The sequence below is a fragment of the Sphaerotilus sp. genome (genome assembly GCF_031429695.1).
In the GTDB taxonomy this organism is placed as follows: domain Bacteria; phylum Pseudomonadota; class Gammaproteobacteria; order Burkholderiales; family Burkholderiaceae_C; genus Sphaerotilus.
The window spans coordinates 1-47,697 of record NZ_JANPAB010000098.1 but is presented as its reverse complement, the minus strand read 5'-3'; the positions used below and the strand labels follow the sequence as shown (position 1 = coordinate 47,697).

General features: G+C 69.0%; 41 protein-coding genes and 1 pseudogene. 18 read left to right on the top strand and 24 right to left on the bottom strand.

Going from position 1 to position 47,697, the window contains the following annotated elements; genetic code table 11:
• Positions 1 to 138: 138 nt before the first annotated feature.
• Positions 139 to 684 (bottom strand): annotated as a pseudogene (locus RMP06_RS18840) (AAA family ATPase); the annotation flags it as partial.
• 295 nt (positions 685 to 979) lie between these two features.
• Between RMP06_RS18840 and RMP06_RS18835 the strand changes: the two are divergent.
• The 3 genes from RMP06_RS18835 (at position 980) to RMP06_RS18825 (ending at position 4,233) form a co-directional block, all read left to right on the top strand.
• Positions 980 to 2,737 (top strand): diguanylate cyclase, encoded by a 1,758-nt coding sequence (locus RMP06_RS18835; RefSeq protein ID WP_310463334.1) that lies wholly within the window; start codon positions 980 to 982, stop codon positions 2,735 to 2,737.
• A 63-nt stretch (positions 2,738 to 2,800) separates the two neighbouring features.
• Positions 2,801 to 3,970 carry a beta propeller repeat protein gene (locus RMP06_RS18830; protein ID WP_310463333.1) on the top strand — a complete coding sequence of 390 codons (1,170 nt, stop codon included), beginning with the start codon at positions 2,801 to 2,803 and terminating at the stop codon, positions 3,968 to 3,970.
• A gap of 5 nt (positions 3,971 to 3,975) precedes the next feature.
• Positions 3,976 to 4,233, top strand: coding sequence for a ubiquitin family protein (locus tag RMP06_RS18825; protein WP_310463332.1), 258 nt, complete (start codon positions 3,976 to 3,978; stop codon positions 4,231 to 4,233).
• A 30-nt stretch (positions 4,234 to 4,263) separates the two neighbouring features.
• Here RMP06_RS18825 and RMP06_RS18820 read toward each other — a convergent pair whose 3' ends face one another.
• The 16 genes from RMP06_RS18820 to gspG all read right to left on the bottom strand — a co-directional run bounded on the left by RMP06_RS18820 (position 4,264) and on the right by gspG (position 19,253).
• Positions 4,264 to 5,202, bottom strand: a complete 939-nt coding sequence (locus RMP06_RS18820; RefSeq protein WP_310463331.1) for an ROK family protein — start codon at positions 5,200 to 5,202, stop codon at positions 4,264 to 4,266.
• Positions 5,199 to 5,900, bottom strand: a complete 702-nt coding sequence (locus RMP06_RS18815; RefSeq protein WP_310463330.1) for a ribulose-phosphate 3-epimerase — start codon at positions 5,898 to 5,900, stop codon at positions 5,199 to 5,201. Before RMP06_RS18815 ends, RMP06_RS18820 begins: the two co-directional genes overlap by 4 nt.
• Positions 5,897 to 6,664 (bottom strand): alpha/beta fold hydrolase, encoded by a 768-nt coding sequence (locus RMP06_RS18810; RefSeq protein ID WP_310463329.1) that lies wholly within the window; start codon positions 6,662 to 6,664, stop codon positions 5,897 to 5,899. The genes RMP06_RS18815 and RMP06_RS18810 overlap by 4 nt, the downstream gene beginning before the upstream one ends.
• Positions 6,661 to 7,506, bottom strand: coding sequence for a sugar phosphate isomerase/epimerase family protein (locus RMP06_RS18805; RefSeq protein WP_310463328.1), 846 nt, complete (start codon positions 7,504 to 7,506; stop codon positions 6,661 to 6,663). Before RMP06_RS18805 ends, RMP06_RS18810 begins: the two co-directional genes overlap by 4 nt.
• An 8-nt stretch (positions 7,507 to 7,514) precedes the next feature.
• The gene (locus RMP06_RS18800) at positions 7,515 to 8,591 is read right to left on the bottom strand and encodes a Gfo/Idh/MocA family protein (protein WP_310463327.1); all 1,077 of its coding nucleotides are present in this window, start codon (positions 8,589 to 8,591) and stop codon (positions 7,515 to 7,517) included.
• Between the two features lie 16 nt (positions 8,592 to 8,607).
• Positions 8,608 to 9,831, bottom strand: coding sequence for a type II secretion system inner membrane protein GspF (gene gspF, locus RMP06_RS18795; protein ID WP_310463326.1), 1,224 nt, complete (start codon positions 9,829 to 9,831; stop codon positions 8,608 to 8,610).
• Positions 9,832 to 9,849: 18 nt separating this feature from the next.
• Positions 9,850 to 11,265 carry a type II secretion system ATPase GspE gene (gene gspE / locus RMP06_RS18790; protein WP_310463325.1) on the bottom strand — a complete coding sequence of 472 codons (1,416 nt, stop codon included), beginning with the start codon at positions 11,263 to 11,265 and terminating at the stop codon, positions 9,850 to 9,852.
• Positions 11,266 to 11,267: 2 nt separating this feature from the next.
• A complete protein-coding gene (gspD, locus tag RMP06_RS18785; protein WP_310463324.1) occupies positions 11,268 to 13,442 on the bottom strand; it encodes a type II secretion system secretin GspD in 2,175 nt (724 codons plus the stop codon).
• Between the two features lie 2 nt (positions 13,443 to 13,444).
• Positions 13,445 to 14,353, bottom strand: coding sequence for a type II secretion system protein N (gene gspN / locus RMP06_RS18780; RefSeq protein WP_310463323.1), 909 nt, complete (start codon positions 14,351 to 14,353; stop codon positions 13,445 to 13,447).
• A 16-nt stretch (positions 14,354 to 14,369) separates the two neighbouring features.
• A complete protein-coding gene (gene gspM / locus RMP06_RS18775) occupies positions 14,370 to 14,894 on the bottom strand; it encodes a type II secretion system protein GspM (protein ID WP_310463322.1) in 525 nt (174 codons plus the stop codon).
• Positions 14,891 to 16,135, bottom strand: coding sequence for a type II secretion system protein GspL (gene gspL / locus RMP06_RS18770; protein WP_310463321.1), 1,245 nt, complete (start codon positions 16,133 to 16,135; stop codon positions 14,891 to 14,893). The genes gspM and gspL overlap by 4 nt, the downstream gene beginning before the upstream one ends.
• 82 nt (positions 16,136 to 16,217) lie before the next feature.
• Complete coding sequence (gene gspK, locus RMP06_RS18765) at positions 16,218 to 17,210, bottom strand: type II secretion system minor pseudopilin GspK (RefSeq protein WP_310463320.1); 993 nt, start codon at positions 17,208 to 17,210, stop codon at positions 16,218 to 16,220.
• Positions 17,207 to 17,941, bottom strand: coding sequence for a PulJ/GspJ family protein (locus RMP06_RS18760; protein WP_310463319.1), 735 nt, complete (start codon positions 17,939 to 17,941; stop codon positions 17,207 to 17,209). Before RMP06_RS18760 ends, gspK begins: the two co-directional genes overlap by 4 nt.
• A 20-nt stretch (positions 17,942 to 17,961) precedes the next feature.
• Entirely contained in the window at positions 17,962 to 18,339 is a 378-nt protein-coding gene (gene gspI / locus RMP06_RS18755; protein ID WP_310463318.1) for a type II secretion system minor pseudopilin GspI, read from the bottom strand.
• Positions 18,320 to 18,820, bottom strand: coding sequence for a pilus assembly FimT family protein (locus RMP06_RS18750; protein ID WP_310463317.1), 501 nt, complete (start codon positions 18,818 to 18,820; stop codon positions 18,320 to 18,322). The genes gspI and RMP06_RS18750 overlap by 20 nt, the downstream gene beginning before the upstream one ends.
• A 4-nt stretch (positions 18,821 to 18,824) precedes the next feature.
• Positions 18,825 to 19,253 (bottom strand): type II secretion system major pseudopilin GspG, encoded by a 429-nt coding sequence (gene gspG / locus RMP06_RS18745; RefSeq protein WP_310463316.1) that lies wholly within the window; start codon positions 19,251 to 19,253, stop codon positions 18,825 to 18,827.
• Positions 19,254 to 19,311: 58 nt separating this feature from the next.
• Between gspG and RMP06_RS18740 the strand changes: the two genes are divergently transcribed.
• Positions 19,312 to 19,923 carry a type II secretion system protein N gene (locus tag RMP06_RS18740; protein ID WP_310463315.1) on the top strand — a complete coding sequence of 204 codons (612 nt, stop codon included), beginning with the start codon at positions 19,312 to 19,314 and terminating at the stop codon, positions 19,921 to 19,923.
• Positions 19,924 to 19,933: 10 nt separating this feature from the next.
• Here the strand turns inward: RMP06_RS18740 and RMP06_RS18735 are convergent, their stop codons facing one another.
• Both RMP06_RS18735 and ilvA read right to left on the bottom strand, forming a co-directional pair.
• A complete protein-coding gene (locus RMP06_RS18735) occupies positions 19,934 to 21,025 on the bottom strand; it encodes a nicotinate-nucleotide--dimethylbenzimidazole phosphoribosyltransferase (protein WP_310463314.1) in 1,092 nt (363 codons plus the stop codon).
• A gap of 97 nt (positions 21,026 to 21,122) precedes the next feature.
• Entirely contained in the window at positions 21,123 to 22,655 is a 1,533-nt protein-coding gene (gene ilvA, locus RMP06_RS18730; RefSeq protein WP_409050202.1) for a threonine ammonia-lyase, biosynthetic, read from the bottom strand.
• A 261-nt stretch (positions 22,656 to 22,916) separates the two neighbouring features.
• Here ilvA and RMP06_RS18725 point away from each other — a divergent pair, with 261 nt between their 5' ends.
• Positions 22,917 to 23,345 carry an OsmC family protein gene (locus RMP06_RS18725; protein ID WP_310463313.1) on the top strand — a complete coding sequence of 143 codons (429 nt, stop codon included), beginning with the start codon at positions 22,917 to 22,919 and terminating at the stop codon, positions 23,343 to 23,345.
• Between the two features lie 15 nt (positions 23,346 to 23,360).
• Here the strand turns inward: RMP06_RS18725 and coq7 are convergent, their stop codons facing one another.
• A complete protein-coding gene (gene coq7 / locus RMP06_RS18720) occupies positions 23,361 to 24,008 on the bottom strand; it encodes a 2-polyprenyl-3-methyl-6-methoxy-1,4-benzoquinone monooxygenase (protein WP_310463312.1) in 648 nt (215 codons plus the stop codon).
• Positions 24,009 to 24,301: 293 nt separating this feature from the next.
• Here coq7 and RMP06_RS18715 point away from each other — a divergent pair, with 293 nt between their 5' ends.
• The 7 genes from RMP06_RS18715 (at position 24,302) to RMP06_RS18685 (ending at position 31,679) form a co-directional block, all read left to right on the top strand.
• The gene (locus RMP06_RS18715; RefSeq protein ID WP_310463311.1) at positions 24,302 to 25,282 is read left to right on the top strand and encodes a porin; all 981 of its coding nucleotides are present in this window, start codon (positions 24,302 to 24,304) and stop codon (positions 25,280 to 25,282) included.
• A gap of 153 nt (positions 25,283 to 25,435) precedes the next feature.
• Positions 25,436 to 26,122 (top strand): DUF3047 domain-containing protein, encoded by a 687-nt coding sequence (locus RMP06_RS18710; protein ID WP_310463310.1) that lies wholly within the window; start codon positions 25,436 to 25,438, stop codon positions 26,120 to 26,122.
• Between the two features lie 72 nt (positions 26,123 to 26,194).
• Complete coding sequence (locus RMP06_RS18705; RefSeq protein WP_310463309.1) at positions 26,195 to 27,178, top strand: ABC transporter permease; 984 nt, start codon at positions 26,195 to 26,197, stop codon at positions 27,176 to 27,178.
• Positions 27,179 to 27,203: 25 nt separating this feature from the next.
• Complete coding sequence (locus tag RMP06_RS18700) at positions 27,204 to 28,790, top strand: ABC transporter substrate-binding protein (protein ID WP_409050203.1); 1,587 nt, start codon at positions 27,204 to 27,206, stop codon at positions 28,788 to 28,790.
• Positions 28,787 to 29,707: an ABC transporter permease gene (locus tag RMP06_RS18695; RefSeq protein ID WP_310463307.1), complete on the top strand. Its 921-nt coding sequence runs from the start codon at positions 28,787 to 28,789 to the stop codon at positions 29,705 to 29,707. The genes RMP06_RS18700 and RMP06_RS18695 overlap by 4 nt, the downstream gene beginning before the upstream one ends.
• The gene (locus tag RMP06_RS18690) at positions 29,704 to 30,687 is read left to right on the top strand and encodes an ABC transporter ATP-binding protein (protein WP_310463306.1); all 984 of its coding nucleotides are present in this window, start codon (positions 29,704 to 29,706) and stop codon (positions 30,685 to 30,687) included. Before RMP06_RS18695 ends, RMP06_RS18690 begins: the two co-directional genes overlap by 4 nt.
• The gene (locus RMP06_RS18685) at positions 30,684 to 31,679 is read left to right on the top strand and encodes an ABC transporter ATP-binding protein (protein WP_310463305.1); all 996 of its coding nucleotides are present in this window, start codon (positions 30,684 to 30,686) and stop codon (positions 31,677 to 31,679) included. The genes RMP06_RS18690 and RMP06_RS18685 overlap by 4 nt, the downstream gene beginning before the upstream one ends.
• 21 nt (positions 31,680 to 31,700) lie before the next feature.
• Here the strand turns inward: RMP06_RS18685 and RMP06_RS18680 are convergent, their stop codons facing one another.
• A complete protein-coding gene (locus RMP06_RS18680) occupies positions 31,701 to 32,738 on the bottom strand; it encodes a quinone-dependent dihydroorotate dehydrogenase (RefSeq protein WP_310463304.1) in 1,038 nt (345 codons plus the stop codon).
• A 48-nt stretch (positions 32,739 to 32,786) separates the two neighbouring features.
• On the opposite strand from RMP06_RS18680, the gene rpiA reads away from it, so the two are divergent.
• Both rpiA and upp read left to right on the top strand, forming a co-directional pair.
• On the top strand, positions 32,787 to 33,449 hold the full coding sequence (rpiA, locus tag RMP06_RS18675; protein ID WP_310463303.1) for a ribose-5-phosphate isomerase RpiA: 663 nt from the start codon (positions 32,787 to 32,789) through the stop codon (positions 33,447 to 33,449).
• Between the two features lie 17 nt (positions 33,450 to 33,466).
• Positions 33,467 to 34,099 (top strand): uracil phosphoribosyltransferase, encoded by a 633-nt coding sequence (gene upp / locus RMP06_RS18670; protein ID WP_293995667.1) that lies wholly within the window; start codon positions 33,467 to 33,469, stop codon positions 34,097 to 34,099.
• A 31-nt stretch (positions 34,100 to 34,130) separates the two neighbouring features.
• Here the strand turns inward: upp and RMP06_RS18665 are convergent, their stop codons facing one another.
• Together RMP06_RS18665 and RMP06_RS18660 are read right to left on the bottom strand one after the other, a co-directional pair.
• Complete coding sequence (locus tag RMP06_RS18665) at positions 34,131 to 35,279, bottom strand: Fic family protein (protein ID WP_310463302.1); 1,149 nt, start codon at positions 35,277 to 35,279, stop codon at positions 34,131 to 34,133.
• A gap of 95 nt (positions 35,280 to 35,374) precedes the next feature.
• On the bottom strand, positions 35,375 to 37,252 hold the full coding sequence (locus RMP06_RS18660; protein WP_310463301.1) for a hypothetical protein: 1,878 nt from the start codon (positions 37,250 to 37,252) through the stop codon (positions 35,375 to 35,377).
• Between the two features lie 202 nt (positions 37,253 to 37,454).
• On the opposite strand from RMP06_RS18660, the gene RMP06_RS18655 reads away from it, so the two are divergent.
• Positions 37,455 to 38,765, top strand: coding sequence for a TIGR03862 family flavoprotein (locus RMP06_RS18655; RefSeq protein WP_310463300.1), 1,311 nt, complete (start codon positions 37,455 to 37,457; stop codon positions 38,763 to 38,765).
• Here RMP06_RS18655 and dnaE read toward each other — a convergent pair.
• Positions 38,744 to 42,310: a DNA polymerase III subunit alpha gene (dnaE, locus tag RMP06_RS18650; RefSeq protein ID WP_310463299.1), complete on the bottom strand. Its 3,567-nt coding sequence runs from the start codon at positions 42,308 to 42,310 to the stop codon at positions 38,744 to 38,746. The two genes, RMP06_RS18655 and dnaE, sit on opposite strands and share 22 nt — an antisense overlap.
• Positions 42,311 to 42,569: 259 nt before the next feature.
• Here dnaE and RMP06_RS18645 point away from each other — a divergent pair, with 259 nt between their 5' ends.
• The 3 genes from RMP06_RS18645 (at position 42,570) to RMP06_RS18635 (ending at position 47,609) form a co-directional block, all read left to right on the top strand.
• Entirely contained in the window at positions 42,570 to 45,533 is a 2,964-nt protein-coding gene (locus RMP06_RS18645; RefSeq protein ID WP_310463298.1) for a tubulin-like doman-containing protein, read from the top strand.
• Complete coding sequence (locus tag RMP06_RS18640) at positions 45,530 to 47,155, top strand: OmpA family protein (protein WP_310463297.1); 1,626 nt, start codon at positions 45,530 to 45,532, stop codon at positions 47,153 to 47,155. Before RMP06_RS18645 ends, RMP06_RS18640 begins: the two co-directional genes overlap by 4 nt.
• A gap of 181 nt (positions 47,156 to 47,336) precedes the next feature.
• A complete protein-coding gene (locus RMP06_RS18635; protein ID WP_310463296.1) occupies positions 47,337 to 47,609 on the top strand; it encodes a hypothetical protein in 273 nt (90 codons plus the stop codon).
• Positions 47,610 to 47,697 lie beyond the last annotated feature (88 nt).

The window sequence follows — 47,697 nt, the reverse complement described above, 5'->3', positions numbered from 1 at the left end:
ACATCGCCGACTACATCGTCAGCTTCTACAACAGCGTGCGTCTGCACTCCACACTGGGCAACTTGCCTCCCAATGCCTTCGAGCAGCAATCGGCAATCACACAACCTATCGGGCTGTGCGAAATAACTTGACCAGGACAGTGTCGTGCTCCAGCAGGCTGTAGAGCGCGCCGAGCGGGTCGTAGGCGTGTTCGCCGCCCGCCTTGTCGATCTCGTCCACGACGATGAGCGGATTCGCGTAGGCGCCATCCACCAGCGTCTCGAACACCTTGCCCGGTCGCGCCCCTTTCCACTGGCTTGACGCGCACGACAGCACCCAGCCGGCGGTCAGCGAACTCATCGAGACGAAGCCCATGCCCGTGCCAAGCAGGTGCGACAGCTCGCGGGCAAAGTGCGTCTTGCCCACGCCGGGCGGGCCGAGCAGCAGCATCGGCGTGATCTCCAGCGCGTCGCCGCTGTCCTCGCACAAGGCCAACTGGCGGCGCACGTCGTCGAGCACCGGGTGGAAGTTGGGCAGCTCGTCGTAGAGGTGGTCCATCACCGGCAGGCCGGAGGGCTTGACCTGGAACCGCTCCGGGCCTTTTTCGAGCATGCGCTCGTAGGTGGAGCGCAGTTGTTCGTGGTCCTTGGGGGCCAGCTTGGTCAGCCGGCGCTCGACATCGTCGAGCCGGTAGAGGTGACGCATCCGCGCAATGGGGATGGTGCAGACGAGATCGGTGCAGCGTTGGCTCAAGGAAACCTCCGGAAGACACGTCAGGGGTGATGACACCCGTCGTGACTAGCATGCCGCAAGCCAGGTTCGCGGCACAGCGGGGAAGCACCCCCAATCGTGGGCAGTTCCACGGACTGATCGGGGGCCGCGGTTCTGGCGGTGCCTGCAGGCTTCAGCTTTGCGTGCGCCTGCCGAAAGCCGTGGACGTTCCTTGTTCCTGGAAGGCTCTGAGGTCATGGTCTGGCGCCGACTTTTGCATGCGCTGTCGATGCGTGCACTGCCTTGCCTGCTGTGGAGTCTGCTGGCGGTGCTGTGGCTGGGCGCTGCCCCGGCGCGGGCAGCGGCCGTCGATCCGGCTGCCCGCGGGCTGATCGTGCTGACGGACCGGCGCCAGACGGTCGAGGTCTGGCCGGCCGTGTCGGTGCTGCTCGACCCGAAGGGATCGTGGACGCTGGACGAGGTCCGCCTGCGCTTGCCCCAGCGCTGGCGTCCCGACGTGCCGGAATCGAACTTCGGCGAGCGCCGGGAGGCGGTCTGGCTGATCTGGGAGGTGGAGCTGGCGCCGTCCGCCACCGGGGCGTGGCTGCTGGACGTGGCGTATCCGGCGCTGGACGAGGTGGATCTGCACGTGTTGCGCGATGGCAAGCCGCTGCACGAGGCCTACCAGCGTGCCGGGGACACCCGGCCGATGTCCTGGCGCACACTGCCTGCCCGCACGCACCTGCTGCCGCTGGACCTGGCACCTGGGCGCTACACGCTGCTGCTGCGCGTGGCCACCACCGGCAGCCTCATCACGCCGCTGCACCTGGTGACACCCGAGCAGTACCACCAGCACGACGCCCGCGTGCAATTGCTCCAGGGCATCTCGTCGGGGGTGATGCTGTGCCTGCTGCTGTACAGCCTGGCACAGTGGGTCAGTCTGCGCGACCGGATGTTCGCGTACTACAGCCTCAGCATCTCGGGCATCGGCTTGTTCCTTTTCTCCTTCAACGGGCTGGGGCTGCAGCACCTCTGGGGCGAGCACGTGCGCGTGTCGGAGGTGCTGTCGCCCGCCTGCGTGCTGCTCAGCTCGGCCGGGGCCTTCCTCTTCATCGACCGCGTGCTGGACATCCAGAGCCTGTCGCCGCGCATGTCCCGGGTGATGCACCTGGGCGCGGCGATCGCCTTGACCTCGATCGCACTGCTGCTGACCGACCTCTTCGGCTACCGCGAGGCGCAGCAGGTGTCCAAGGTCCTGGGCCAGTTGCCGATGTTCCTGGCCCTGCCGTTTGCCTGGACACGCTGGCGCCAGGGGGATCGGGCGGCTGCCTATGTCTTCCTCGGCTGGGCGCTGTATGCCGTCAGCGGGGTGACGATGGGTCTGCTGGTGACGGGTCAGGTGGCGGCCACGTTCGTGACACTGCATGCGCTGCAGGCCGGCTCGCTGGTCGAGATGGCCCTGTGGCTGGTGGTGCTGGGCATGCGGGTCGAGCAGTTGCGTGGCCAGGCCGAACTCGCTACCCGCGATGGCGAGCGCCTGCGCCGCCTGTCCGAAACGGACGCGCTGACCGGGCTGCTCAACCGGCGCGGGCTGCAGGCCGCCGTCGCTCCGCTGATGGCTCGGCAGCGCCCGGCTCGGCTGGTGGCGTTCTATCTGATCGACCTCGACGGGTTCAAGCAGATCAACGATCGCCAGGGGCACGACGTGGGCGACGAGGTGCTGATCGAAGTCGGCGTGCGGCTGCGCACCCAGGTCCGCGACGGCGATCTGGTGTCACGCACCGGAGGCGACGAATTCGTCGTGCTGGTGGGTGATCTGCCCGACGCCGCCGCAGCCCAGCGCATCGGTGCTGACCTGCTGCGGGCGCTGGTGGCGCCGATGCAGGTGCGCGAGGTGTCCTGCGAGGTTGGGGCAACGATCGGCTACGCCCTGGCCCCGATCGACGGCAGCGAGATGGCCACGCTGCTGCGGCGTGCCGACCAGGCGATGTACCTGGGCAAGCAGTCCGGCAAGGGCCAGGTCCGCCGCCTTGAGTACTGCGGTTGAACCCGGGTGGACGTGGCGTGCCAGCCGCGACATACTTTGCCCGCCCGGTTCGAAGGAGTTCTCATGAGCGATCTGCTGCACACGGTGTCTTCCCGGTCTCGACGCGTCGGACCTGTCGTCCTGCTGGTGGCCACGCGCAAGGGTGCGTGGATCCTCCACGGCGATGCCAGACGCCAGTCCTGGCGCATCGACGGTCCGCACTTCCTGGGCCATGTCGTCAGCCACCTCGTGCTGGACCCGCGCGACCGCCAGACCCTGCTTGCGGCGGTGCGCACCGGGCACCTCGGCCCGACGATCTTCCGCTCGACCGACCTGGGCCGCACCTGGACCGAGTCCACGCGCCCGCCCGCGTTTGCCAAGGCCGCCGCGGGTGAAACCGGCCGTGCTGTCGATCACACCTTCTGGCTCGCCCCGAGCGTGGCCAGCGAGCCGGGGGTCTGGTACGCCGGCACCTCGCCGCAGGGGCTGTTCCGCTCCGAGAACGGCGGCGTGACCTGGGCGCCGTTCTCCACGCTCAACGACGACCCGCAGTTCCGCAAGTGGATGGGCACGGTGCAGGACGGCACGCCCGACGGCCCCAAGCTGCACTCCATCCTCGTCGATCCGCGCGACCCGAAGCACCTGCACATCGCGATGTCGGGCGGAGGGGTCCACGAGTCGGTCGATGCGGGCCAGACCTGGACGCCCCGCGTGCGCGGCATGGCGGTGGTCGGGGGCTTCGATCCAGCGGACATCACGTTCCACGATCCACATTGCGTGCGGCGCTGTCCGACCCGGCCGGACCGGCTCTACCAGCAGAACCACTGCGGCATCTACCGCCAGGACCGGCCGGACGCCGACTGGGTCTCGATCGGCGGAGGCATGCCGGCCAAGGTGGGCGCGATCGGCTTCCCGATGGTCGTGCATCCGCGCGACGCCGACACCGCGTGGGTGTTCCCGATGGACGGCTCCGATGTCTGGCCGCGTGTCAGCCCGCAAGGCAAACCGGCCGCCTATGTCACCCGCAACGCCGGCCGCACCTGGCAGCGGCAGGACGCTGGATTTCCGCGCAGCCAGGCGTGGTGGACCATCAAGCGCCAGGCGATGTGCGCCGACGCGGGAGATCCGGTGGGGCTGTACCTGGGCACCACCAGCGGCGAACTCTGGCTCAGCCGCGACGAGGGGGCCGACTGGGCGCCGCTGATGCAGCACCTGCCGGAGATCTACGCGCTCGACGTGGTGGACCTGCGGTGAAGGGCATGAAGGTGCTGATCCCGTCGGCGCTGCAGTCCTACACCGGCAGCGCGCTGGTCGATGGGACGGGCGACACGCTGGACGCGGTGCTGTGTGACCTCGACGGGCGTTTTCCAGGGCTGCGGTTTCGCATCGTCGATGAACAGGACCGCATCCGCCTGCATCTGCGTGTCTTTGTCAACGGGCGGCCGATGTTCGACATCACCGCGCCGCTGCCACCGACCGAGCAGATCAACTTCGTCCTGGCCTTGAGCGGCGGCTGATTCCAGCTCCAGCGGCCTTCTCGGGCGCGTCTAGCCGGGCAGGACCAGACACGCTGCCCCGACAACTCCCGAGTTCTGGCCCAGCGCCGCTGCCACCACTGGCACGTCCCGAAAGGGGGGCAGTGCCCACGACCGGATGTGTCTCTTGATGTCGGGATGCAGCAGATCGAAGCCGCTCGACACGCCCCCGCCGAGCACGACCCGCTCGGGGCTGTACAGGTGCAGCAGATTGACGATGCCCACGCCCAGTTCGGCCGCTTCGTGTGCGACGAGATCCAGGGCGACTGTGTCCCCGGCTCGGGCTGCAGCGAATACCTGCGGTGCTTCCAGCGCAGCACCGTGCGCCGCCAGGGTGCTGCTCGGTGTCCGGGCTGCGCGCCGGCGTGCCAAGGTGCCCAGTGCGGTGCCGGATGCCTGCGCCTCCCAGCAACCCCGGTTGCCGCAACTGCAGGTCTCGCCCTGTGGTGCGGTGGTCATGTGGCCGATGTGGCCCGCCAGTTGACGCCGGCCGCGCAGCACTCGGCCGTCGGCGATCACCCCGCCGCCGATGCCGGTGCTGACCGTGACGTAGACGAAGTCGCTCAGCCCGTGGCCCGCGCCGAACCGCCATTCGCCGATGGCGGCGCCGACCCCGTCGTTCTCCAGCACCACCGGCAGCCGCAGCGCCTCGGTCAGCCAGGCCACGATCGGCACATCGACCCAGCCCGGCAGCGTGGGGATGCCCAGCACGACCCCGGCCGAGCCATCCAGCGGACCCGGCGAGCAGACGCCGACCCCGGCGAGCGCGTCCGGGTCAACGCCTGCGGTGACCTCGGCCACCAGTTGCCCGATCTGCTGCACCACGGCGCGCGGTCCGCCCGCTGCGTCCGTGCGTGTCGCGGCGCGTGCCAGCAGGGTGCCATCCGCGCCGACCAGCGCGGCGCGCACCTGCGTGCCACCGAGGTCGATGCCGATCGCCAGCGGATTCATTGCGCCGCCAGCCACGCCATGCGTGCCGCCAGATCCGGGTCACCAAAGGCGAGCGAGCCCAGCACGACCGCATCGGCCCCTGCGGCGCGCAGCCGGGGCACCGTTTCGTGCCGGATGCCGCCGTCGGCCACCACCACCACGCGGTGTCCCGGAGCGGCCTGACGCACCAGCGCCCGGACTTCCCGCAGGCGATCGAGTGCGTCGTCGTGCAGGCCCTTGCCCTTGACGCCGATCGAGGTGCCGAGCAGGGTGATGAACTGGACGTCCTGGAGGTAGGGCACCAAGGCGGTGACCGGCGTCTCGACCTGCAGCACCAGACCCGGCATGCAGCCGCGGCTGCGGATCAGGTCGAGCGCACCGGCGGCCACGCTCGGGCATTCGGCGTGGACGGTGATCACGTCCGCGCCAGCGTCGGCGAACTGGTGGATCTGCGACGCCAGGATGGCGTCCGACACCATCAGATGCACGTGGATCGGCGCCGCGCTGGCCGCCCGCACCCGCGCGAGCAGGTCGGGAAAGAACAGGAAGGCTGGCGCGAAATGCCCGTCGGCCACGTCGATGTGCAGCAGGTCGGCATGGGGCTGGATGCGGTCCAGGTCCGCGCCGATGCGCAGCAGGTCGGCGGACCAGACGGAGAACTCGGCGATCGGGCGGGCGGTGGGCAGCCGGTCGAACCAGCCTTCGGGGGGTCTGTTCATGGGGGCAGGTTCCGGGTGAACCGCCGGATGGCGGTGTGCAGGTCGTGGACGTAGGCGTCGCGGCTGACGGACTTGGGGGTGATCTCCACCAGCTCGGCCTGTGGCAGCAGGGCGGCCAGCCGGCGGGCGTGGTCCATGGGGTGGATGGCGTCGGCTTCGTGGCCGATCACGAGGGCGGGCACGGTGACTGCCCGCACTTCGTCCGGACTGACCCCGGGACCATCCGCCGCGATGCGCTGCAGGAGTGCGGCCGTGACCGCCTGGGGCTGCCTGTCGAAGAAGCCCATCAGCGAGGCCAGGTTGTCGGGGGACTCGGCGGCCAGGCGCTGCGCTGTGGCACCTTGCGCGAAGCGGGCGCGGGCCTGCTCCGGCGTGCAGCGGGCCAGCCACTCGCCCACCTCGGCATTGGGCTGCATGTTGGCCGGCGCGGACTCGGTGACCCAGGCCGGGCGGACCAGGATGAGCGCCCGCACCAGCGCCGGCCGGCGTACCGCGATGCGCAGGGCCATCGCCGCGCCCATCGAGATCCCGCCCAGGACGATCGGCGCCAGCCCCTCGCACTCGATCAGCGCGACCACGTCGTCGGCAAAGCTGGCGATCGAGAGGTCCGCGATCGGGCCGGCGGCCGTGCGGCCGTGGCCCCGGCATTCCAGTGTCCACAGGTGCAGGTCGGCGTCGTCTGGGAATGCCTCGGTGGCCTGTGCTGCGCTGCCGCACAGGCCGTGCTGGAACACCACCGGCACACGGGCACGGCCGGAGTTCATGCAGTGGCCTCGATGCCCGCCTCGCCCATCACCCGCCGCAGGAACACGGCCACGGCCGGCGCCTCGGCGGCGGTGAGGCCGTGCGTGATCAGCGGGCCGCTGAACCCGACCGTCTTCAGCGTGGCGAGGTAATGCGGGTAGTCGAGCACGCCCTGGCCGGCGGTGGCGAAGCGGCCGTCGGCGTGGCGGTCCTTGGCGTGGCCCATGCAGATCCGGTCGGCCAGCAGGTCGATCGCGGCCGACACGGTGTCGCGCTGCTCGGCGGGCGTCGCCACCTCGAACAGATTGGCGGGGTCGAGCACGATGCGCAGGCGCGGGCTGCCGAGCTGGTCGATCAGATCCCGCGCACGCCGGGCCGAGTTGACGACATTGGCGAGTTCCGGCTCGATGCCGAGCAGCACGTCGTGTCGGTCGGCGATCGCGATGGCCGTTTCCATCGACTGCAGCAGATCGCGCCACGCCTCGGGGGTGTGGTTGTCGGGGTGTTCGCGCCACTGGTCCTGGGCGTCGCGGGTGCCGGTGCACAGCGTGATCAGCCGCGTGCCCAGCCCTGCGCAGGCGCTGGCCAGCACGTCCAGCCTCGCATGGCCGGCCTGCCGCACGGCCGCGTCCGGGTGAACCATGTTGTAGGTGCCCGAGGCCGCGGCGATGGCCACGCCCCGGGCCTGCGCCGCTGCCGCGACAGCGAGCGCCACACCCGGCGCGATGGCCTCGGGCATCGCCGGCAGGCCGGAGCAGGCCAGGTTGTATTGCGCCGCAGAGAACCCCGCGCGCCGCACGGCGTCCAGCACCGTGGCCGGATCCTGGCCGTCGAACGTCTTCGAAAAGATGCCGAGCTGCACCACCGGCCTCACAGTCCGCCGTCCACATCGGCCAGTCGCACCGACTGCCCGCTCTCGGCGCTGCGGGCAATCGCCACCATCGCCCGCACCGACGCGATGCCGTCGTTCACGTCGGCCCCGGTCATCGGCGCGCCGTGCAGCACCACATCGGCGAAGCCTTCGAGCTGGCGGCGATAGAAGTGCCCATCCGCGCCGAGCACGCGGCGCGTGGTGCCGTCGCGCTCGTGGAAGACATCTACGTCGCTGCTCTTGTAGTACCAGGGGTTCCAGGTCTTGCCAAGCACGCTGCCGTGCTGGCCGTAGATCTGGAAGCCCTCGTGCCAGTCCATGCGCACGGCGACGGTCAGGTCGAGGTGGCCGAGGGTGCCGTTGGCGAACTCGGTCTCGACGAACCAGCAGCGGGCGCCAAACCGCTCGGACAGGCGCGCCCGCACCGACACGATGTCGCCGGCCAGATAACGCGCGGTGTCCACCAGGTGGCAGCCGTGCGCCAGCATCAGGTAGCGGCGCATGTCGGCCTTGGGGTCCACGGCCGGCTTCCTGCGCGCGGCGCTGGTGACCATCAGCGGCTGCACCGCGTCGGTCATCGGGTAGCGGTGGGTGGAGTCGCAGTACCAGACCTTGATCGCCAGCATCTCGCCCATCTCGGTGTCGATGAAGGACTTTGCGGCCTGCAGGCCGGCGTCGAAACGCTTCATGTGGCCGACCTGCAGCACCTTGCCGCTCTGGGCCACGGCGCGTTGCAGCGCCTCGGTTTCCTCGACCGTCACGCCCAGCGGCTTCTCGGACAGCACGTGCTTGCCGGCCTGCAGGGCCTTGATCGACGCCGGGACGTGGAAGGCGTCCGAGGTGGCGACGATCACCGCCTCCAGCTCCGGGTCGGCCAGCATGGCGTCGTAGTCGGCGTAGCTGCGCCGTGGCTGGTGGGTCCAGGCCATGCGCTCGCGCAGGTCGTCGGCCACGTCGCAGAGGGCGTACAGCTCGGCGTTGCGGGCCTTGGTGCAGCTCTCGAAATGCGCGGCCTGGGCGATCGGTCCGCAACCCAGCACGCCGACGCGCAACAGACGGGTTTCTTTCTGGGGCATGGAGGGGCTTTCCGGACTACTTGACGAAGGTATTGAGCTGGATGATCGGCAGCAGCACCGCCAGCACGATCACCATCACCATCGCGCCCATCACCACGATCAGCAGTGGCTCCAGGATGGTGGCCATCTGCATGGCGCGGCGCTGGACCTCGGCGCCGAGCTGGGTGGCGGCGCGCTGCAGCATCACCGGCAGCTCGCCGGTCTGCTCGCCCAGGCGGGCGAACATCGACAGCAGCCCGGGGAAACGTTTCTTCGACGACAGCGCCGAGGCCAGCGGCGCGCCTTCCCGCACCTGCACCAGCGCGGCCAGCGCGTCGGCCCGCATGGCGCGGTTGGACAGCGTTTCGGCCGCCGCCTGCAAGGCTTTCAGGATCGGCACGCCCGAGCCCGCCAGCATCGCCAGCGTGCCGGCGAAGCGCGCGGCGTTGTAGCTGCGCGCCAGCCGGCCGACGATCGGCAGTGTCAGCACCATCGCGTCGAGCCGCTCGCGGGTGGCTTCATTGCGCCTGGCGACCACCAGCAGCCCGCCTGCGCCGATCAGCGCCAGCAGCAGCGCCCAGCCCCAGTGGCGCAGAAACGCGCTCAGCGCCAGCATCGCGCTGGTGAGAAAGGGCAGTGCTTTCTTGCTGCCCGCGAACACCTGCGCGACCTGCGGCACGACGTAGGTGACGAGGAAGATGACGATGACGATCGCCACCACCGACACGATGGCCGGGTAGAGCGTCGCACCGACCAGCCGCGACTTGAGCGTCTGGCGTTCCTCCAGATCGTCGGCGAGCTTCTCCAGCACCCGGCCGAGCTGGCCACTCTGTTCGCCCGCGGCCACGACGGCGCGGTAGACATCGTCGAATTCACGCGGAGCACTGCCCAGTGACTGGGCGAAGGGCGCGCCGCCGTTGACCTCGGCGCGCAGGTGGGCGAGCAGGTCGCGCTGGCGGGGGTCTTCGGCTTCGTCGGCGAGTGCGGTCAAGGCCCGCTCCAGCGGCAGGCCGGCGCCGACCAGCCCGGCGAGCTGGCGGGTCCAGATCGCCAGCGTCGTCGCCGAAAACACCCGCCGCCGCATCATCGAGCCGCCCGCCGCCGCCGTGGCCGCCGCTTCCGAGGCGACCGGCTGCACGTCCAGCGGCACCAGCGCCCGCGCCCGCAGTTGCGAGCGCACCGCCTTGGCGTTGTCGCCGTCAAGCAACCCGGTCTGGGTCTTGCCAGCGGCGTCGAGGGCTTCGTATCGGTAGGCGGGCATGGGTGCGGTGTGTCGGGGTCAGTCGCGGGTCACGCGCATCAGCTCTTCCAGCGATGTGATGCCGGTCGCCACCAGCCGCTCGCCGTCCTCGCGCATCGAGCGCAGGCCGCCGGCACGGGCCGCGGCGATGAGTTCGGCCTCGCTGGCACGGCTGTGGATCAGGGCACGCACGGCGTCATCGACCACCATCAGCTCATAAACCCCCGTGCGGCCCTTGTAGCCGCTGTGGCCGCAGGCGTCGCAACCGACCGGGTGCCAGCGGCCGTCCTCGCCCGGGCGCTTGCAGGTCGTGCAGAGCTTGCGCACCAGCCGCTGCGCAAGCACGCCCAGCAGCGACGAACTCAGCAGGAACGGTTCGATCCCCATGTCCGTCAGCCGCGTGACCGCACTCGGCGCGTCGTTGGTGTGCAGCGTGGCGAGCACGAGGTGGCCGGTCAGCGAGGCCTGCACGGCGATCTGCGCCGTCTCGTGGTCGCGGATCTCGCCGATCATGATCACGTCCGGGTCTTGCCGCAGGATCGCCCGCAGCGCCTTCGCAAAGGTCAGATCAATCTTGGCGTTGACCTGCGTTTGCCCGATGCCCGCGAGTTCGTACTCCACCGGGTCTTCCACGGTCAGCACGTTGGTGGTGCTGGTGTCCACCTGGCCAAGCGCAGCGTAGAGCGTGGTGGTCTTGCCCGAGCCGGTCGGGCCAGTGACCAGCACGATGCCGTGCGGCTGCTGGATGCGGGCGGAGAAGCGCGTGTAGGTGTCGCCCTGCATCCCCAGACCCGGCAGCGAGAATTTCGCCTCGCCCTTGTCCAGCAGGCGCAGCACGGCCCGCTCGCCATGCACGCTCGGCAGCGTCGAGACCCGCACGTCGATGGCGCGGCCACCGATGCGCAAGGAGATGCGGCCGTCCTGCGGCAGGCGCTTCTCGGCGATGTCCAGCTCGGCCATGATCTTCAGCCGGCTGATCAGCGCCGCGTGCAGCGCCTTGTTCGGCTGCACCACCTCGCGCAGCGTGCCGTCCACGCGGAAGCGCACCGCCGATGAGCGTTCATACGGCTCGATGTGGATGTCGCTCGCGCCGTCCTTGGCTGCCTGCGTCAGCAGCGCGTTGAGCATGCGGATGATCGGCGCGTCGTTGGCGGCTTCGAGCAGGTCTTCCACGGCGGGCAGGTCCTGCATCATCCGGCTCAGGTCGACGGCGCTTTCCACCTCGCCGACCACCGCTGCGGCACTGGATTCACCGCCGGCATAGGCTTGGGCGATGCGCTGGGCGAGGCGTTCGGGGGCTTCGCGCTCGATGGCGTCCACCGCGTGCAGGCGCAGCACCTCGGCCAGCGCAGCACGCGGGGCCTCGGCGTCGGCCCACAGCACCAGGCGGTCGCCATCGTCTTCGAGCAGCAGGCGCTGGGCCTTGGCCCAGGCGTAGGGCAGGGGATGGCGCACGTTCAGCGGCCCGGAGTCGAGGCAGAGGGCGCGGTCGGCGTGGCCCGTTCGCCGCGGCGCAGTTCGGGCAACACCGGTGCCTCGTTGATGCCGAGCACCGCCGAGGGCTTGGGCTGGCCGTCCTGCTGGCGGGCGCGGATCAACTCGTAGCGGTCGAAGGTCAGCGCGTTGGCATCCTCCTGCGTGCGCATCACCACCGGGCGCAGGAAGACCAGCAGGTTGGTCTTGATGCGCTTGCGGTTCTGCGCCTTGAACAGGTTGCCCAGCAGCGGGATGCTGGCCAGCCCCGGCACACGGTCTTCGCCGTCGGCGTATTCATCCTTCAGCAGCCCGCCCAGCACCATGATCTGGCCGTCATCGACCACCACCGAAGTCTCGATCGAACTCTTCTCGGTCGAAGGACCAGCGCTGGACGAAGTCGTGCCGGCGATGACGCTGGAGTTCTCCTGGTAGATCTGCATCCGCACGGTGCCGTTCTCGCCGATCTGCGGCTTGATGCGCAGCGTCAGGCCCACGTCCTTGCGTTCGATGGTCTGGAAGGGGTTGGCCGAGCCATTGCCCGTGCCGGTGTTGGTGAAGCTGCCGGTGATGAAGGGCACGTTCTGGCCGATGACGATCTTGGCTTCCTCGTTGTCGAGGGCGACCAGATTCGGGGTCGAGAGGATGTTGGCGCCGGTGCTGCTTTCCAGGAAACGCGCCAGCGCGCCGAGCGTGTAGATGCCGTTGAGCGCCTGGATCAGGCCGACGTTCAGGCCAGCACCCAGATTGACGCCGGTGCTGGTGGTCGATTGCGACAGCGTGACGAGGTTGGAGCCGGCGCCGCTGGTCGAGCTGTAGTTGGTGCCGGCGATCACGCCGTACTTGTCGCCGCTCTTGCCCAGCAGCCCCTGCCACTGGAAGCCGAACTCGGCCGCCTGGCTGGCGTCCATCTTGACGATCATCGACTCGACATAGACCTGCGCACGGCGGGCGTCGAGCTGGTCGATGACGGCGCGGAGCTGGCGGTAGATCGGCTCGGGGGCGGTGATGATCAGTGCGTTGGTGGCCGGATCGGCCTGCACGAAACCACCCGTGGATGGGCTGGCCGAGGCGCTGACCGGCGTGGTCGATTGCGCCGAAGCGCCGGAGCCGCCCTGGCCGCCGATGGCTGCAGCCATGCCACCGCCGCTGTTGGCGGATGTCGCGCCCAGGCCCGTGCTGGCACCGCCAGTGCTGCCGCCCGACGTGCCGCTGCCACCCGCGCCATAGGCGGCGCGCAGCACGGCGGCGAGCCGGGTCGCGTCAGCGTTCTTCAGGTAGACGACGTAGATGTTGCCGGCGGGGCCGCCCGTCGGACCAGGCCGGTCGAGCTTGTCGATCACGCCGCGCACGACGGCCAGCCGCGCCGCGTTGGGCGCCCGCACCAGCAGCGAGTTGGTGCGCGGGTCCGCGATGATCGACACGCCGCCGGCCATCGCCGCCGGGGCGCCGGGTGTGCCGCCGGACGAAGAGTCGGCGAAACGCTGGACCATCGGTGCAAGGTCGGACGCCGAGCCGTTCTTGATCGGGATGACCTCGACGTCGGTGGCTGCCGGTGTGTCCAGCGCGGCGATGATGCGGGCCAGGCGCTGCAGGTTGTCGGCGTAGTCGGTGATGACCAGCGTGTTGTTGCCGGGGTTGGCGTTGATGGTGTTGTTGGGCGTGATCAGCGGGCGCAGCACGGTCACGAGGTTGTTGACGTTCTCGTGCTTGAGCGGGAAGACCTGCGTGAGGATCTGGTCGCCGGAGCGCATGACGTTGCCGACCGAGACGGTGCCCGTCTGCAGCTTGGCCTCGGCCTCGGGCACGACCTTGAGCAGTCCGGCCACGTCCACCACCGTGAAGCCCAGTCCGCGCAGCACGGAAAGGTAATTCAGGAACGCTTCGCGCTCGGTCAGCGGCTGTTCGCTGTAGAGCGTCATCTGGCCGCGCACCCGCGGGTCGACCAGGATCTGGCGCTTGACGATGGCCGCCATGGCCCGCGACACCGCTTCGATGTCGGCGTTGACGAAGTTCACCGTCACCTTGGCCGTGGCGGGTGCTGTGGCGCGGCGTGACTGCTGCGCCTGCAGCGGCGCGAGGTGGCCGAGGGCCAGGGTGCCGGCCAGCGCCGCGGCGAGCACGCGGCGCGGGGCGGAGGGACGTGGGCACAGCGTCATGGTCATCCGATCGTGAGCAGGGAGCGCGCGCCTTGGCGCCGTCCGATGATGTTGAGCAGGTTGTTCAGGGCGGGGCGGTCGGCGTCGGTGGCGGTGGCCTCGCCGCGCAGGCGCAGTCCGCCCTGGCTCCAGCTGCCGGTGCCACTGAGCCGCAGGGCACCGTCGAGCGTGTCCAGCGTCACCATGGCGGTGCCGGCCTGGGCAGGGTCGCCGCTGAGCGTGACCCGGTAGCTGCCCAGACGGGGCAGCGTGGTCAGGCGGGAAGAGAAGTCGCGTAGCTCCAGCCCCGCGCTGCCGGCCATCGCGAAGCGGCCTTGTGCCCAGCGCAGCGACAGGGCCTGCGTGGTCAGCCGCAGCGCGCCACCGGGGCGCAGGGTGTTCCACGGTGTGCCGAGGCCGACCAGCCACGCCGCTGGCCACTGCCCGACCCAGTCGCCCTGGTCGGCCCGACTGGGTTGTACCGCCACCTGCACCTGCCCGAGGCCAGGGCGCACCAGCAGCAACTGTTCGCCGTTGAGGCAGCAGTCGTGCTGCAGCGCCAGACGCACGGCGGTGCCAGTCGGGCGCAGTGTCCAGCGGATGCGGCCGGGCAGGGCACGGGCGTCGCGGCTGCCGGCACCGGCGCCGAGAATCAGCACTGCGTCGCCAGACCAGACCGTGCCTTGTGCGTTGGCCAGCAGCACACGCTGTTGCGTGGCGGTGGCGACAGCCTGGGCCAGCCAGTGCGCGGGGGCGAAGACGACGAGGGCGATCAGCGCGCCGACGATGGCGCCGACCACGGCCCAGCGCCGGCTGGCGCGCGCTTGCGCCACCCAGCCGTGGCTGGCGGCCTTGCGGCTGGTGCTGCCGAAGATCGACGGATGGGCCGAGGGCTGGTAGGTCGGGCGCCAGGGAATGCCGGGGAGGGCCATGGGGACTCGGCTCCTGTTAGCGCGGTGTCGGCGCAGGGGGCGGCAGCGTCAGCACGAGACTGCCGCTGTAGCCCTTGCCCGTGCGGCCGAGCTGGGCTTCGAGCACGCGGACCCGTGCGGCAGCGCGCACTTCGGCCAGCCACGCCATCATCGCGGCCGGCTCGACGCTGGTGAAGGTGACGTTCACGCGCTCGCCGCTGCGTTGCAGGCGGGCCGCGGCGCCCAGGCGTTCGGTGGCCGATTGCAGTGCGGCGTCCGCCTGGGCGGGATCGACGGGCGGCAAGGCGCGCAACTCGCCGGCCTCGGTGGCCAGGCGTTGCATCTGGACGAACTGGGCGTCGAGCGTGGCCTGCTGCGCAGGCGCGGTACGCAGGGTCTTGAGGGCAGGCTGCACGCCGAAGCTCCAGACCAGGAACACCAGCAGCAGCCCCAGCCCCAGCGTGGCGCCGAGCTGCTCGCGTGGCGCCAAGGTTTGCCAACGCTGTTGCAGGGGGGCGAGTTGCTGTTGCAGTGCGGCGGAGCGCGACAGGGCGGGCTTCATCGGGTGGCTCCAGCGGCGGTCGGGCGGCTCAGGGTGATCTGGTTGTCGGCGTTCTCGACCATCCAGCCAGCCGGCTCCAGCGTGGCGCGTATCTGCGCCAGCTCGGCCGCACCCACGCCCGGCGCGCCCAGCGAGAGGCGACCGTTTTCGTAGCGCAGCACCTGGGGCGGGCGGCCGTCGGGCCAGACGCTGGCAGCGGCCTGCAGCAGCGGCTCCAGGTCGGTGTCGCCGGGGCGGCCGGCGCTGGCGCGCAGCAATTCGTTCTCGCGGGCCATCTGCAGTGGCGCGTCCAGCACGGCGCGCACCTGCGGGTGCGTGGTGCGCAGGAGGTTGGCGACTGCGGTGCGGCGCGTCTGCAGTTCGCTGCGCTGCATCCAGGCCCAGGCGTTGAGGCCGACCAGATGCGCCAGTGCCAGCCCGATCAGCCCGAGGCGGACTGGCCGCCAGCCTGGCGTGAGGAACTGCTTGCCGGCGTCGCGCAGCAGCGCCAGCCCGCGGTGGCGCGCGGCCAGCTCGAACTGGCGCAGGTTCCAGCCACTCTGTGCCGAAGCCAGCAGGCGCGCGGCGGCGCTGAGCACTTGCACTGGCTGGCCCAGCCAGCGTTCGGCCGGTGCAGCGGCGGCCGGATCGGCGGTCCACAGCGTGTTGTCGGCCAGTGGTTCAGGCAGCAGGCCGCGTGACAGGCTGCCCTGCAGCGGCCAGGTGCTCACGCCCTGCGCATCGGCCCAGGTCAGCAGCGTCTTGGGTTTGTCGTCATCGAGGGGCACATGGAAATGCCCGTGTGCCTGCGCGTCGGGCCACAACCCAGGCACCACCCGGTCCACCACCACGCCGGCGCTCTCCAGCGCCGCCAGTTCGCCCGTCAGCCAGGCCCGGTCGATCGCGGCGACCCAGGTGTCCTCGCCGGGGCGGGCATCCGGTGCCAGGCTCAGGTGGAGCTGGTCCACCTCGTCGAGCACCTGCTCTTCCAGCATCCCGGCGAGCGCCGCGCGCAGGCGGGTGGCCGGGGCTTTCGGGCACGTCAGGCGGTGGAAGGCGACATCGGCCGGACCCAGTACCGCCACCACGGCGGTGGCCTTGGGCAGCAGCGGCGGGGCGCACTGCCCTTCGGACTGGATCGACTGCCCGTCCGGGCTGAGCACGAAGGCCAGCTCGGCCCGGACACCCGGTGCCTGCGCGGACACACGGGCCTGCGGATGCAGCCGGGTGCGGGTGGGCAATTGGAGGACGAGCAGGCTCATGGATGGGGGTGACGTGTCTGGCCGATTGTAGGTGCGGGTCGGTGGACGAACCGTGAGAGGTGGCCGATCCCGCGGACTGCGCTCATCGCTGCAGCACACTTTCCAGCTCGCTCAGGTCGCGCATGCGCTGGGTGGACAGGGTGCGCACCTCGCGCCCGTTGCGCTCCAGCAGCGAACGCTGGGCGACGGTCACCTGGTCCAGCCGCAACGCGCCATAGACGATGAAGTAATTGGTGTTGACGCTCACCCGCCGCGCGTCGGTCAACGCACGTTCGCCCAGCACGGCCTTGGCGTCCGCCGGGCTTTTCAGATGCTCGCGCAGCCGCGATTGCACCAGCCGTTCGGCGCTGGCCAGGTCGATGCCTGGCAGCACGGCGGCGATGACCTCCTTGGGCGCCGTGTTCAGGTTGACGGGCGTTTCGCGTGGCAGCAGCACGACGTAGGGTTTGAGGCGCAGGACCGTGGCGGCGTCCAGCCCCAGCCAGCCGAGGTCCTCGACCGAGGTGGGCATGAGCGGCAGGGTCGCGGTGCCGATGCTGGCGCCGGAGTCCGGGGCGGCTTCGGTGGCGCTGCCCGGCGTGGCGCGGCGCAGCGCCTCGGCCAGCCGCGGTGCCACGTCGCCGTTCAGGCCGAGGAAGCCGCACAGCCGCTCCAGCGTCTGCAGCTCGCTGCGGCTGACCTTGCCCTGCTGGATGAGGTTGCGCAGGTTGTAGCGCGACTGGGCGTCCTCGATGCGGCCGGACAGGAAAGCGTCCGGTGCGTCCCCGGCCATCGATGTGTCGGCGGCGAGGAAGGTGGACAGCCGGGCCTCGGCCAGCGGGGCGGCCCACGGCTCGCCGAGGTGGTCGGCGCCGCCTTCGCGGGCGTCCTCGCGCAGGATCATGCGGGTCCAGTCGAGCGCGCCCTGCAGCACCCATTGCGACTGGGTCTGCGCCCGCTCGGCCGCTTCTACCTGCAACGCGCGCCACTGTTGCCAGACCATGCCGGAGGCGAGCGTCGCCACGACGGTGACGATGAGCATCGCGGTGAGCAGGGCGGCGCCGCGCTGGCGCCGTGAGGTTGCAGGCCGCGTCATGGGTGGATCAGCCTCACCTCGCGGGTCAGCGTGCCGTCGGCCGCCCCGCCTGGCGCGAAGCCGATCACCATGCGCAGCCCATCGGGCAATGCATCGTGGTTGACCGCGACCGGCGGCGCGACGCTGACCACACCGTTGCCGTTGTCGTTGCCAGGGCCGGACGCACCCGGCTCCGGCGGCGGCGGATCGACCGGCGCGGGTGGCGCCTGGGCGACGTCGCCGCTGGACTGGGCATTGCTCCAGCCGTTGCTGCTGGTCAGGAAGACGAAGAGCTGCCACTGCGCGATGTTCTCCAGCATGGCCAGCGTGCCGGGTTCGTTGCCGAGCAGCTGGTAGCTGCGCATCCAGCCATCCTGCAGCGTGTCGAGTGCGTTCGAGGTGGGGGCGCTCCAGCGGTAGAGGGTGCCGCTGCGCAGGGTCCAGGCCACCACCTGCACGCCCTCGGGCTGGCGGCGCGTGAGGCGCAGCGTCGCGCCGTCAAAGTTCAGCCCCGGCACCACCTGGGTGTCGATCACCTCGTGCACGTCGGCTTCCCACTGGGCGAGCACCGTCTGCAGGCGCAGCAGCCGGTCCATGCGCAACTGGGTGGATTCGCGGCTGCGGGCGATGGCGTCCACGCCCTGCCACGCCATGGCCGACATCAGCGCCAGGATGAACAGCGCCACCATCACCTCGATCAGGGTGAAGCCTCCGAAGCGGGCGGGGCGGGAGGGAGTGACGGACTGGGGCATGCGCATCGAAGCTGGGCGACTCAGAGACGGGACATCACGGTGGTGTAGAGCAGCAGGTGCTGGCCTTCGAGGTCGAGCATGTGGACGTCGATGCGGCGGAAGAGCGGGTTCGGTGTCGGGCGGACCGCCACGCGGCCCAGGTAGGTCTGGCCGACCTGTTCGCAGCTGAATTCGCTGTCACCGACCGGTGGCAACTGCCGCTCCAGCCGCAGCCGGGTGAGGTAGTTGTCGGCACACCATTGACCAGCCAGCGTGTCGGCCAGCCGCTGGGTGTTGCCCGTCAGCGCACCGGCGGCCTTGATGCCGGCCGCCAGCGTGATGGCGACGATCGCCAGCGCGACCAGCACCTCGATCAGCGTCAGGCCCCGCTGGCCCGTGTCACTGCGGTGCGGGGGCATCGGCAATCACCGCGAAGGCGCTCAAACCATCGGTGGACAGGCGCAGGCGCTTGTCGTCGAGCTGCAGGGTCAGGGTCTGCGGCGGAATCACCGGCTCGGGGCCGAGCACCAGGCCGTTCTGTCCCGCCGGCAGCACCACGCCGATCTTGCCGGCCAGTTCGGTGTCGGACCAGCGTTCGGGCAGGCCGTGGCCCTCGGGCAGGCCGGTGAAGTGGAAGTCCGGGGCGGGCTGGTCGGGGCTGTCGCTGGCGGTCTGGCGGGGCCGGCCGGGGATCCAGCGGACGGGGGTGCCGAGCGAGCGCGCCTGGACCCGCGCGGTTTCGAGGATGGCGATCAAGCGGGTGGCCTCGCGTTCCAGCCGCGTGCTGGCCGTGTCCGGCAGGGCCAGCGTCACAGCCGCACTGGCCAGCGCGATGATGGCGACCACCACCATCAGCTCCAGCAGGGTGAATCCGCGGGCGCGCAGCACCGGTTGGTTCACCGGATCACTGCCAGGATCCGACGTCCGCGTCCTTGCCCTCGCCGCCGGCCTGTCCGTCTGCGCCGTAGCTGAACACGTCGATCGGGCCTTTCACGCCAGGATTGGCAAACTGGTACGCACGTCCCCAGGGGTCATTGGGCAGCTTGTCCAGCGTGGGTTTCCAGTTCGGCGGGATCGGGCCGGTGGCCGGCTTGGCGACCAGTGCCTGCAGACCTTGTTCGCTGGTCGGGTAACGCTGGTTGTCGAGCCGGTAGCGTTTCAGGGCTTCCATCAGGCTGTTGACATCGGTGCGGGCGGCAGTGACCTTGGCCTCGTCCACCCGGTCGAGCACGCTCGGCACGATCAGGGACGCCAGCACGCCGATGATCACCAGCACCACCATCAGCTCGATCAAGGTGAAGCCGCGCTGGGCGGCGTGTCGCAAGGATTTCATGAATGTGGGATCCGAAGGGCACTGAGAGCAGCGGGGCCGTCGATCATAATCCGCCCCCATGGCAGCACGTTGGACAGCATGGTTGGTGTGGGCGGCTCTCGCGGGCAGTCTGGTGTTCTGGGGCTTGCGCCTGTTCGCGCGCCCCGGCGCGGTGCCGACCCAGGTGCAGACCGTGGCGATCGACCAGGCGGTGCGGGGCGATGTGCTGCGCCTGCTGGGGGCCGTGGCGCCTGTGGGGGATGCCGTGGCACCGCCGCCTGCGGCCGCGGCGCGTTTCAAGCTCGTCGGCGCTGTGGCCTCCACGGGAGCGGGCCCTAGCTGGGCGGTACTTTCGGTCGATGACCAGCCTGCCCGTGTCGTGCGGCTGGGTGCGTCCGTGGATGGGCAATGGGTGCTGCAGGGCGTGACCGCCAAGGGCGTGAGCCTCGGTCCGGCAGGCGCTGCCGCACTGCTCACGCTGGAGCTGCCTCAATTGCCACCGCCCGCCACTGGCACGTTGCCGGGCGCTGCGGTCGGGGGCGGTGTGCGGCCACCGGGGACAGGACTGCCGGCGCCGTCCGGGCAGGTCCAGATGCCGCCGCCGATGCAACCCCCTCTCCAGCAGGACCCGGTCGCTGACCAGGCTGGCAGCGTCACCGGCGGCGTGGTCGATCCGAACCAGGCCCGCTGACACACCAACGTCACGGCATGTGGATGAACTCGCGGCCGATGTCGTCGGACGGCGTGGTCTGCTCGGGTTCGCTGTTTGGCGGCAGTGGCTCCACAGGATCGACCACATCCGTCAGCAACGCAGCGGCAGCCCGCACCAGGGGCCAGCTCAGCGCAATGCCCGTGCCGTCCAGGCTCTCCAGCCCGAGTGCGAGCAATGCGGTGCTCTCGAAACCGGCCAGCACGGTGTCGAGCCCATGGTGGTCCGTACTGCGGCAGAACAGGCAGTAGTCGATCACCGGCCCGGCGATGTGGGTCGCAATGAGCAAGGCCGCGCACGCGGGCAGGCCATCCACGAGGATCAGATGCCGCTGCTCGGCTGCCTTGAGCATGGCGCCGACCATCATCGCCATCTCGAAACCACCGAAGGTGGCCAGCGCCTGCACGGGATCCTCGATCAGGCCGTGCCGGTTCAGGGCCGTCTGCAGCACGGCCATGGTGTGCTCCAGCTCTTCGCGGTCCATCTGCGGGCCAGCGTAGACGAGGTCACGCAGCGGACGCCCGGTGACCCGCGCGATGACCAGTGCGGCTGACTCGCGCGCACCCACCCCAAGCCCGGCGCAGCCCAGTACATTGCCCGGCAGCGCCTGTGCGATCTCCATGCCGGCGCGGATGGCGGAGTTCACCTGGTCGAGCGACATCGCGGCGGTCAGGCGGCAGTTGCGTGTGCCATGGGCGATCTTGCGGGAGATTACCCCTGGGCCGACCGGCAAAGGCGTTGCCAGACCGGCATCGACCACGCTCACGCTCAGACCCTGCTGGTGGGCGAACAGCGGCAAGGGCACCCGGTTCTCCAGCACGTCGTGGACCTGCGAGGTGGTGCTGAGGTGCTGCGGCGGATTGAGATCGACCGCGATGCCGTGGTCCCCGACAAAGAGCAGCAGCTGGGGCTGGCGCAGGCGCGGGCGCAGTGCGTTCTGCAGCAGACCGATGCGCATCGCCAGTGGCAGCAGCTCGCCCAGGTGCCCCGCCGTGCTGACCCGGCGCCGCAGCTTGAACTGCAGTGCCTCCTGCAAGGCGGGGTGGGCCGTCGAAGGGATCAGGGGCGTGGAGTCAGGGCGCATGGCCGGAGATTGTGCGCGTACCCTCTCGCGCGACCGGGACGGCTTGGCGGGGATTCAGTGAAATCCGGCGCACAAGCCCGGCACACCGGCGGCCGTTTCAGCGCAGGAAGAGCCGGTAGACCGGGTTGTCCGTTTCTTCGACGCAGGGATAGGCCAGCGTGTCCAGGAACTGCTGGAACGCCGCTTCGTCCGAATCGGGCACCTGGATGCCCACGAGGATGCGGCCGAAGTCGGCGCCCTGGTTGCGGTAGTGGAACAGGCTGATGTTCCAGTCCGGGTGCATGCTCGACAGGAAACGCATCAGCGCGCCCGGCCGCTCGGGGAAGACGAAGCGGAACAGCCGCTCGTTCACCGCCAGGTCCGAGCGACCGCCGACGAGGTGCCGCAGGTGGGCTCCGGCCAGCTCGTCGTGGGTCAGGTCGAGCGCGGCGAAGCCCTGGGTGGCGAACAGCGCGCCGATCTCGGTCGATTCGCCACGCGTGCGCGTGCTGAGTCCCACGAAGATGTGGGCGTGCCGCTCACCGCTGATGCGGTAGTTGAACTCGGTGACGCTGCGCGGGCCGATCAGCGCGCAGAAACGCTTGAACGAGCCACGCTCCTCCGGGATCGTCACGGCGAACAGTGCCTCGCGTTCCTCGCCTACGTCAGCCCGTTCGGCGACGAAACGCAGGCGGTCGAAGTTCATGTTGGCACCGCAGGTGATCGCGATGAAGGTCTTGCCCGTGCAGCCTTCCCGGGCCACGTACTGCTTCACCGCCGCGACCGACAGCGCGCCCGACGGTTCCAGGATCGCTCGGGTGTCCTGGAACACGTCCTTCATCGCGGCACAGACCGCGTCGGTGTCCACCACGATGAACTCGTCCACCAGTTCGCGGGCGATGCGGAAAGTTTCTTCGCCGACGAACTTCACGGCCGTTCCATCGGCGAACAGCCCGACATCGTTCAGGCGCACCCGGTGGCCGGCCCGCACGGATTGCAGCATCGCGTCCGAATCGACCGTCTGCACGCCAATGACCTTGATCTCTGGCCGCACGGCCTTGAGGTAGGCGGCCACACCCGAAATCAGCCCACCACCGCCGATGGCGACGAACACCGCGTCGATCGGCCCCTGGTGCTGGCGCAGGATCTCCATGCCGATCGTGCCCTGGCCGGCGATGACATGCGGGTCATCGAACGGGTGGACGAAGGTCAGGCCCTCGGCTGCACCGAGCTTCATGGCGTGGTCATAGGCGTCGTTGTAGCTCTCGCCGACCAGCACCACCTCGCCGCCGAGCGCCCGCACGGCATCCACCTTCACCTGTGGCGTGGTTTCCGGCATCACGATCACTGCACGGCAGCCCAGGCGCTTGCTGCTCAACGCCACACCTTGCGCATGGTTGCCAGCGGAGGCGCAGATGACGCCGCGGGCGAGCTGCTCCGCAGTCAGGTGCGCCATCTTGTTGTAGGCCCCGCGCAGCTTGAAGCTGAACACGGGCTGGTTGTCCTCGCGCTTGAGCAGGACCTGGTTGCCCAGGCGCGCCGAGAGGCTGCGGGCGGGGTCCAGCTCGGTCTCGCGCGCCACGTCGTAGACCTTGGCGGTCAGGATGCGTTGGAGGTAGCTGGTCAGCAGGGTCTGGCGCTCGGAGGACATCGTGGTTTTCAGGGCTGAAGACGGTCGTGGCGACGAAAAAAAGCCCGAGGTTTTCACCTCGGGCTCAATCCACCTATGGAGGAGGGTGGAGGAGACAACCGTTGCTTGGGAGTGCCTGATGTTGGAAAAGTTCTAGGGGGCAGTCCCAATTGCTTGTTGGAAAGTGTACCAAACCGAATGCTGCGACGCAACGAAGGCGCTGGGGTCAATTCGGTGTCAGCAAGTCACAATCCCGGCTTGTTCTTCTGATTCCGACGCATCATGGATTGCACAATCAATTGGATGCCGGCTTCCGGCATGGCGTTTTCGGCTGAAACCGGGAGCGGGCACCTGCTGATGATGGACGGCGCGCCCGAGGGTGGCGGCCGCAATCTTGCCCCGAGGCCGATGGAAACGCTGCTCGCGGGGGCCGGCGCCTGCACGGCGTACGACGTGGTGCTGATCCTGCAGCGCGGGCGCCACAAGGTGCAGGGCTGCCAGGTCAAGGTCCATGCCGACCGAGCAGAGACCGAGCCAAAGGTGTTCACCCGCATCGTGATGCAGTTCATCGTCAGCGGTATGAAGCTGTCCGAGCCAGCTGTGCGCCGCGCGGTGCAGATGTCGTATGACAAGTACTGCTCCGCCACGGCGATGCTGGCGAAGACGGCCGAAATCGAGTTGCAGGTCGAGGTGGTGGATACGGCCGTCTGAACGGGGAGAGTCGGCTCAGATCCGGTGTGCCGTGGTCGTCATGACCCTGGCGACCGCGCGCATCAGCCAGCGCACCGGCAGCGGCGGGCGAACGCCGCCGGCCTGCTGGGCGGCTTCGGCGTGCCGGATCTCGTCGTCACGCATCTGCGTGACGATGGCGCGTGAGGCGAGGTCGCCAGCGGGCAGACGCGCCAGGTGGCTGTCGAGGTGTTCCTCCACCTGACGCTCCGTTTCGATGACAAAGCCGAGACTCGCGCGGTCTCCCAGTCTCGCAGCGATGGTACCGATGGCGAAGGCACCGGCATACCAGAGCGGATTGAGCAGCGACGGCCGGGCGCCGAGTTCGCGCAGGCGCTGTTCGGTCCAGGCCAGGTGGTCGGTTTCCTCCTGCGAGGCGGCTTCGAGGTGGGCACGCAATGGCTCGTCCCGGGTGGCCAGGGCCTGTGCCGTGTACAGCGCCTGCGCGCAGACCTCACCGACATGGTCCACCCGGATCAGCGCACCTGACAGGCGCTTCTCCGCCTCGTCGAGTTCGGGCAGCGGATCGCCCGCGGGAGACTCGGGGCGCGGGACCGGGCGCTGGGCGTGGTGGTGCCCCCAGATGGTGCGCAGGCTCTGGTCGGCCACGGACAGCAGGCGATCAATCGGCGTGAACGTTCTCATGGTGAAGCAGTTTAGGCGCTCGCCGTGCCGCTGCACGCCGAGCCAGATCAACCCCGTCGCAGTCGCTGTGGCCTGGCCAGCGACATCGATGTGTCAGATTGGACCGGAGATCCGACGCCTTGTTGCACCCTGACAACGCAATGTGCCTATTCACGAAGTCCCGCTTGGCAATGGTCGAACCGGTCTGGTGCAATAGTGGCAGCTTCCGCTGAGGAGGTCGGCCTGTCCGGGCAGTGTCGTGAGACGACACCTCGCGCTGCAGGACCCTCTAGTTCAACCTAGGAGATATTTGCATGAAGAAGTCTCTGCTCGCTCTCGCCGTTCTGGGCGCATTCGCTGGTGCCGCTTCGGCTCAATCGTCGGTCACGCTGTACGGCAAGGTTGACCTGGGTGTCGGCAAGACCGCCGGCTCCACCGACAAGCAAGTCATGGACGGTTCGGGCAGCCGTGTCGGCCTGCGTGGTGTGGAAGATCTGGGCGGTGGCATGAAGGCCCTGTTCGGTTTCGAACACCGCTTCAGCCCTGACACCGGCATCCAAGCTGGCGACCGCATGTGGAATGGCTACTCGACCGTTGGTCTGGGTGGCGCTTTCGGTACCGTCAACCTGGGTCGCCAGTACACCGCAGCCTTCTCGCTGGTGCAAAACGCGTTCGACCCGTTCGGCGGTGACTCCGTTGGCGGCCTGCGCAACAACAGCTTGACCGGCTCGGTCGCCACGCTGCGCACCGGCGCTCGCCGTGGCACCCTGACCACCGGCGCTGCCGCTGGTCTGGGCGGTGGTGGCGGTGATTCGATCCGCTACGACGGCACCTTCGGTGGCCTGAAGATTGCTGCTGACGTTGAAGAGCAACTGACCAGCGCCGCGCGTCCCTACACGGTCGCTGCGCAGTACGCTGCCGGCCCCCTGCTGGTGGCTGCCAGCTACGAAAATCCGGGCAACGTCAACGACAAGCTGATCACCGCCGGCGTGTCCTACGCCTTCGGTCCGGCCAAGTTGGCTCTGGCCATCGGCGACGGCACCAACACTGCCAATGCCAAGGTCAAGCAGGCTCTGATCGGCGCAACGGTCAAGGTCGGCGCTGCTGGCAGCTTCCTGGCTGGCTATGCCCAGGAAAAGGTCGGTACCGGTGCTGCTGTCAAGAAGGCATCGGTTGGCTATCGCCACGACCTGTCGAAGCGCACCCAGCTGTACACCGACTTCAGCCGCGTCAACACGACCGCGTCTGGCACGGAAAAGAACGCCTACGACTTCGGCGTGATCCACGCCTTCTGATCCCGATGCCTGCGCAAGCAGGTGTTTTGATCTCAAGTTCAAAAAGCCACCTTCAGGTGGCTTTTTTTATGGAAACCCCCAACACGCAACCTCTTTTCTACCGGCAGGCAACGCATGTCCTCCTCTGGCTGTCTGGTGAACCCCATCGCTTGCGTGGCTGTGATCAGTTTGGCTTCGGCGTTGCTGACGGGCTGCTCCACTGCGCCGCCGGTTGAACCCGGCCCGACTACCCCGGCGGCTGAATCCTGGTCGGCGCAACACCTGCCCGGCAAGCGCACCACCGAATACACCCCCGCCACCCGCGCAGGTCAGCGGTGTACGCAGGCCAAGGCCAACCGCTCGGCCAGCCTCTGGCGCCGGATCTTGCGGCTGGAGCCCGCCGCATGGCACCAGCTCCAGTTCTCCTGGTGGGTCGATACGCTCAGTCCCGAAGCGACGGTGGCCGACACCGACCGGGACGACGCCGCCGCTCGCCTGGTGCTGGCCTTCGATGGCGACGCCTCGCGCTTGTCAGCGCGCAACCAGATGCTGTTCGAGCTGGCCCACACGCTCACCGGTGAACCACCGCCCTATGCCACCCTGATGTACGTCTGGGATGCGAGCGCCCCCATCGGCACCATCATCACCAACGGCCGCTCCGACCGCATCCGCAAGATCGTCGTCGAATCCGGTTCCACGCGCCTGCGCCATTGGCGGCACTATGAGCGGGATGCGCAGGCCGATTTCCTGGCCGCCTTTGGGGAAGCGCCGGGCGCGCTGATCGGCATGGCCTTCATGACCGATGCCGACAACACCCAAACCCAGGTCGAAGCCTGCTATGGCCCGGCGATGGTGCGCTGAGCGGGTTCCGGTACGTTTTTTCGCGGGATTTCATTGCTTGCAATTCCGTGATCGCGCTGGCACGCTGCGCCGATGACCGTCTTTCTGCTTCGCCGACTGGCCCAAGGCGCTTTGGTGATGCTTTCCGTGGCCTTGATCGCCTTCATGCTGTTTCGCTACGTGGGTGATCCGGTCGTCTCCATGGTCGGCCAGGACGCCACCCCCGAGCAGCGCGCCCAGCTCCGCGCCGATCTCGGACTCGACCGCCCCTTCCCCCTGCAATTCGCTCGCTTCGTCACCCAGGCCGCACAGGGCGACTTCGGCCTGAGCCTGCGCCAGGGCCGCAAGGTGTCATCGCTGATCATCGAGCGGCTGCCGGCCACGCTGGAGCTGGCGCTGGTCGCCGCCGTGCTGGCGCTGCTGGTGGGGATTCCGATGGGGGTGTTCGCTGCCCTGCGGCGCGGACGCTGGTCGGCGCAGGCGGTGATGCTGTTTTCGCTGCTCGGAGTGTCACTGCCGACCTTCCTCATCGGCATCCTGCTCATTCTGGTGTTCGCGGTCTGGCTGAACTGGCTGCCCAGCTTCGGCCGCGGCGAACTCGTGGCGCTAGGTGGCTGGCAGACTGGCTTGCTCACGCTCGATGGCTGGCGCCACCTGCTGTTGCCCGCCATCACGCTGTCCATTTTCCAGCTCACGCTGATCCTGCGGCTCGTGCGCGCGGAGATGCTGGAGGTGTTGCGCACCGACTACATCCGCTTCGCCCGTGCCCGCGGCTTGAGCGACCGGGTGGTGCATTTTCGCCACGCTCTACGCAACACCTTGGTGCCGGTCATCACCATCACCGGCCTGCAACTCGGCTCGCTGATTGCCTTCGCGATCATCACCGAGACCGTGTTCCAGTGGCCCGGCATGGGGCTGCTGTTCATCCAGGCCGTGCAGTTCGCCGACATCCCGGTGATGGCCGCGTACCTGTGTCTGATCGCCTTGATCTTTGTGTTGATCAACATGGTGGTCGATCTGCTGTATGTGGCAGTCGATCCACGCTTGCGGGTGGCTGCGTCACCGGCAGGTCACTGAAAGGGGTTTCTGCATGGCTGCTTCGATGGGGTTTCCTGCGTTTTCTTTCTCCTCGGTCTTGCTGGCCAGCCTGCTGCTGGCCGGAGCATCGCCGGCCCAGGCCGTGACGCTCAAGGTCGCCAACCAGGGCGACGCCGTGTCGATGGACCCGCACTCCCTCAACGAATCGCTGCAACTCAGCTTCACCGGCAATGTCTACGAGCCGCTGATCGCCCGCGACAAGTCGCTTGGCCTTGTTCCGGGGCTGGCCAAATCGTGGAAACAGACGGCGCCGACGGTGTGGCGCTTCGAACTGCGGCCGGGCGTGAAATTCCACGACGGCGCGCCGTTCACGGCCGATGACGTGGTGTTCAGCTTCAAGCGCGTGGCGGGCGAAGGCTCGGACATGAAGAGCTACACCTCCAGCATCAAGGAGGTGCGCAAGGTCAGCGACCTGGTGGTGGAGATCGAAACGGTGACACCGTTCCCGATCCTGCCGGACGTGCTGACGCTGGTCTACATGATGAACCGCGCCTGGTGCGAGACGAACAAGGCCACGCTCCCGGTCGATCGCCGCAAGGGGATCGAGAATCTGGCGTCGTTCAAGGCCAATGGCACCGGCCCGTTCCGTGTCAAGGAACGCCAGCCCGGCGCGCGCACGGTGCTGGCGCGCAACTTCCAGTATTGGGACCGGGTCGAGGGCAATGTCGAGGAGGTCGTTTTCACCCCGATCGGCAACGACGCCACCCGTGTCGCGGCACTGATGTCGGGTGAGATCGACGTGATGGAGCCCGTTCCGCTGCAGGACGTGGCGCGGCTGAACGGCAATCCGGCGCTCACCGTGCTGCAAGGCCCCGAGTTGCGCACGATCTTCCTCGGCATGGACCAGAAGCGCGACGAGCTGCTCTTCTCCAGCGTGAAGGGCAAGAACCCGTTCAAGGACGTGCGCGTGCGCCGGGCCTTCTACCAGGCGATCGACATCGAGGCGATCCGCAGCCGCGTGATGCGCGGGGCGGCCACGCCGACGGCGCTGATGGTCGGACCGGGCATCAAGGGTTTCATGCCGGAGATGAACAAGCGCCTGCCCTTCGATCCCGAGGCGTCCAAGAAGCTGCTGGCCGAGGCGGGTTATCCATCGGGTTTCGAACTGACGATGAACTGCCCCAACGACCGCTACGTGAACGACGGCGAGATCTGCCAGGCGGTGGCGTCGAGCCTCGCCAAGGTGGGGGTGAAGATCAACCTGCAGGCCGAGAGCAAGGCCACCTACTTCCAGAAGATCCTCAGCCGCAACACCAGCTTCTACCTGCTGGGCTGGACGCCGGGCACCTACGATGCCCACAACCCGCTGACCTCGCTGATGGCAACGCCCAACGACAAGGGCCAAGGCCAGTTCAACCTTGGCAGCTACAGCAACCCGAAGGTGGACGAGCTGACGCTCAAGATCCAGAGCGAGACCGATCAGGTCAAACGCGACGCAATGATCGCTGAAGCCTTCAAGTTGCACACCGATGATGTCGGTCACCTGCCGCTGCACCAGCAGGCCCTCGCTTGGGGCATGAAGAAGTCGGTGGCACTGACGCAGCTCGCCGACAACATGATGTTCTTCAAGTGGGTGACCGTGAAACCATGACGGTGGCGACGGCACGCCGCGACGGCTGGCGCGACAGCGAGGTCTGGCACAGCTTCACGGGTTCTCCTGCAGCGATGGGGGCGGCGGTCGTGTTCGCGGGCTGCTTGATCGCGGCGTTCGGGGCGCCCTGGATTGCGCCGCACAACCCCTTCGACCTCGCCAGTCTGGACCTGATGTCCTCCCGCCTGCCACCCGCATGGTCGGCCGAAGGGCAGCCGCTGTACCCGCTCGGCACGGACGACCAGGGCCGCGACATCCTCTCCGCGGTGATGTATGGCGCCCGCATCTCGCTGCTGGTCGGGATGGCGTCGGTGCTGCTGTCGATGGTGGTCGGGGTCGGGCTGGGGCTGCTGGCGGGCTTTGTCGGCGGGCGCACGGATGCGCTGATCATGCGCGTCTGCGACGTGATGCTGTCGTTCCCGTCGATCCTGGTGGCGCTGCTGATCGACGGCGTGGGCAAGGCGCTGTGGCCGAACGCGCACGACCTGCTGGCGTTTTCGGTGCTGGTGCTGGCGATCTCGCTGACCGGCTGGGTGCAGTACGCCCGCACGGTGCGCGGCTCGACGCTGGTGGAGCGGCAGAAGGACTACGTGCAGGCGGCGCGGGTGATCGGCGTCACGCCGCTGCGGATCATGCGCCGGCATGTGCTGCCGAACGTGCTCGGACCGGTGCTGGTGCTGGCCACCGTGCAGGTGGCTACCGCCATCATCACCGAGGCGACGCTGTCCTTCCTTGGCGTGGGCGTGCCGCCGACCTCGCCGAGCCTGGGCACGCTGATCCGCACGGGCAACGACTTCCTCTTCTCCGGCGAGTGGTGGATCACGGTGTTTCCGGGCGCGATGCTGGTGCTGATCGCGCTGAGCGTGAACCTGCTGGGCGACTGGCTGCGCGATGTCCTCAACCCCCGCTTGCGATGACTGCTCCTTTGCTTGAAGTGGACCACCTGCGGGTGGAGTTTGCCCACCGCCACGGCGCGCTGCGTGCCCTGGATGACGTGTCGTTCAGCCTCGCGGCGGGCGAGATCCTGGGGGTGGTCGGCGAGTCCGGCGCGGGCAAGTCACTGACCGGCGCGGCCATCATCGGCCTGCTCGATCCGCCCGGCCGCATCGCCGCAGGAGAAATCCGCCTCGATGGCCGCCGCATCGACCACCTGCCGCCCGACGAGATGCGCAAGATTCGTGGCCGGCAGATCGGCATGGTGTTCCAGGATCCGCTGACCTCGCTGAACCCGCTGTTCACGGTCGGGCAGCAACTCGTCGAAACCATCCAGGCGCACCTCGGTTTCGACCGCCAGGCGGCGCGGGCGCGTGCCGTGCAACTGCTGGCCGACACAGGCATTCCCGCCCCCGAGCTGCGGCTGGAGCACTACCCGCACCAGTTCTCCGGCGGGATGCGCCAGCGGGTGGTGATCGCGCTGGCGCTGGCCGCCGAGCCGCGGCTGGTCATCGCGGACGAGCCGACGACGGCGCTCGACGTGTCGATCCAGGCGCAGATCATCGCGTTGCTGAAGCGCGTCTGCCGGGAGCGTGGCGCGGCGGTGGTGCTGATCACGCATGACATGGGCGTGATCGCCGAGACCTGTGACCGCGTGGCGGTGATGTACGCCGGGCGCATCGCCGAGATCGGGCCGGTCGGCGCGCTGATCCACCGGCCGGCGCACCCGTACAGCGTCGGCCTGATGGGCGCGATTCCGTCGATGGACGAGGACCGCGAGCGGCTGCTGCAGATCGACGGCGCGATGCCGCGGCTGAACGCGATGCCGAGCGGCTGCGCGTTCCATCCCCGCTGCGAGCGCGTGATCGACCGCTGCCGCAGCGAACGGCCCGAGCTGATGGCGACGACGGGCGAGACCCGCGCCGCCTGCTGGCGGGTGTCCCCTGCGCAGGAGGTGGCATGACGGCGCCGCTCGTGGAAGTTCGCGATCTGGCGAAGACCTTCGATGTCTCGGCGCCGTGGCTGAACCGGGTGATCGAGCGCCGGCCGAAGCAGTGGGTCCACGCAGTCGATGGCGTGAGTTTCGAGATTCCGAAGGGGCAGACGCTGGCGCTGGTGGGCGAATCCGGTTGCGGCAAGAGCACGGTGGCGCGGCTGCTGGTCGGCCTGCACGCGCCGACACGCGGCGAAGTGCGGCTCGACGGCCAGCCGCTGCACGCCACGCTCGCCACGCCGCAGGGACAGGCGCTGCGGCGGCGGCTGCAGATGATTTTTCAGGATCCGTATGCCAGCCTGAACCCGCGCTGGACCGTGGCGGACATCGTGGGCGAGCCGCTGCTGGAGCATGGTTTGCTGACCGACCGCGCCGCGCTGCGTGAGCGGGCCGCCGAGTTGCTGACGCAGGTGGGATTGGCCGGCGCCGACCTCGACCGCTTCCCGCACCAGTTCTCCGGTGGTCAGCGCCAGCGGGTCTCGATCGCCCGTGCGCTGGCGACGAGTCCCGAGTTCCTGGTGTGCGATGAACCGACCTCGGCGCTCGACGTGTCGGTGCAGGCGCAGGTGCTCAACCTGATGAAGGATCTGCAGCGCGAGCGCGGGCTGACCTACCTCTTCATCTCGCACAACCTCGCGGTGGTGCGGCACGTCAGTGACCGGGTGGGCGTGATGTACCTCGGGCGGTTGGTCGAGGTGGCGGACAAGCGGACGCTGTTTGCACGGCCACGCCATCCGTACACGCGGATGCTGCTGGACGCGATCCCGGACATCCACATGACCGGCCGCGCCCGAACGCCAGTGCAGGGCGAGGTGCCGGACGCGCTGAACCCGCCGGCCGGCTGTGCGTTCAACCCGCGCTGTCCGCACGCCAATGCGCGCTGTCGGGCAGAGCGGCCGGCACTGGTCGAGGTGGATGGCGTGCGCGTGGCGTGTCACGCGGTGGAAGAGCGCCGGATCTGAGCCGGCGAGCCAGCGGCCGTTTCAGCGGCGCAGGGCGCGGGCGCACTCGCCGGCCAGCGCCGGACCGCGGTAGATCAGCCCGGTGTAGACCTGCACCAGATCCGCGCCCGCTGCCCGCTTGGCCTTGGCATCTGCGCCGCTGAGCACGCCACCCACGCCGATGATCGGATACGCGCCACCCAGCTCGGCCCGCAACTGCCGGATCACCGCGTTGCTCGCCTCGAACACGGGCGCGCCGGACAAGCCACCCGCTTCCTCCGCGTGCTTCATGCCCTTCACGGCGTCGCGGCCGATGGTGGTGTTGGTGGCGACCACGCCGTCGATGCCGTTGTTCTTCAGCGTCGCGGCGATCACCTTGATCTGCGCTTCGTCGAGGTCGGGCGCGATCTTCACGAACATCGGCACCGTGCGGCCGTGTTCCTTGGCGAGCTGCAGCTTGCGCGCCTGCAAGGCCGACAGCAGCGCGTCCAGCGCCTCGTCGCTCTGCAGCGCCCGCAGGTTCTTGGTGTTCGGGCTGGAGATGTTGACGGTCACGTAGTCGGCGTGCGGATAGACGCCCGCCAGCCCGATCAGGTAGTCATCGACCGCGTGCTCGATCGGCGTCACGGCGTTCTTGCCGATGTTCAGCCCGAGGATGCCGCCGGCACGCCGGAAGCTCGTCGCCCGCTTCACGTTGGCGAGGAAGCTGTCCAGCCCCTCGTTGTTGAAGCCCAGCCGGTTGATCAGCGCGTTGGCTTCGGGCAGGCGGAACATGCGCGGCTTCGGGTTGCCGGGCTGGCCCTTCGGCGTCACGGTGCCGACCTCGATGAAGCCGAAGCCCATCGCGCCCAGGCCGTCGATGCAGCGGCCGTTCTTGTCCAGCCCCGCCGCCAGCCCGATGCGGTTCGGGAACTTCAGCCCGGCCACCGTCACTGGATCGCTCACGCGGCGGTGTGCCCAGAGGCATTGCAGCGGCGTGTTCTGCAGGCGCGCGATCGAGTCGAGCGTGAGTTCGTGGGCGGCTTCCGGGTCGAGTCCGAACAGGAAAGGGCGGGTGAGGGCGTAGGGAACGAGGGCCATAATCGTGCGATTGTCCCTGATTCAATGCATTGCACTTCACGCCCCACCATGACTCAAGACGAACTCAAGGCCCTCGTCGGCCAGGCCGCTCTCCAGTACGTGCAACCCGGCTCCGTCGTCGGCGTCGGCACCGGCTCCACGGTGAACAAGTTCATCGACGCCCTCGCCACGGTCAAGGACACGATCCGCGGCGCCGTCTCCAGCTCGCTGGCCAGCACGGCGCGCTTGCAGGCGCACGGCATCCCCGTGTTCGACGCCGCCGACGTGGCTTCGATCCCCGTCTACATCGATGGCGCCGACGAGATCGACGCGGCCGGGAACATGGTCAAGGGCGGCGGCGCCGCGCTGACCCGCGAAAAGATCGTTGCCGACCTCGCCGAACGCTTCATCTGCATCGCTGACGAGAGCAAGCTGGTGGACGTGATGGGCCGCTTCCCGCTGCCGGTCGAGGTGATCCCGATGGCGGCGGCACAGGTGGCGCGGCGATTCCAGGCAGCCTACGGCGGTGACGCCACGCTGCGCGCTGGCGTCGTCACCGACAACGGCAACCACATCCTCGACGTGCGCGGCCTGCAGATCACCGACCCGCTGGCGATGGAGACCGAGGTCAATCAGTGGCCCGGCGTCGTCACGGTCGGCATTTTCGCGAAGCACAAGGCGCGGGTCTGCCTGCTGGGCACGGCGTCGGGTGTCCGCACGATCACGTACTGAAACTCAGGAGTCCGCCGATGTCCGCCGCTGTCCACGTCGTGAACCACCCCCTGCTGCAGCACAAGCTCACCTACGTGCGCAGCCAGGACACCACCACCGACAACTTCCGCCGGCTGGTGCGCGAGATCGCCGCGATGCTGGCCTACGAGGTCACGCGGGATCTGCCGACCGAACTGATCGACATCCAGACCCCCGTGGCGGCCACGCGCTCGCCGGTCATCAGCGGCAAGAAGCTGTGCCTGGTGTCGATCCTGCGGGCGGGCAACGGGATGCTGGACGGCATGATCGACCTGCTGCCCGGCGCCCGCGTCGGTCATATCGGGCTGTACCGCGACCCGGCGACGCTGCAGCCGGTCGAGTACTACCTGAAGCTGCCCGAGGACATCCAGGAGCGCACCGTGATCGTCGTGGACCCGATGCTCGCCACCGGCCACTCGGCGGTGGCGGCGCTGCACCGGCTGAAGGAGGCGGGCGCGACCAGCCTGAAGATGGTCTGCATGATCGGCGCGCCCGAGGGGGTGAAGACGCTCACCGAAGCCCACCCGGACGTGCCGCTGACGCTGGCGGCGCTCGACAGCCACCTCAACGACCACGGCTACATCGTGCCGGGGCTGGGGGATGCGGGGGATCGGATCTTCGGGACGAAGTGAGGCGCGGCGCTTCGTTCGGTCAGCATCTTTGTCAACGCGAGAGCAGCTCCACGTAGGCCTGGTAGCTGTAGCTGCGGTTCTTTTTCTGCCCCGTCATCTCCGTCACGATGCCGAGGTTCTCCAGCACCTGCACAGCCGCCGTGGCCGTGGGGAAGCTGGTGTCGAGTTGCTGACGAACGTGCTCGATGGTGAAGCGCGGCATCATCGGCAGCCGCTCGAACAGCCGATAGCTCGCCGGGCCGGCCTTGGGTGATTGCAACAGGGATCTGCGGTCAGTGGCCACCAGACTGGCGACAGCGATGATGTTCTGTTCCGCATCGCCCGCAGCGGTCGCCACCCCCTCCAGAAAGAACGCCACCCAGGACACCCAGTCGCCGTCGGTGCGGATGGCGGACAGGCGGCGGTAGTACTCGGCCTGGTGTTGCTTCAGGTAGCCGCTCAGGTACATCAAGGGTTCCGACAGCAATCCCCAGTGCTCGAACAGTGCCGCGATCAGCAGGCGGCCGATGCGCCCGTTGCCGTCCAGGAAGGGGTGGATGGTTTCGAACTGCGCGTGGAGGAGTGCCACCTTGACCATGGGCGGCAAATCCGTCGCGGGTGTGTGGATGAACCGCTCCATGTCGGCCAGCAGCTCCGGCACCCGCTCTGGCGGTGGTGGCACGAAGACTGCATTGCCTGGCCGCGTGCCGCCGATCCAGTTCTGCGATCGGCGCAGCTCTCCGGGCTGCTTGCCCGCGCCGCGCGCACCGTCCAGCAGCAAGCGGTGGGCATCGCACAGCAGCCGCACGCTGATGGGCAGTCCTTTGGGATCACGCAATTGCGCTTGAACCCAGCGGAATGCGCGGAGGTAGTTGGTGACCTCCTCCACATCGTCGGTGTTGCTGACCTTGAAGCCGGCTTCTTCGTCGAACAGGTCGGTCAGCGTGGCCTGCGTGCCCTCGATCTGCGAGGTGAGCAGGGCTTCCTTGCGGATGGCGCTGTACAGCAGCCAGTCCACCGACGGAACCAGTCCCGACACGCCCGCCAGGCGCGCAAGTGCAAGCTCTGCCTGGCGATGGAGGGCGGCGAAGACCGCAGGCTCCAGGGCTGGAGCCCTCGGCGGCAAGGGGTGGGGCACGAACGCCCGCACGGACTCCCCGAGAGTCGTCGAAATCGCGTAGGTACCAGTGGGGTGGGGCATTGAAAGCACACCTGGATTGTGGAAACCAAATTAAACCATTCTTTAATTTGATTCGACGCAATTCAAGGTGGCTTTGATATGCCCCAACCTGACCGTCAACGCTTGCAGAACACGGCCACCACGCCGCCGCGCCCCGAGTCGTCATTCTCGCCATCGGTGAGTTTCAGGCTCCGCGTGAACGTCACCATGTAGGCGCACTGCGGCCAGCCGCTGGTGTTCAGATGCACTTGGCCGTTGCCGCCACGCACCGAGCTGAACTGGTCCGGTGGCACGGGCGGTATCCCCAGACCCGGCAGCGTCGGTGTCCCGCCAGGGATCGCGGCGGAAGTCGAGATGCCCAGCGCCCACGAACTCACCAGCTCGTGGTCCACCGTGTAGCGCAGGTCGACCATGTTGGTGATGCCCTCACAAGGTGTCGCGCCCGGCGCGGTGAACTGGTCGAGGTTGAACTCGGCGACCTCGATCCAGTTGTTGACGTGCAGCCGGTCGATCTGGTTGCCGAGCGTTGCGCCCGGTCCGGAGACAGGCGCAGCCTCGAACAGGATCGAGATGTCCACACCGTTGCGCTGGCCGGCGACCGGGATCGGGTTGCCGGCTCCGGTGCCCGGTGCCACCCCGCCCGGCACCAGCGCGTTGGTGTCCACGCGCATCAGCGGCCCGGAGAAGCCCTGGTTGGTGGCGTCCGGCGGCATCGTGACCCAGCCATCGGCGTCCGGCTGCAGCATCAGCGGCGGCATCGCGCCCCACGATCCGGGCGGCGATCCGGGGGGCGCGGCGGGGAAGGGCGCCGGCATCGGGCCGGTGTAGCCGCCGGTGGGCGTGATCCAGACATCCTGCGGGTGCGTGCCCGGATCACCAGGCAGGCCGTAGTTCCACGTCACCGGCCGCGTGCCGACCTTCTGCGCGACGACCATCGCCGGCCCGGTGATCGGCGACGGCGTGGCGAGGCTGCTGCTCGGGCGCCACAGGAAGCGGTAGCGCAGCGGCTGGCTGGTGGCGGGGTGGCGGGTCGGGCAGTCGCCGACGAGGCGGGGGCTCTGCCAGAAGCCGAAGCCGGGGCCGCCGTGCTGGTTGGGGAAGCCGGCGGGCTGGGCGGTGGTGGTCAGGCCGGTGGTGCTGTCGATGTCGCTGTAGAGGTTGAAGTCGCCGACGCGGGTGAACCAGGCGTATTCGACGGGCGGCGCCTCCTTCACGCACAGCGCGACGCAGCAGCACGGGCCGACATTCTCGCGCCCGGGTGCGCGGCCCTGGCTGGGGGCTTCGGTCAGCAGCGGCGTGCCGGACGGGCCGTCGATGCGGAAGTAGACATCGGGGCCGCCGACCAGCTCGATGTTGAGCCAGGTGCCGCGGCGGAAATCGGCGCCGACATAGTCGATGCGGAACTTGCCGGCGGCGTCGGTCACGCCCGAGCCGATCGGGTCGTCGGCGAGCCAGTCGCGGTCGAAGGCGTACACGGTCAGCCCTTCGGCGGCCAGACCGGTGCTGCAGACGGTGACCCGGCCGCAGAGTACCCAGGCGTCGAACAGGGCGCGGATGAAGCACCAGAAGCGCCGGGCCAGGCAGTGGTCCCAGGCGGCGATCTGGTCGTTCTCGCGCTGGCGCCACTGGGGTTGCACCGTGGTGATGCTGAACTGCACGGGGCCTTTGGGCGGGGGTTCGGGGCGGCGGTGCGGCACGGTGCCGCAGTACACGTCGATCTCGAACGCTTCGCCCGCGTACTTCTGGTCCTCGCCCAGCCTGGCCGTGAAGTTGCCGGCCTCGTCGGTCATGCACTCGGCGAGGAGGGCGCCGGCCTTGGCCCGGATCTGCTCGTCGGTGAGCACGGCGAAGGTGTCCTTGGTCTCGGCGACGGCCAGCCGGGTAGCGTCCTGGTCGCTGCGCAGGCGGTAGAGCCGGATCTGGACATTCGCCAGCGGCTCGAAACAGTCGTCGCAAAGGGCGCCACACAGGCGACCGCGGAAGAGGTAAGCCATGGTCTGCTCCTGAGAGTTTGATCGGTGGATCGAGACTGCTTGTAGCCCCCGAGGTGGGTGGCGGCATCCTCAAGGCAGTGGATGTCGGGCGTTCAGGCGGCGTGCAGCGCCGGTGTGGCGGTCATTTGTCACGAACTGGCGAACTGATCCTTGTCCGCAGCTGGGTGGTCTGGCGGGCGGAGGCCCGGCTAGACTCCTCCGGATGTCTGCCCCCTCCGTCTCCCTCCACGTCGCCGTCATCGGCGGCGGCCCCGCCGGCCTCATGGCCGCCGAAATCCTCCTCGCTGGAGGCGCCCGCGTCACACTGTTCGACGCGATGCCTTCGGTCGGCCGCAAGTTCCTGCTCGCCGGCAAGGGCGGCCTGAACCTCACCCACGCCGAGCCGACCGTCACCTTCCGCGCCCGCTACGCCGAGCGCCAGCCGGAGGTCTCCGCCTGGCTTGACCAGCTCGACGCCGACGGCCTGCGCCGCTGGGCGGGCGAGCTGGGCATCAGCACTTTCGTCGGCAGCTCCGGCAAGGTCTTCCCCGCCGAGATGAAGGCCGCGCCGCTGCTGCGCGCGTGGCTGCATCGGCTGCGCGCCGCGGGTCTGACGCTGCACATGCGCCACCGCTGGAACGGCGCGCTGACTGCTGCGCCCGCCGATGCGGTTGATGCAGGCCGCTGGGCCTTGCAGTTCGACGCGCCCACCGGGGTGAAGACGGTCCACGCCGATGCCGTGGTGCTCGCTCTCGGTGGTGCGAGCTGGGCGCGGCTTGGCTCGGACGGCGCGTGGCAGCCGTGGCTGGCGGGGCAGGGCGTGGACGTGCGCCCGCTGGTGCCGTCCAACTGCGGCTTCGACATCGCCTGGAGCCAGCACCTGCGCGACAAGCAGGCCGGCGCGCCGCTCAAGGGCGTGCGGCTGACGTTCACCAACCGGCTGGGCCACCACTTCAGCCGGCTCGGTGAGGCGGTCGTCAGCGCCAACGGCATCGAGGGCAACCTCGTCTACGCGGCCTCGGCGCTGCTGCGCGACGAGATCGCGGCGAGCGGCCACGCCGACCTGCACCTCGACCTGTTGCCCGCCAAGGATTTGCCGACGCTGACGACCGCGCTGGCGAAGGGCCGCGGTGCCCGCTCGATGCCGAACCACCTGAAAGAACAAGCGGGGCTCACCGGCGTGAAGGCTGCGCTGTTGCGGGAAGGGCTGGACGCGGCGCAGTGGACCGCGCTGTGCGCCGACCCAGCCGTGCTCGCCGCGCGCATCAAGGCACTGCCGCTGCGACTGAACGCGCCGCGCCCGATCGACGAGGCGATCAGCAGCGCGGGCGGCGTGCGGCTGGAGGCGATGGACGCGGGGCTGATGCTGTCGGCGCTGCCCGGCGTGTTCTGCGCGGGCGAGATGATGGACTGGGAAGCGCCGACTGGCGGTTACCTGCTGAGCGCCTGTTTCGCCAGTGGGCGCGTGGCGGGGCAGGGCGCGCTGGACTGGTGGGCCGCACCCGCCGCCGCTCAGGCCGTCTCGTCGCCGTAAACCATCCGCGCCGCGCCACCCGTCTGCGTCTTCCACCACAACAGGGCGGCGTCACTCGGGAAGAAGCGCACGGCCGGCCCCAGGTCCACATCGCCCACCGCCGTCTCGCGCTGGACGCGCAGGCGGATCGACACCCCTTGTGGCCGGCTCTCCTCGCCGTATTCGGACGGCGCGCCGGGCTTGGCGGGGTGATCGGCCAGTAACTGCTCGAACGCCGGCAGCGTGTCCGTCACGGGCACCAGCAGGTGCCGCGCCCGCTGGCTGCGCGCCGTGGCGAGGTCGGTGATCTGCTGCACGGTGAAGCGCAGGCCGCCGCTGAAACGGTCGTTCTGCACCTTGCCGGTGAGGATGAGCAGCTCGTCGTCCTTGAGCTGCGCCAGATGGGCGTTGAGCAGCTCTTCGGCCACCACCGATTCGATCGCGCCGGTCTTGTCGTCGAACTTGAAGATCGCGGCCTTGCCGCGCTGGCCGTTGACGATGCGCAGGTCGGCGACGATGCCGGCCAGCGTCTGCGGTTCGCGGCTGTCCTGCGCGTCGCCGATGCAGCGGCGGGCGAACTGGCGCACCTCGGCTTCCACCTGGTCGAACAGGTGGCCCGAGAAGTAGTAACCCAGCGCCACCTTCTCGTGCGTGAGCCGGGTCTTCACGTCCCAGGTCTCGGCGACGGGGTAATCCGGCTCGCGGGTCGAGCTGCCGTGGTCGTCGCCGCCGAAGTCGAACAGGCCGCACTGGTCGGCGTGTGCGGCCTGTGAATCGGCGTATTCCAGCGCGAGGCCGACGCTGGCGAGCAGCTGGGCGCGGCCGTCCAGCGCCAGCGGGTGCAGCTTGTCGAAACCGCCGGCCTTGATCAGCGCTTCGACGACCCGCTTGTTGAGGCTCTTGCGGTCCACACGCGCCGCAAAGTCGAACAGCGAGCGGAACGGCCCGCCCTCGGTGCGCGCCCGGATGATGGCCTCGATGGCGCCCTGGCCGGTGCCCTTGATGGCGCCCAGGCCGTAGCGGATGCGCTTGTCGCCGGCCTTGCCCGGCGCCGGTTCGAAGCGGTAGACGCCGACGTTCACGTCCGGCGCGTCGAAGGTGATGCCGAACTTGGCCGCATCGTCGCGCAAGACCTTGAGCTTGTCGGTGTCGTCCAGCTCGATCGTCATGTTGGCGGCGAAGAACTCGGCGCCGTGGTGGACCTTGATCCAGGCCGTGTGGTAGGCCAGCAGCGAGTACGCAGCGGCGTGCGACTTGTTGAAGCCGTAGCCCGCGAACTTCTCCATCAGGTCGAAGACCTCGTCGGCCTTGGCCTCGCTGATGTCCTTCGCAGCCGCGCCCTTGCGGAAGATGGCGCGGTGCTCGGCCATCTCGTCGGCCTTCTTCTTGCCCATCGCGCGGCGCAGCATGTCCGCGCCGCCCAGGCTGTAGCCGCCGAGCACCTGCGCGGTCTGCATCACCTGTTCCTGGTAGACCATGATCCCGTAGGTCTCGGCGAGCACCTGCTCCACCAGCGGGTGCGGGTACTCGACCACCTCGCGGCCGTGCTTGCGCGCCACGAAGCTCGGGATCAGGTCCATCGGGCCGGGGCGATACAGGGCGTTCAGCGCGATCAGGTCTTCGAGCCGGCTCGGCTTGGCGTCGCGCAGCATGCGCTGCATCCCGCCCGATTCGAACTGGAACACCGCCTCGGTCAGCCCGTCCGAGAACAGCCGGTAGACGGCCGGGTCGTCGAGTGGAATCGTCTCGAACGCGAAGTCCTTGCGGTGCGCGTGGCGCGCAATGATGAAGTCCTTGGCGAGTTCGAGGATGGTCAGCGTCGCCAGCCCCAGGAAGTCAAACTTCACCAGCCCGATCGCCTCCACGTCATCCTTGTCGTACTGGCTCACCGCCGAGTCGCTGCCGGGCTGCTGGTACTGCGGACAGAAGTCGGTGATCTTGCCGGGCGCGATCAGCACGCCGCCCGCGTGCATGCCGATGTTGCGCACCATGCCCTCGACGCGCATGGCGAGGCTCAGCAGCTCGGCCACCTCCTCCTCGTTCTGCTCGCGCACCTCCAGCTCGGGCGCCTCCTTGCGGGCGTAGATGACGCCGCTGTCCGGTTCGGCCGGCACGCGGGCCAGCGTCACCGACTTGCCCGGCGGGGCGGGGATCAGCTTGGCGATCGAGTCCACATGGCCGTAGCCCATGCCGAGCACACGCCCGATGTCGCGCAGCGCGGCCTTGGCGGCCATCGTGCCGAAGGTGGCGATCTGGCTCACGGCGGCGCGGCCGTAGCGGTCCTTGACGTAGTCGATGACGCGGTCGCGGTTGCCTTGGCAGAAATCGATGTCGAAGTCGGGCATCGACACGCGCTCGGGGTTCAGGAAACGCTCGAACAGCAGGTTGTATTGCAGCGGGTCGAGGTCGGTGATCGACAGCGCGTAGGCCACCAGCGAGCCGGCGCCGGAACCCCGCCCCGGCCCGACCGGGCAGCCGTTGGCCTTGGCCCAGCGGATGAAGTCCGACACGATCAGGAAGTAGCCGGGGAAGCCCATCTTCAGGATCGTGCCGATCTCGAATTCGAGCCGCTCGACGTAGCGCGGGCGTTCCTTGTCGCGCCGCTCGACCTTCGGGTAGAGCATGGCGAGACGCTGCTCCAGGCCCTCGAACGACAGCGCGCGGAAGTAGTCGGCCATCGGCATGCGGCTGCCGTCGGCGAGTTCGGGGGTCGGAAAGTCGGGCAGCTGCGGCTTGCCGAGCACCAGGGTCAGGCTGCAGCGCCGGGCAATCTCGACCGAGTTGGCCAGCGCGCCGGGCAGATCGGCGAAGAGGGCGGCCATCTCCGCCTGCGTCTTGAAATGCTGGTCGCGGCTGAAGCGCTTGACGCGCTTCGGGTTGCCGAGCGTGTCGCCTTCGGCCACGCAGACACGTGCCTCATGGGCGTCGAAATCGTCGGCTTCGAGGAACTGCACCGGGTGCGTGGCGACCACCGGCAGCTTGAGCTTCGCGGCCAGCGGCACGGTGGCACGCACGTTCGCTTCGTGGCCGGCCAACTGCGCCCGCTGCACCTCCAGGTAGAACCGCGTCGGGAAGATCGCCGCCAGGCGCCGCGCCAGATCCCGCGCCTTGGCCTGATCACCTGCGGCCAGTGCCTGCCCGACGCAGCCCATCACGCCCCCGGAGAGCACGATCAGGCCGCCGCCCAGTTCCTCCAGCCACGCCCACTTCACCCAGGCTTGGTTGTTGCGCTGCACATTGGTGATCCAGGCCCGCGACAGCAGCTCGCACAGGTTCAGGTAACCCTGCCGGTTCTGCACCAGCAGCAGCAGCCGCGACGGGGGCCGCGCATCGCCGGAAGCGGCCGGGCCTTCGGGTTCGAGCCAGACATCTGCGCCGATCAGCGGCTGCACGCCCTTCTTGCGGGCGGCGTTGTAGAACTTGATGGCCCCGAACAGGTTGGACAGGTCGGTGATGGCCATGGCGGCCTGGCCGTCCCGGGCTGCGGCCTTGACCGCGTCATCGATCCGCAGGGTGCCATCGACGACGGAGTACTCGGAATGGGTGCGCAGGTGGACAAAGTTCATCGGCGAATTGTAGGCAGCCGCACCGCCGCATGGGTCAGACGCATCGGATGTGCCGGATGTGTCGCAAAGTGCCACTTCCGGCACCTGTCTGGAATTGAGAATATCGCAAAATGGCGGCGCGTTTGCCCTCTGTTTGCGGTGCGCTCACAGCGCGCGCAGGGTAAGTTGACGGCCTGTTTGCCCACACCATATTTGCCTGTCGTCGCGGACCTCGAACCGCGGCGACCAGGACTGCTTGAATCCAAGGTACGACCATTACATGAACCATCTGATTCTCGGGCTCGGGGGAGCCGGCGTCCGGGTCTGGCAAGCGTTGCAGCAGCGCCTGCAGTCCCGCGCGGAAGGTCCGCCGGTCAGCCGCCGGCCGGCGGTCGAAGCGGTCCTGCTGGACACCGACGCACGCGCGCTGGCCGACAACGCACCCGGCTGGCGCGTGCTGGGCGTGCGCATGCTGCCACCCGCTGCGCAGCGGGTGCTGCTCACCGCGGACAGTGACGTACTGACCAGTCTGCTGCAGGCGCGTACCGACTTGCGCTCGACCGTGGCGCCGGACGGCCAGGGCTGGGCGGCTCGCCTGCAGCAGCTGGGCGCGTTCGATGCGCCGCTGTCGCAGGTCGGTGAGCGCCTGCCGGGCTGGCCGACCCGGCGGCTGGGCCGGCTGCTGCTGGCGCTGCACCAGGCGCGGGTGCGCTGCGCGGTGGACGCGGCCGTGCAGGCGCTGCAGGCGCGCACGTCCGACCCGGCGCTCACCGTGCATGTCGTCGCCCACCTTGGCGGCACGACCGGCGCCGGCCTGCTGCTGGACGTGCTCGCGCTGCTGCAGCGGTATCCGCCCGCACAGCGCTGCGTCGTGCAGGTCCATGTCGAAATGCCCGACCACGACACCGCCGGCGCACAGCCGGTGCCGCTGGCCGAGGTCCAGGCCTATGCCGCGCTGCGCGAACTGCAGGCAGCTGCACAGTCGGGCTGGTTCTCGCTGTGTTTCCTGGGCGCGATGACCGACGAGCGGGGTCTGCAGCCCTTCGATGCCGCTGGACGCGAGCAGCGCCTGGCCGACTGGCTGTTTCACCGAGTCGGCGAGGCGAAGGATCTTCTGTCGGTGCCGGCGCGCACGCCGGCGGCAGTGGTGGGTGCCCGGGTCGGCGAATTCGCCGCTTTCGGAGTGGCCGAGCGCAGCGCAGAACGCCACGCCGTGCGTGCCCATCTCAGCCACGAGCTGATGCTGCGGCTGCTGGCGCAACTGCGCTACAACCACTGGCGTGCCGGCCTCGGTTTTGTCACCCACCCGCGCGCCACCGGTTCGGAGGCGCTGGGTGATCTGCTGAACGCCTGGGGCCTGAGCGACGCGCATGTCCAGCTCGCCGTGCCGCTGCCGGAAATCGATGGCGACACGCTGCCCACCCTGTCGATCGAGCAGGAATGGAAGATGCTGGAGGTCCACTTCGTCAGCCTGATCGCGCTGGTGGCGCCTGCGCGCCGCATCAACGAGCTGCGCCGCTTGTTCGACCAGGGTCTGGCCGAGCGCTTCCGCGGCCAAGGCATCGAGTCCGTGTTCGACCAGCCGGACCACACGCTGCGCCGCCGCGCGGTGGTGGTGCGCCAGCGGGTCGAGAACAGCCTGTGGGACGACTGGCGCCAGGGCCGGCGGGCGTTGCACGAGTGCGGGCAACTGCTGGCCGCCGTGCTGGCCGATCTGGCCGACCGCATCGAGCCGCTGCGCCAGGAGCAGCGCGGCCTGGAGACGCAGGCCACCGTGCTGAACCGCCAGCTCGACACGCTGGAGCAGGCTGCGACCGGGCCGCTGCAGGCGCTGGGCCTGCTGCGCGGTGCGCGCGAGCGTGATCTGTCCGAGGCGACCGCGCTGCTGCGTGAATACGCGCTGGCCCGCACCCGTTCCAGCGCGATCATGCTGAGCCTGCGGCTGCTGGCCGAAGTGCAGTCGCAGCTCACCACGCTGCAGGGCATGGTCGATGCCGGCGAGATGGCCGTGGCCACGCTGGCCGAGGAAACCGATGTTGCCGCCACTGCAGCGCTGCCGCCGCTCAACGCTGCCGATGCCGACGGCCGGCTCGACACCCGCGAGCTGCTGGCGCACTGGCGCACCCAGCTCGTCACGCGCGAATCCGTGCAGCGCGAGCACCTGCGTGTGCTGCGCGCCGGCCTGTTCACGCAGCTGGGCGAACACGCCAACTTCCGCGTCTTCGCGCAGCGCATCGGTGAACAGGAGACCTGCGACGCGTTGCTGGGCGCCTGTGCCAGGCGGTTGCCTCCCTCGGCGCTCCAGCCGGTCGTGTCCGCGGCCTGGGACGCCTGGGTGATGCGCCTGCACGGCGAATCGGACGCTGCGGCACGCGATCTCTCCACGCTGCTGACACGCGCAAGCGCCGGGCTGGCCTGGTTGCCGGCAGTGGCGGGCACCGTGGCGAAGAGTGACCTGTTGCGTGTGCCAGCACCGCCGCGACCGGAAGCCCTGGCGGAAGAGGCTGACACCCCTGCCCTGGATGCTGCTGCCGACGGCGACGGGGAGCAGATCGTGATCGAACGGCCGGCACCGCGCGTGGTGCTGGCGCTGCCGGGTGTTGCCGAACTGATCCACCGCATCAGCCGCACGCAGATGCAGGTGCAGGAGCTGCCGGAGGGGCAGGGCGAGCTGGTGTTGCTGCGTGTGGTGCGTGGTCTGCCGTTGCAGGCGCTGCCGCGCGTCCAGGAGCTGCACCTGCGCCACGAGGCCCACCGCCTGCAGGCTGGGCGTGCCGCACTGTGGCTGCAGCTCGACGACCACGCCGCGCTGCCCGAGTTGCTGGCCGCCGATGCGCAGGCGCAGAAGGCCCGTGCCCGCACGGTGGTGCTGCTGGCCGAGGCCTTCGGGCTGCTGCGCGAGGACACCGACCCCGTCAGCAACGAGCCGGTGCTGCTGCACGTACGACTGGACGAGGATGGTTTCGAGCTGGACCGGGTCTGCCTGGGCCGCGGCCCCGCCGAGGCAGTGGAAGAAGCGCGAGAGCGCGTGCTGCACGACCTCCATGACGCGGTCACTGCCATCCTGCGGACGCGTGACATGCAGCAGTCCCGTGCACAGACCGAGTTACGCGACGCGATGCGCCAGCGCATCGAGCTGCTGCGCAGCCAGGCCCAGCCTGAGCAGCGCGACACCATCAGCCGCGAATGGAACGACGCGGCCCGTGCCGCCATGAAACTGGCCAGACAGGAAACCGTGCAATGAGTCGAGGCGTCTGTACCAATCTTCCCGCTGCCTGCAGCCAGGCGGCTGCCCGGGCCGTGCTGCCGTGTCCCGACCAGGACGCCCGCTGTCCCACCTGCGGCGCGGCGCTGCTGCCCGTCGGCGATGGGGCCCCGATGGGCAAGGGCGAGGGCGCGGTGCGCTGGGCGGCCTCGTCGCTGGCCGTGGCACTGGTCTTGGGTGCCGGCTGGAACTGGTGGTCGTCCGAGGCCGCTTCGGACAGCGCCGCACAGGCCGCGAAGGGGGTGCCCGTGTCCCCCGCCGTGCTGGCGGTGGCGCAGGCCGCGTCGGCACTCGAAAGCGAGCCACCCGGTGTCGGCACTCCCAACGTCTTTGCCCTGCACGGCATGGACGCCCTCGGCCCCCGGCTCGGCGCCGAACTGGTGGAGGCCTTCCTGACGCAGGAGGGCCATGTGGAGGTCCACCGCAGTCCGCCCGATCCACATGGCGCCGTGCTGGTGTCTGCCCGCCGGCCCGGTGGCCTGCGCCAGGACATCCGGCTGGACTTCGACGGTGGATCAACCGCCCCGAATGACGCCAGCCTGCGCCGGGTTTCGTCCACGTCCGGCGCCGACCTGAAGGACAACCAGGTGCTGGTCGGCATGGATGCGCTCGCCGTGGTCGTGCATCCGGACAATCCGATGGACCGCATCAGTCTGGCGCAACTGCGCGACCTGCTGTCGGGCCGCGTGATCGACGGTGCGCGCCTGGGCGGCACGGCCGGCCCGGTCCGGGTGAACGTGCGCAACGAGCCCTCCGACAGCTGGACGCTGGTCTGGCACCAGGTGCTCGGCTCGGCCAGCGCGGGCGCGGACCTGCAGCGCCATGAGTCCGATGCGGCGCTCTCGCAGGCGGTTGTCGCCGACGCGCATGCCCTGGGCGTGGTCCCGCTGTCGGCGGTGGGGGATGCGAAGGTGCTGGCGGTCGTCGACTCGCTCGGCTCGGTCTGGAAGCCTACGCCCGAAGCGGTCGCCACCGAACGCTATCCGCTGACCCACCGGCTGGTGGTGCAGATGCCCATGTCGTCGTCGCCGGTGGCGTTGCGCTATGCGCAGTTCCTGGCCGGGCCGGGCGCCCAGATGAAGCTGCGCAGCAGCGGGCTGGCCAGCGCATCGCCGGTGCTGATCGACCAGGTGGCCACCGGACCGTTGTCGGCGGGCGCGGCCGTGAAACTGCCCAAGGACTACGTTGCGTTGACCCGCGGTGCACAGCTGATGACCGGGCGCGTTGGCTTTGGTGTCGAATCGGCAGAACTCGATGCGGTGGCCCATGTCGATGTCGACCGCCTGGCGCGCCAGCTCAAGGAACTGGCGTCGAGCAAACCGGTGTCGGTGATGGTGCTGGGCGTCGCCAACGACCCGGGTGGCTTCTGCATCAACCGTTCGCTGTCGGACAAGCGCGCCGCTGCGGTGGCCGAGGCGCTGACGGCGCAGGGCGTGCAGGTCCGTGTCGTGCGCGGTGTCGGCCGTTTCGCGCCGGCGCCGGTGGTGGGTGCGGACGATGCGGCGCGGGATCGTCGGGTCGAGGTCTGGGTGTCCGACGCGCCGGTGCGCCAGCCTGCGGCGTTCAAGTGCATCCCTGGGGCCGTGGTTTCCGCCGGTTGATCTCCCTCCTGCGCCAGTGTGGCTACCAAATGTCACACTAGGCGCACAAGCCAGTTCCTTGCCCCCCTCCGTTCGCGGGATCGCGCGCTGAAAACCCACTTCAGTCAACCTATGATTTGCCAATTCGGGTGATGCAGGTTTTCCCTGTTTGACCGGATCAAGATCAAGGGGGGAGGTTTTCATGCTATTCAATTCGGCGGAATTTCTGCTGATGTTCTTGCCTGCCGTGCTGGCAGTCTATTATTTTCTATCGCATCGGGCACAGAATGTTTTTCTGGTGGCCGCCAGTTGTTTTTTTTATAGCTGCTGGGACTGGCGTTTCCTGCTGCCGCTGTTGTTCACGACCTCGCTGGATTATGTGATTTCCAGGCGCATGGTCGCGGCCACGCTGGCCGGAGCGCCCGGCTTTGTTGCACAACCCACCCAGCCGGCCGGTGGTCGAGCGGTGAGGTAGGCTGACGGGATGAGCAAGCCGGCGAAGAAGAAGTACACGACGAAGAACTGGTCGCCCTACACGAAGGCGCTGAGAGCCAGGGGGTCGC

What these genes read in the sequence shown, in the direction of transcription:
- RMP06_RS18835 (WP_310463334.1), top strand. Translation starts at nt 980, where the DNA reads ATGCGTGCACTGCCTTGCCTGCTGTGGAGTCTGCTGGCGGTGCTGTGG.
- RMP06_RS18830 (WP_310463333.1), top strand. Translation starts at nt 2,801, where the DNA reads ATGAGCGATCTGCTGCACACGGTGTCTTCCCGGTCTCGACGCGTCGGA.
- RMP06_RS18825 (WP_310463332.1), top strand. Translation starts at nt 3,976, where the DNA reads ATGAAGGTGCTGATCCCGTCGGCGCTGCAGTCCTACACCGGCAGCGCG.
- RMP06_RS18820 (WP_310463331.1), bottom strand. Translation starts at nt 5,202, where the DNA reads ATGAATCCGCTGGCGATCGGCATCGACCTCGGTGGCACGCAGGTGCGC.
- RMP06_RS18815 (WP_310463330.1), bottom strand. Translation starts at nt 5,900, where the DNA reads ATGAACAGACCCCCCGAAGGCTGGTTCGACCGGCTGCCCACCGCCCGC.
- RMP06_RS18810 (WP_310463329.1), bottom strand. Translation starts at nt 6,664, where the DNA reads ATGAACTCCGGCCGTGCCCGTGTGCCGGTGGTGTTCCAGCACGGCCTG.
- RMP06_RS18800 (WP_310463327.1), bottom strand. Translation starts at nt 8,591, where the DNA reads ATGCCCCAGAAAGAAACCCGTCTGTTGCGCGTCGGCGTGCTGGGTTGC.
- gspF (WP_310463326.1), bottom strand. Translation starts at nt 9,831, where the DNA reads ATGCCCGCCTACCGATACGAAGCCCTCGACGCCGCTGGCAAGACCCAG.
- gspD (WP_310463324.1), bottom strand. Translation starts at nt 13,442, where the DNA reads ATGACGCTGTGCCCACGTCCCTCCGCCCCGCGCCGCGTGCTCGCCGCG.
- gspN (WP_310463323.1), bottom strand. Translation starts at nt 14,353, where the DNA reads ATGGCCCTCCCCGGCATTCCCTGGCGCCCGACCTACCAGCCCTCGGCC.
- gspM (WP_310463322.1), bottom strand. Translation starts at nt 14,894, where the DNA reads ATGAAGCCCGCCCTGTCGCGCTCCGCCGCACTGCAACAGCAACTCGCC.
- gspL (WP_310463321.1), bottom strand. Translation starts at nt 16,135, where the DNA reads ATGAGCCTGCTCGTCCTCCAATTGCCCACCCGCACCCGGCTGCATCCG.
- gspK (WP_310463320.1), bottom strand. Translation starts at nt 17,210, where the DNA reads ATGACGCGGCCTGCAACCTCACGGCGCCAGCGCGGCGCCGCCCTGCTC.
- RMP06_RS18760 (WP_310463319.1), bottom strand. Translation starts at nt 17,941, where the DNA reads ATGCCCCAGTCCGTCACTCCCTCCCGCCCCGCCCGCTTCGGAGGCTTC.
- gspI (WP_310463318.1), bottom strand. Translation starts at nt 18,339, where the DNA reads ATGCCCCCGCACCGCAGTGACACGGGCCAGCGGGGCCTGACGCTGATC.
- gspG (WP_310463316.1), bottom strand. Translation starts at nt 19,253, where the DNA reads ATGAAATCCTTGCGACACGCCGCCCAGCGCGGCTTCACCTTGATCGAG.
- RMP06_RS18740 (WP_310463315.1), top strand. Translation starts at nt 19,312, where the DNA reads ATGGCAGCACGTTGGACAGCATGGTTGGTGTGGGCGGCTCTCGCGGGC.
- RMP06_RS18735 (WP_310463314.1), bottom strand. Translation starts at nt 21,025, where the DNA reads ATGCGCCCTGACTCCACGCCCCTGATCCCTTCGACGGCCCACCCCGCC.
- ilvA (WP_409050202.1), bottom strand. Translation starts at nt 22,655, where the DNA reads ATGTCCTCCGAGCGCCAGACCCTGCTGACCAGCTACCTCCAACGCATC.
- RMP06_RS18725 (WP_310463313.1), top strand. Translation starts at nt 22,917, where the DNA reads ATGGATTGCACAATCAATTGGATGCCGGCTTCCGGCATGGCGTTTTCG.
- coq7 (WP_310463312.1), bottom strand. Translation starts at nt 24,008, where the DNA reads ATGAGAACGTTCACGCCGATTGATCGCCTGCTGTCCGTGGCCGACCAG.
- RMP06_RS18715 (WP_310463311.1), top strand. Translation starts at nt 24,302, where the DNA reads ATGAAGAAGTCTCTGCTCGCTCTCGCCGTTCTGGGCGCATTCGCTGGT.
- RMP06_RS18705 (WP_310463309.1), top strand. Translation starts at nt 26,195, where the DNA reads ATGACCGTCTTTCTGCTTCGCCGACTGGCCCAAGGCGCTTTGGTGATG.
- RMP06_RS18700 (WP_409050203.1), top strand. Translation starts at nt 27,204, where the DNA reads ATGGGGTTTCCTGCGTTTTCTTTCTCCTCGGTCTTGCTGGCCAGCCTG.
- RMP06_RS18695 (WP_310463307.1), top strand. Translation starts at nt 28,787, where the DNA reads ATGACGGTGGCGACGGCACGCCGCGACGGCTGGCGCGACAGCGAGGTC.
- RMP06_RS18690 (WP_310463306.1), top strand. Translation starts at nt 29,704, where the DNA reads ATGACTGCTCCTTTGCTTGAAGTGGACCACCTGCGGGTGGAGTTTGCC.
- RMP06_RS18685 (WP_310463305.1), top strand. Translation starts at nt 30,684, where the DNA reads ATGACGGCGCCGCTCGTGGAAGTTCGCGATCTGGCGAAGACCTTCGAT.
- RMP06_RS18680 (WP_310463304.1), bottom strand. Translation starts at nt 32,738, where the DNA reads ATGGCCCTCGTTCCCTACGCCCTCACCCGCCCTTTCCTGTTCGGACTC.
- rpiA (WP_310463303.1), top strand. Translation starts at nt 32,787, where the DNA reads ATGACTCAAGACGAACTCAAGGCCCTCGTCGGCCAGGCCGCTCTCCAG.
- upp (WP_293995667.1), top strand. Translation starts at nt 33,467, where the DNA reads ATGTCCGCCGCTGTCCACGTCGTGAACCACCCCCTGCTGCAGCACAAG.
- RMP06_RS18665 (WP_310463302.1), bottom strand. Translation starts at nt 35,279, where the DNA reads ATGCCCCACCCCACTGGTACCTACGCGATTTCGACGACTCTCGGGGAG.
- RMP06_RS18660 (WP_310463301.1), bottom strand. Translation starts at nt 37,252, where the DNA reads ATGGCTTACCTCTTCCGCGGTCGCCTGTGTGGCGCCCTTTGCGACGAC.
- RMP06_RS18655 (WP_310463300.1), top strand. Translation starts at nt 37,455, where the DNA reads ATGTCTGCCCCCTCCGTCTCCCTCCACGTCGCCGTCATCGGCGGCGGC.
- dnaE (WP_310463299.1), bottom strand. Translation starts at nt 42,310, where the DNA reads ATGAACTTTGTCCACCTGCGCACCCATTCCGAGTACTCCGTCGTCGAT.
- RMP06_RS18645 (WP_310463298.1), top strand. Translation starts at nt 42,570, where the DNA reads ATGAACCATCTGATTCTCGGGCTCGGGGGAGCCGGCGTCCGGGTCTGG.
- RMP06_RS18640 (WP_310463297.1), top strand. Translation starts at nt 45,530, where the DNA reads ATGAGTCGAGGCGTCTGTACCAATCTTCCCGCTGCCTGCAGCCAGGCG.
- RMP06_RS18635 (WP_310463296.1), top strand. Translation starts at nt 47,337, where the DNA reads ATGCTATTCAATTCGGCGGAATTTCTGCTGATGTTCTTGCCTGCCGTG.